We start from the raw sequence: 57,671 nt of genomic DNA on the forward strand, positions 1-57,671 counted from the left end.
CGCGCGGGTGCGCGGATCGGCCACCAGCGCCGCGCCGACGGTTTCGCCGTCGCCCGGCAGCAGTTGCACCGCGCCGGCCGGCACGCCAGCTTCGCGCAGGATGCGCACGGCTTGCGCGGCGATCAGCGGCGTTTGTTCGGCCGGCTTCGCGAGCACGGTGTTACCTGCTGCGAGTGCGGCCGCCACCTGGCCCATGAAAATCGCCAGCGGGAAATTCCACGGGCTGATACACACGACCGGACCGAGCGGGCGGTGCGTGTCGTTGGAGAACTCGTTGCGGATCTGCGTCGAGTAATAGCGCAGGAAGTCGATCGCCTCGCGGATTTCCGACACCGCGTTCGGCAGCGACTTGCCGGCTTCACGCACCACCAGACCCATCAGCGTGTGCATCTGCGCTTCGAGCAGGTCGGCGGCACGCGCGAGACAATCGGCGCGCGCATCGACCGGCGTGGCCTGCCAGATCGGCGCGGCGGCCACGGCATGCGCCAGGGCAGCGCTCACGTGTTCCGCCGTGGCCTCGACCACCGTGCCGACCAGATCGCGGTGGTCGGCCGGATTGCGCACGTCGCGGGCGGCGCCGATGGCAATTTCGTTGTCTTCGAGCATCGGCGCAGCGCGCCACGGATGATGCGCGCTCGCCAGCAGCGCCGACGACAGCGACGCCAGACGATGTTCGTTCGACAGATCGAGGCCCATCGAATTGAGGCGCTCGGCGCCGTACAGATTGCGCGGCAGCGGAATCTTCGCGTGCGGCGCGCCGAGCGGCACGATCTTCGACGCTTCGTCGACCGGGTCGGCGATCAGGTCCTTGATCGCGACGCTTTCATCGGCGATGCGGTTCACAAACGACGTGTTCGCGCCGTTTTCCAGCAGACGGCGCACGAGGTAGGCGAGCAGCGTTTCATGCGTGCCGACCGGCGCATACACGCGGCACGGACGGTTCAGCTTGTCGCGGCCGGTGACTTCTTCGTACAGCGGCTCACCCATGCCGTGCAGGCACTGAAACTCGTACTGGCCGGGGTAATAATTGTTGCCCGCGAGGTGATAGATCGCCGACAGCGTGTGTGCGTTGTGCGTCGCGAACTGCGGATAGACCGCATCGGGCGCGCCGAGCAGTTTCTTCGCGCAGGCGAGGTACGACACGTCCGTGTAGATCTTGCGCGTGTAGACCGGATAGCCTTCGAGGCCGTCCACTTGCGCGCGCTTGATTTCGGTGTCCCAGTACGCGCCCTTCACGAGGCGCACCATGATCCGGTGACGGCTGCGGCGCGCGAGGTCGACGATGTAATCGATCACGAACGGGCAGCGCTTCTGATACGCCTGCACCACGAAGCCAATGCCGTTCCAGCCGGCCAGCTCCGGATCGAAGCACAGCGCTTCGAGCAGATCGAGCGAGATTTCGAGGCGGTCGGCTTCTTCGGCGTCGATGTTCAGGCCGATGTCGTAGCGGCGCGCGAGGATCGCCAGCGATCGCACGCGCGGCAGCAGTTCGCTCATCGCGCGTTCCTGCTGCGAGCGCGAATAGCGCGCGTGCAGCGCGGACAGCTTGATCGAGATGCCCGGGCCTTCGTAGATGCCGCGGCCGCCGGCAGCCTTGCCGATCGCGTGGATCGCCTGTTCGTACGACGCGTAGTAGCGCTGTGCGTCGGCTTCGGTGGTGGCCGCTTCGCCGAGCATGTCGTACGAATAGCGGAAGCCGCGCGCTTCGTACTTGCGGCTGTTGGCCAGCGCCTCGGAGATGTTCTCGCCGGTGACGAACTGCTCGCCCATCAGACGCATCGCCATGTCGACGCCCTTACGGATCAGCGGCTCGCCGCCCTTGCCGATCAGGCGCGTCAATGCCGACGACAGGCTGGTTTCGCTATTGGTCGTCACCAGCTTGCCGGTGATCATCAAGCCCCAGGTCGCGGCATTGACGAACAGCGACGGCGCCTGGCCGACGTGCGACTTCCAGTCGCCCTTGCTGATCTTGTCGCGGATCAGCGCATCACGCGTGGCGCGGTCGGGAATGCGCAGCAGCGCTTCGGCGAGGCACATCAGCGCAACGCCTTCCTGGCTCGACAGCGAAAACTCGTGGATCAGCCCTTCGACGCCGCCACCCTTGCTCTTGGTGCGCAGGGTTTCGACCAGCTTGCCGGCCATCGTCTGGACGTCGCCCGCAAGGTTCGCCGGCAAACGCGCCTGGCCCAGCAGGAACGGCACGCATTCCGGCTCGGGCCGGCGATACGCGGCGGTGATCGCCGCGCGCAGCACCGATTGCGGTTGCACGTTCTGCGCGAATTCGAGGAACGGGTGCGCCGCACCGTATTCCTCGCTTTCGACGGCGGCGCCATCGGCCAGATCGGCCGAGCCCGTCGCGCCCGACAGTTCAGGCGGCAATTGGCCGTGCTCGATCTTTTCGAGGTACGCGAAGATCGCCTGCTTGATCAGCCAGTGCGGAGTGCGTTCGAGGCGAGTGGCGGCATCTTTCAGCCGGGAACGCAGGAGGTCATCGACCTTGACGCCAAGGGTGGTGCTAGCCATGTTTCCTTCTTCGGATACCAGTCAACGTAAGCTGGCGAAAGACTAAAAGTTCGCCGAATCGTACGCCTCCCAATAAAAAGGTGCAACCATGCGCAGCGCATGGTTGCACCTCCGTGAAGGCCTTGTATAGCGGGGGTTTGCGTCAGATCGCGCCGGGCCGGGCGACACCGGTTGCGCTCAGTACTTTCCCTGGCGTGATTCTTTTTCGTCTTTACCCTCATCCAATCGCGCGGCGCGCCGTTATACAGAACATGGATGGTCGCGGCCGCAGGGCACGCACATAAAAACGCTACGGGGTTTTAGAGGACAGGCGAAATGGAAAAGTGGGTAGTGATATTGGGCATCTGGGCCATGTGCGCAACTTGCGCGGTGCTGTTCATCCGCGGTGCGACGGGCGGCCCGGACAAACTCGCGTCCGAGGAAGAACGCACCCGCCGGCAGGCATTGCGAGCGTCGGCTGGCGATACGCGGGCGGCTGTGCGGGACTGAACTGCCGGATCCGGCGACTTCCGGTCGAAGAAGTAGAAGCGCCAGTTTCCGATGGGAAATGCGCCGCCCGATTTAGCCAGGCGGCCAGGCAGGCGCGCGCGTCAGTGCCGTGCGATCGGCTCGAACCGCGCGCACGCGTCGCCGGGGGAAACGAACTGGTCGTGCAGACGGCATAGCCGGCTGTCCGCCACGCTCGCGCCAAAACCAGAACTGAACACGACGAGGCCCGGAATGCGCTGCTCCAGTGAATGCCGATCGTCGGCGCGGTACCGGCAGCTTGCGCAGCACGGCCCGCACGCTTCATCGCGTGCGTCCGCGGTGCTGGCGATGCGCACCGTCACGCTCATCACGAGCCCTGCCCCAGGCTACTCCAGTACGGTGCGAACACGTGCGCGGACAGCACGTAGCCGATGGCGATATTGACCGCCACGCCCGCTGTGAAGGCGAGAAACGGCTTCAGCCCGGTGGCGGTCAGCGAGCGCAGGCGCGTGGTCAGTCCGATGCTCAGGAAACAGAACGTGAACGCCCACGTGCGCAGCGCGGTAATCGGCGCAACGAATTCCGGCGTGACGACTTTGCGGTAGTCGGCGAGCGAATAGTGGCTGGCGATCCACGTCACGAGCGCCGACGCGATCACGAAGCCGATCACGAACTTCGGAAAGCGCGCCCAGATTTCACCGGCGTTGGCCCCAGTCTTAACGCCGCTGTCCTGCGACTCCCAACGTGTGGTCGCGACGATCGCCAGCACGAACGCCCAGATGCCGATCCAGATATCGCGGCCGACCACCTTCATCAGCGTGAACGCCTGCAACGACGCTTCCGGCGCGCCGGCAATCGCGCCGCCAGCGTGCTTCCCGAAGTCGCCGTAGGCTTGCGCGGCGGCAATGCCGGCGGCGTCGGCGAATTCGGAGGTGCCGATCCACGCGCCGGCGACCGCCGTCGATAGTCCCAGCGAACGCGACGCGAACGGCAGCACGAAGATCATCACGATCGCCCACAGCACCACCAGCGTAATCGCCACCGACGCCTGCTCGCGCTTGGCCCGCACCGCCCCGGCAATCGCTATCGCCGCCGACACGCCGCACACCGCGCCGCCCACGCCGAGCACGGCGGCGAAGCGCCGGTCGAGGCCGAATGCCTTGCTGGCAAAGAAAATCACGAAGAAGGTGACGAGCGACACGATGCTCGCCTGCGCGACCGCGACCGGACCGGCCCACACCAGCAGCGTGAACGGCAGCGTCGCGCCGAGCAGCACGATGCCGACCTTGATATAAAACTCGACGCGCAAGCCCGCCGAAAACCACTCGGGCAGCGTGAACACGTTCGAAATCAGCAAGCCGAGCGCCAGCGCCACCAGCGGCGGCTCGAGGTTGTACTTCGACGCGTTGATCCAGGCGCCGAGCGTAAAGATCAATGCCGACGCGATGAACAGGATCAGGAACGAGCCGAGAAAAGATCCGATACGCTGTTTCAGCGCGGCGAGGCTCACGCCGAACAGCAGCGCGAACACGATGAACAACGCAACGTAGTTCGGCAGATGCTTGCCGACGTCCTGCGCAGTCTGGCCGACGCTCGACCATTTGGCCGGCGCCACCGCCAGCCACTTGATGCTGCTGCCCGACGCGAACAGCGACCAGGCTACGACGATGACTAACAGGCCGATCCACACGGCCCACCAGTCTTCAGTGGAAAAGAGACCCCCGCCACGCGTGCTTTGCTGCCCGCTGGGCGCGGCGCCGGTCGGAAGAGTGTGGTTGGTATCGCTCATCCCAATGCGCCCGGGGAAGTTGAGATGCATCGACGCGACGCGCGGATTCTGGGATTGTTGTGAAACTTGCGCCGATTTTGCGAAATATAGGCGAGCGAGATAGCAAAACGAAACGACCAATCGCTCTATGGATATGACTTAAAGGAGTAACAGGAGTAACGCCGAAGCGGGGCGCGGGTCAGCGTCAGATGTCGAGCGGGTCGACTTCGAGATTCCAGCGCAGCACGCCCTTGAGGTTGCGCAGCATCGGTTGCCATGCGCGCAGCGTCGCCTGCAAGGCTGCGCGCGAGGCGCTTTCGATCAGCAACTGCGCGCGATGCACGTGCATCACCTTGACGATGGTGAGCGGAACGGCGTCGTAGGCGGTCACGCGTTCGGCCGCCGGAATCTCCGTCAACGCAGCCGCCGCCTGCTGCAAGAAGGCGAGCGCGGCTTCGAGCGTGCGCCCTTCGGCGCGCAGCAGCGCCTGATAGACGAACGGCGGCAAGTGCGCGTCGCGGCGCTCGGCCAGTGTCGAATTGGCAAAGCCGACGTAGTCGTGCCGGGCCAGTGCGTGATACAGCGCATGGCGCGGATAGCGGGTCTGCACCAGCACGTCACCCGGCAAGCCGGCGCGGCCGGCCCGGCCACTCACCTGCATCAGTTGCGCGAAGAGGCGCTCGCTCGCGCGGAAGTCGTGCGAGAACAAGGCGGTGTCGGCGTTGAGCACGCCGACCAGCGACACTCGCTGGAAGTCGTGCCCTTTCGCGATCATCTGCGTGCCGACGAGGATATCCACTTCGCCCGCGTGCACATCGGAGAACAGCGCCTGCGCGCTGCCCTTGCGGCGCGTGCTGTCGGCGTCGATACGCAGCACGCGGGCGCCGGGCACCGCGCTTGCCAGCGTTTCTTCGACGCGTTGCGTGCCGCGCCCCATCGGCGCGATGTCGACGTTGCCGCAGTCCGGGCACGAGCGCGGAATGCGCGATTCCCAGCCGCAGTGGTGGCAGCGCAGCGCGCGCTCGGGTTTGTGCAAGACGACATACGCGCTGCAACGTGGACAACCGGCGACCCAGCCGCAGGCGTCGCAGGCGAGCTGCGGCGCGTAGCCGCGGCGGTTGAGAAACACGAGGCTTTGCTCGCCGCGCTCGAGCCGGCTTTTCAGCGCGGCGATCAGCGGTCCCGACAAACCTTCCACCGATGCCCGTCCCCGCCGCCGTTCTTCTTCCAGATCGATCAGCTTGACGGTCGGCAGCACGGCCGCGGCGACCGCACGGCGCGACAGCGTAAGACGCGTATAGCGCCCCTGGTCGGCCTGCCACCAGCTTTCCAGCGACGGCGTGGCCGAGCCGAGCACCACCGGCACGCCGAGTTGCTTGGCGCGGTAGATCGCCAGATCGCGCGCCGAATAGCGCAGCCCTTCCTGCTGCTTGTAGGCCGGATCGTGTTCCTCATCGACCACGATGATCGCGAGCTTCGGCAGCGAAGCGAGCACCGCGAGGCGCGTGCCGAGCACGATGCGGGCGCGCCCGGTGTGCGCGGCGAACCAGTTGCGGGCCCGCTCGCCTTCCGCGAGACCGCTGTGCAGCGTGACGATCGACGTGCCGTCCAACGCGGCAAAGCGCGCCCGGAAGGCCGCTTCGAACTGCGGCGTCAGATTGATTTCAGGAACGAGCACCAGCGCCTGCGCGTCGGGCTTCGCCGCGAGGATTTTGGCGAGCGCGCGCAGATAAACCTCGGTCTTGCCGCTGCCGGTCACGCCGTGCAGCAGGAACGGCGCGAAACCGTTCGCGTCGCGAATCGCTTCGACGGCGGCCGCCTGCTCGTCGGTCAGCGTGGGCAGCGAGGGCGGCGGCGCATCCGGCGACGTCGGCGCGGCAAGCACCGCGGCGGCTTCGACGATGTCCAGCGCGACCCAGCCTTCGGCCAGCCACGCGTCGAGGGTCAGGATCGCTTTGGGGTGGAGCGCGCGGGCATCGGCGGCCAATAAGAAGTCGGCCTCGGCGAGCGCCTGCGCAAGCTTTCTCAGCGCGCTGGCGCGGACAGGCAATGCCTCCGGCAATGCATCGCGGCCCGCGGCAGTGAGCCGGTAACGCTCTTCCGGTGCGAACAGACGCGTCCAGCGCGACGCGTCGCGCAAGGCTTGCGGCAAAGCGGGCAGCGCCACTTCCCCAAGCCCGCGTTGATAGTAGTCGGCCGCAAAGGCTGCTAGAGCCAGCCATTCCGCCGACACCGGCGGGCACGCGCTGCAAACATGGTCGACCGCGCGCAGGCGTTCGGCGGGGACGTCACTGTGAGCGGTCACTTCGCAGACAAGGCCCACCACGTGACGCTTGCCGAACGGCACGCTCACCAGCGTGCCCGGAGCGACGCGCTCGGGCGTGCCGCAACGGTAGTCGAACAAGGTCGGCAGCGGATGATCCAGCGCGACGCGGACGAATACGGCACTCACGCGGCAGTCTGGGTCAGATGCGTTGATGCGGCACAACGCCGCGTCACGGTCCACATTGGGCAGGAGGCGAATCCGTCGAAGTTAAAGTAAAACTTCAATTTCCGCGCTAAGTTTTGGATTCGGCTGAACAATTGCAATCGGTCCGCGTGCCTGTGGATAACTTTGTTGAGAACTTCGCCCGGAAGGCCCGGGAACCGCGCCGCAGCAGCGTTCTGTGGGATTCCGCACATTTCGTCTCGAAGCCGTGAAAGCCTTGCCAGACAAGGCTTGGATCAAATGCGCCTGCAATGTGCAAGGGCCAGGGCACGATGAAAGCTTCTGCCGCGCCGCAGCGTGATGAATGTGTATAAGTCAAGTCTTGACAAGTACGGAATCGCCATCTGACGGCCCGAAGCCTAGGGTTTTGCCCTTAGACCGAGAGCCCAGCTCGCTGCATTGCAGCAGAAGTCGTAACGGTTACAGCGTCACGTTGGTGCATGAGCGCCGCTGCGAATTGCGCGGCTATGACGATGAACTTCATCGACCAGTTCGGCGACGTGCTCCGGCGGCGTGAATTGCGAGATGCCATGGCCGAGATTGAAAACGTGGCCCGGATGGTTGCCGAAGCTGTCGAGCACGGCGCGCGCTTCCATGCGAATCGCAGACGGCGGAGCGAACAGGACCGAAGGATCGATATTGCCTTGTAGCGCCACCTTGCCGCCCACGCGTTCGCGCGCCTTGCCCAGATTCACCGTCCAGTCGAGCCCGACCGCGTCGACACCGGTATCGGCGATCTCGTCGAGCCACAGGCCGCCGCCCTTCGTGAAAGTGATCACCGGCACTTTTTCGCCGTCGTGATCGCGCTTCAGCTGGCTCACGACCTGCTGAATGTAGTGCAGCGAGAAGCGTTGATAGACACCGTCCGCCAGCGCCCCGCCCCACGTGTCGAAAATCATCACGGCTTGCGCGCCAGCTTCGATCTGCGCGTTCAGATAAGCCGCGACGGACTGCGCGTTGACATCGAGAATACGGTGCATCAGGTCAGGGCGCGCGTAAAGCATCGACTTGACGGTGCGGAAGTCATCCGAGCCACTGCCTTCGACCATATAGCACGCCAAAGTCCATGGACTGCCCGAAAAGCCGATTAGCGGCACGCGCTGGCGGCCTTGCGCGTCGGTCAGCGCCGTGCGGATTTCGCGCACGGCGTCGGTGACGTAGCGCAGCGTGGCGTCGATGTCGGGCACCGCGAGGCGCGCCACATCGTCTTCCGTACGCACCGGCCGCGCGAATTGCGGGCCCTCGCCGGCGACGAACTCGAGGCCGAGGCCCATTGCGTCGGGCACCGTCAGGATGTCGGAGAACAGGATCGCCGCGTCGAGCGGATAGCGCTCGAGCGGCTGCAGCGTGACTTCCGTTGCATAGGCCGGATTCTTCGCCAGACCGAGGAAACTGCCCGCGCGACCGCGCGTGGCGTTGTATTCCGGCAGGTAGCGGCCCGCCTGTCGCATCAGCCAGATCGGCGTGTAGTCGGTCGGCTGGCGCAGCAGCGCGCGCAGGAAAGTGTCGTTCAGGAGTTTATGGGCCACGTTGCGTGCGACTAAGGGCAAAGGAGCATTTTACCGGACCCGGCTCGCCACATCTCGCTTGATGCAGGCAATAACTGCATCGCACATGCTTTCGGCTGTCTTTGAGCCGCCCCGCGCGGCGTTATGACTCGGACGAACGGCCAATATTCAACCGCGATTGGCCGGGCTATCATCCGACAGCTCTACCAGACAATTACACGTAATCAAGGAAACTCGATGAACAAGGCAGCACTCGCACTGCTCGGCGTTTTGGCCGGTGTTTTGATGCAAGGCGGCGTGGTCCACGCGCAGACCAGCCCGACCGCCGCGGCGCCTTCGCGGCTCGACGAAATTCTTGCGCGCGGCACGCTGCGCGCCTGCACGACCGGCGATTACAGACCGTACTCGTTCCATAAAGCCGACGGCCAGTTCGAAGGCATCGATATCGACATGGCTGAGTCGCTCGCCAAATCGCTCGGCGTGAAGGCGGAATTCGTCAAAACGTCGTGGCCGAACCTGATGAACGACTTCGTGGCGAAGTGCGATGTCGGCGTGGGCGGCGTTTCGCCTACGCTCGAACGGCAAAAGCGCGCGTTCTTCACACAGGCGTACATGATTGACGGCAAGACGCCGATCGTGCGGTGCGACGACGTCAACAAATATCAAACTGTCGCGCAGATCGATCAGCCGGCTACCCGCGTAATCGTCAATCCGGGCGGCACCAACGAGCGTTTCGCGAAGCAGTACTTTTCGCACGCCAACGTCACCGTCTATCCGGACAACGTGACGATCTTCAAGCAGATCCTCGCCGGCAAGGCCGACGTAATGGTGACGGACGCATCGGAAACGTTATTGCAGCAAAAGCTGAATCCGGGTCTTTGCTCCGTGCATCCGGACAAGCCGTTCCAGTACGGCGAGAAGGCGTGGCTTCTGCCGCGTGGCGACGTTGCGTTCCAGCAGTATGTCGACCAGTGGCTGCATCTGGCGCGTGCAACCGGTGAATATCAGGCGATTTCGGATAAGTGGCTGAAGTAAGGCTTGCTGGTTGCGGGCCGCGCTTGCTGGTTGCTGGTTGCAGTTGCGTGTTCCCCGTCTGGCATTTTTACTCTTCCCCTACTTCGCACGTGCTGCGACGCAGCGTGCCCACTTACGCCGGGAGAGCTAAGGTGCACGGGTCAGGCAAGAGCCTGTAACACAGGCGATCATCCGCAAAAAAGATGAGCGTGCAACCATTTCATGCGGAATCGACTGAACGGATTACCTTGCAATATGCGTCGCGAATGGCATCAATCAGGCGTATTAAATTGCGGGCCAGTCATCGGTAAAAATTACGTTTAAAACGTTTCAATTTGGCAATAAATCCCGCAACGCCTTATCTGGCGGGCGTTACAACCTGAAACACTTTGTTACCGCGCTCGTAGATTAATTCGCCCACAATGCCCTCAACGGTTTCAACACGGATGTGGCTGGGTGCGTAGTGTGAGCGGATACGATGCACTTGCCGGTCGGCGTTTGCCGAAGCCCTGTGAAGGGGCATCCCTGCTGGGGCCGTAGTCGGCGCAGGGTCGTCGTCTCAGTCGGTTCCTCCTTTGGTCTCCTCGCGCTAACCCCGTAGCGTGTGGTTTTTAGCGGGCTCCAGGCCCGCTTTTTTTTCGTCTGGTCAAACGTTTGCGCGCTTTTTTCAGGGTCGTTTTCGCGCGCCGCCTCGGCCAACGTGTCCCTCAAAATGCAGGCCGGCTCAGCGCGGGCGTTCGCGCCGCGCTGAGCCCGCAAGCACGTCACGCTGTCTTGTCTTCTTTCACCTTCAGTTCGCTGATCATCCGTTCGCGCATGATGAATTTCTGCACCTTGCCGGTAACCGTCATCGGCAGTTCGTCAACAAAGCGAATGTACTTCGGCACCTTATAGTGCGCGATCTGGCCCTGGCAGAATTGCTGGATCTCTTCGGCCGTTGCCTGCTCGCCTGAGCGCAGCACGATCCACGCGCACACTTCCTCGCCGTACTTCGAATCCGGCACGCCGAACACCTGAACGCTCTGGATCTTCGGGTGGCGGAACAGAAATTCTTCGATTTCCCTCGGATAGATGTTCTCGCCGCCGCGAATCAGCATGTCCTTCAGGCGACCGACGATATTGCAGTAGCCTTCGGCATCGAGCGTGGCGAGATCTCCGGTGTGCATCCAGCCATCGACGATGCTTTCACGCGTCTTCGCCTCGTCGCCCCAGTAGCCTTGCATCACCGAATAGCCTTTGGTGCACAACTCGCCCGTCTCGCCCACCGGCACGAGATTGCCAAGCGGATCGACGATCTTCACTTCAAGATGAGGCTGGATGCGGCCGACCGTCGTGGTTCGCTTGTCGAGCGGATCGGTGGTCGAACTCTGGAACGACACCGGGCTCGTTTCCGTCATGCCGTAGGCAATCGTGATCTCGTTCAGATGCATCTTCGAGACGACTTTCTTCATCGTCTCGATTGGGCACGGCGAACCGGCCATGATGCCCGTGCGCAGACGCGAAAAGTCGTAGGTGGCGAAGTTGGGATGATCGAGTTCGGCGATGAACATGGTCGGCACGCCGTGTAGCGCGGTGCACTGCTCTTCGGCGACGGCAGCCAAGGTAGCGGCCGGGTCGAAGCCCTCGCCCGGAAACACCATATTCGCGCCGACCGATACGCACGCCAGCACCGACAGCACCATGCCGAAGCAATGATAGAGCGGCACGGGGATGCACAAGGCGTCCTGCTCGGACAGGCGCATCGCCATCGCGATATAGCGCGCGTTGTTGACGACATTGCTGTGCGTCAGCGTCGCGCCCTTCGGATTGCCAGTTGTGCCGCTGGTGAACTGAATGTTGATCGGTTCGTGGCACGACAGCGTTGCACCGATGGCGTCGAGCCTCGCGGCATCGAGCGTCGCGCGGCCCTGCTCGATGACTTCGGAAAAGCTCAACATGCCGGGCGTTTGCGTGTCGCACATGCGGATCACGCAGCGCAGATCGGGCAAACGCGCGGCATGCAGTTCGCCTGGCGCATGCGTGGCCAGCTCCGGCGCGAGTTCCTGCAGCATGTCGAGATACATCGACGTTTTGAAGCGCTCCGCCGCGACGATCGCCTTGCAGCCGACCTTGTTCAACGCGTAGTCGAGTTCGGCCAGCCTGTACGCCGGATTGATGTTGACCAGCACGGCGCCGATACGCGCAGTCGCGAATTGCGTGAGCAGCCACTCCACCCGGTTCGGCGACCAGATGCCCACACGGTCGCCCTTTTCGATACCGACCGCGAGGAGCCCGGACGCCAGCACGTCGACCTCTTCCGCGAACTGTTTCCACGTCCAGCGAATGCGCTGCTCGCGAAACACCACGGCTGGACGGCCAGGGAACCGTTCCGCCGTATCGTGCAAGAACTGACCGATCGTCGCTTCACTCAACGGAATATCGGTCGATCCGCGGACATACGAGAGGCCGTCTTTGGGTGCGATGAGTGCGCCTTCGCCTGACACTTGCGTTGCCATGGTGTTGTCTCCGTGAGCGGAAGCTCGCCCTATTGAAATGAATTTGAAACCGATTGTGCCACCGGCGTGTGCCGGGACGGCATCAAGTCTTACCCGCAGCGCATCTGCGGCTGATTCCGACCGTGCGTCACCCCGTCCGACCACATGATTTTGCTGACCTTTCCGTAAACGTCAAGTAGCGGTCAAAAAAAGCAGCCACGAAGGCTGCTTTCTTTCTGAAACATGTTGCTTACTTCTGACTGCGCAGCTTGCGCAGACGCTGGATCGCAGCGAGTTGAGCCGTCGCATACGCCAGTTCCGCTTGCGCGGTTGCGTATTCGAGGTTCGAACCCGTGTTTTGCAGCGCTTCTTCTGCACGCTTGCGTGCATCTTCGGCCTTGGCTTCGTCGAGATCCTTGCCGCGGATTGCGGTGTCGGCGAGAACCGTCACGGCGCCCGGCTGGACTTCGAGAATGCCGCCGGCGACGAACACAAACTCTTCTTCGCCGTTTTCAGCTTCGATGCGCACCGCACCCGGACGAATCCGGGTGATGAGCGGCGTGTGGCCCGGCAGAATGCCGAGTTCACCCGCTTCGCCCGGCAGCGCGACAAACTTCGCCTGGCCCGAGAAGATCTGCTCTTCCGCGCTGACGACGTCTACTTTAATGGTTGCCATATCGACTCCTGTGGCGACCAGAGTTGGCGCTTTAGCGCTTACTCTGGTCCCATGCAAAGCTCGACGAGTGTTAGCGCTTTAGCGCTTATGTCGACCGGAGTGAGTGCTTTAGCACTTACTCCGGTCCCACGCTGCGCGCTCTCGTCCCATGCAAGGCTGGATTGAGCGTAGTAAGAGGCGCCGGCTTTGCGTTCCGATACACGACAGGTATCGATACGCGCGAGGCCGGCGCCCGCTTCGTTACACCCGACCTTTACTGGATCTTCTTGGCCTTTTCGAAGGCTTCGTCGATCGTGCCGACCATGTAGAACGCCTGTTCCGGCAGGTGGTCGCACTCACCTTCAACGATCATCTTGAAGCCACGGATCGTTTCCTTCAGCGGCACGTACTTGCCCGGCGAGCCCGTGAACACTTCAGCGACGTGGAACGGCTGCGACAGGAAACGCTGGATCTTACGAGCGCGCGCGACGGCGAGCTTGTCTTCCGGCGCCAGTTCGTCCATACCCAGAATCGCGATAATGTCGCGCAGTTCCTTGTAGCGCTGCAGCGTTTGCTGCACGCCGCGCGTGATCGAGTAGTGCTCTTCGCCGATCACGTTCGGGTCGATCTGACGCGAGGTCGAATCGAGCGGGTCGACTGCCGGGTAGATACCCAGCGAAGCGATGTCACGCGACAACACGACGGTTGCGTCCAGGTGGCCGAAGGTCGTAGCCGGCGACGGGTCGGTCAAGTCGTCCGCAGGGACGTACACGGCCTGAACCGACGTGATCGAGCCGGTCTTGGTCGACGTAATACGCTCTTGCAGCTTACCCATTTCTTCAGCCAGCGTAGGCTGATAGCCCACTGCCGACGGCATCCGGCCGAGCAGTGCCGACACTTCGGTACCGGCCAGCGTGAAACGGTAGATGTTGTCGACGAAGAACAGCACGTCGAGGCCTTCGTCACGGAAGTGCTCAGCCATCGTCAGACCAGTCAGCGCGACGCGCAGACGGTTGCCCGGCGGCTCGTTCATCTGGCCGTACACCAGCGCGACCTTGTCGAGAACGTTCGAGTCCTTCATTTCGTGATAGAAGTCGTTCCCTTCGCGGGTACGCTCGCCAACACCGGCGAACACGGAGTAACCGCCGTGTTCCTTAGCGATGTTGTTGATCAGTTCCATCATGTTGACGGTCTTGCCCACGCCGGCGCCACCGAACAGACCCACCTTACCGCCCTTGGCAAACGGGCAGATCAGGTCGATCACCTTGATGCCGGTTTCGAGCAGTTCGGTCGACGGCGACAGTTCGTCGAACGCCGGAGCCTTCTGGTGAATACCGCGAACCACGTCCGAGTTGATCGGGCCGGCTTCGTCGATCGGGCGACCCAGCACGTCCATGATCCGGCCCAGAGTCGGCTTGCCGACCGGCACGCTGATCGGCTTGCCGGTGTTCTTCACCGCCGTACCGCGACGCAGGCCGTCCGATGCACCCAGACAGATGGTACGGACGACGCCGTCGCCCAGCTGTTGCTGGACTTCGAGGGTCAGTTCCGAACCTTCGAGAATGAGCGCGTCGTAAATCTTCGGCATGGATTCACGCGGAAATTCCACGTCGATCACCGCGCCGATGCACTGTACGATCTTGCCTTCTACCAAAGCAGTAGTACTCATCGCTTTTCCTTTAGATACTCAATTCTTCACTCGCGCAAAGGCGCAATTTCGATGGGGTCACCTGGACGGGTGCGCCGCAAGGGCGCACACGAAGCGGCATGGCCGACCGTCAAGGTCAGACTGCCGCCGCGCCACCGACGATTTCCGACAGTTCTTTCGTGATCGCGGCCTGACGGCTCTTGTTGTACACGAGCTGCAGTTCGTTGATGACCGTCTTCGCATTGTCCGAAGCGGCCTTCATCGCGACCATCCGTGCCGACTGCTCCGATGCCATGTTTTCCGCGACGGCCTGATAGACCAGCGCTTCGACATAACGCACCAGCAGTTCGTCCACCACTGCCTGCGCATCCGGCTCGTAGATGTAGTCCCACTGCGTGCTCGGCGTCGTGCCGTCTCCTTCCTTGCGCTCGAACTGATCTGCCGACAGCGGCAGCAGTTGCTCGATCACCGGCTCCTGCTTCATCGTGTTGACGAAGCGCGTGTACGCCAGGTACACCGCCGAAACCTTGCCTTCCGAGTACAGGTCGAGCTGCACCTTCACCGCGCCGATCAGCTTTTCCAGATGCGGCGTGTCGCCCAGATGCACGACATTCGACACTACCTTGGCGCGCAGACGGTTCAGGAAACCCAGACCCTTGGTGCCGATCGCGGTTGCTTCGATCGCCTTGCCCTGGCCTTCCAGTTCCTTGAACTTCTGCAGCGACGCACGCAGCACGTTGGTATTCATGCCGCCGCACAGACCTTTATCGGTCGTGACGAGGATGATGCCGGCCGTTTTCGCGCCTTCGTTCGACACCATGAACGGGTGACGATACTCCGGGTTCGCACGGCTCATGTGTGCAGCGATATCGCGGACCTTGTCGGCATACGGGCGAGCAGCGCGCATGCGCTCCTGAGCGCGGCGCATCTTCGATGCGGCCACCATCTCCATCGCTTTCGTGATCTTGCGCGTGTTTTGCACGCTCTTGATCTTGCCGCGAATTTCCTTCATTCCAGCCATTGCTTGCTCCTTGTCGGCCCGAGTTAGCGCTTTAGCGCTTACTCGGGTCCCATGCAAAGCGATCGAAGCAGCGCGGGGGCATTCGCATGCGGCCCGCGCCGCTTCGAGGTCCGTTTATGCCTTGCGGATCACTCGCGGATCAATAAGCGCCGGACTTCTTGAAGTCTTTGAGAGCCGTGTGCAACAGGCCTTCGTCGTCCTTCGAGAGTTCCTTGGTGTCTTCAACGCGCTTGACCAGGTCAGCGTGCTTCGACTTCAGGTAGTCGCGCAGGCCCTTTTCGAACGGCAGCACTTGCGCAACTTCCAGATCGTCGAGGTAGCCGTTGTTCGCGGCGAACAGCGCGATCGCCAGTTCCCACACCTGCAGCGGCTGATACTGCGGCTGCTTCAGCAGTTCCGTCACGCGGCGGCCGCGCTCCAGCTGCTTGCGGGTGGCTTCGTCGAGGTCCGACGCGAACTGCGCGAACGCAGCCAGTTCACGGTACTGTGCGAGGTCGGTACGGATACCGCCCGACAACTTCTTCACGACCTTGGTCTGAGCCGCACCACCGACGCGCGACACCGACACGCCAGCGTTAATTGCCGGGCGGATACCTGCGTTGAAGAGGTCGGTTTCCAGGAAGATCTGGCCGTCGGTAATCGAGATCACGTTCGTCGGAACGAATGCGGTCACGTCGCCTGCTTGCGTTTCGATGACCGGCAGTGCCGTCAGCGAACCGCTCTTGCCCTTCACTTCGCCGTTCGTGAACTTCTCGACGTACTCTTCCGAGACGCGAGCAGCACGTTCCAGCAGACGCGAGTGCAGATAGAACACGTCACCCGGGTAAGCTTCACGGCCCGGCGGGCGGCGCAGCAGCAGCGAGATCTGACGGTATGCCCAAGCCTGCTTGGTCAAGTCGTCATAAACGATCAGCGCGTCTTGACCGCGGTCGCGGAAGTATTCGCCCATCGTGCAGCCGGCGTACGGTGCGAGGTACTGCATTGCAGCCGATTCCGAAGCCGAGGCGGCCACGACGATCGTGTATTCCAGCGCGCCGGTTTCTTCCAGCTTGCGCACCACGTTCATGATCGACGAAGCCTTCTGGCCGATCGCGACGTAGATACAGAAGAGGTTCTTGCCCTTCTGGTTGATGATCGCGTCGACTGCGACTGCGGTCTTGCCGCACTGGCGGTCGCCGATGATCAGCTCACGCTGGCCACGGCCAACCGGCACCATCGCGTCGATCGACTTCAGACCGGTCTGGACCGGTTCCGAAACCGACTTACGCCAGATCACGCCCGGAGCAATCTTTTCGATTGCGTCGGTTTTCTTCGCGTTGATCGGGCCCTTGCCGTCGATCGGGTTGCCCAGTGCGTCGACCACGCGGCCGAGCAGTTCCGGACCCACCGGCACTTCGAGAATGCGGCCCGTCGTCTTGACGATGTCGCCTTCCGAAATGTGTTCGTACTCACCCAGAATCACGGCGCCGACCGAGTCGCGCTCGAGGTTCAGTGCGAGACCGAAGGTGTTGCCCGGGAATTCGAGCATTTCGCCCTGCATCACTTCCGACAGGCCGTGGATACGCACGATACCGTCGGTCACGGAGATCACAGTACCCTGGTTGCGAACGTCTGCGCTCGCTTCAAGGCCCTGGATCCGGCTCTTGATCAGCTCGCTGATCTCAGAGGGATTGAGTTGCATTATTCGCTCCTGATAGTCAATTCTGTTGCGTGCCAGCCGCTTCAGCGCTTTGGGCGCTTCAGGCCGTCAGAGCCGTCTGCATGCTGGCAAGCCGCGCGCGGACCGAGGTATCGAGCACTTCGTCGCCGACCGTCACGCGCACGCCGCCGATCAGCGACGGGTCGACTTCGACCGCCGGCTTCAGCTTGCGTTTGAACTTGCGTTCGAGACTTGCGACGAGGTCGTTCAACTGCGCGCCTTCGAGCGGGAATGCGCTAACGATCAGCACATCGGCCGCCCCTTCGCGGGCGTTCTTCAACTCTTCGAACTGCGCGGCGATTTCCGGCAGCAATTGCAGTCGATGGTTATCGACCAGCATTTGCACGAAGTTTTTCGCTTGCGCGTTGTCCTTGAGCGGCGACTTGATCGCGGCCAGCAGTAGTTCGCTGACCTGGGCGCGGCTTACTTTCGGGCTCGAGGCGATCGACAGCACTTCGGGCAGACGCGCAACCTGTGCCAGCTCCTGCACGAGCGTGGACCAGGCGGCGATGTCACCAGCTTCGGCCACGCCAAACAGCGCTTCTGCGTACGGACGGGCGATGGTTGCAAGTTCGGCCATGATCAGAGCTCGGCTTTCAGTTGATTCAGCAGGTCAGCGTGAGCTGCCTGGTCGACTTCGCGCTTCAGGATCTGTTCAGCGCCCTTCACGGCGAGTTCAGCGACTTCGCCGCGCAGCGTTTCGCGCGCCTTCACGACTTGCTGTTCCGCATCGGCCTTCGCTTGCGCGATGATGCGAGCGGCTTCAGCTTGTGCTTGAGCCTTGATTTCGTCGGCGACTGCCACAGCGCGCTTTTCGGCGTCAGCAATACGTTGCTGACCGTCGTTGCGTGCCTGAGCCAGTTCCTGGTCGACGCGCTTGTGGGCGGCTTCGAGTTCAGCCTTGCCCTTTTCAGCGGCAGACAAACCGTCAGCAATCTTCTTTGAGCGCTCGTCGAGGGCGTTGATCAGCGGCGGCCACACGAACTTCATCGTGAACCACGCGAGGATCAGGAACACGACCATTTGCGCAAACAGGGTTGCGTTGAGATTCACGGTGTTTCCTTAAACGTTGCTAGTTCGGAAAGTGAAACGGCAAGGCGCTCATCGATTCTGTATTCGATCAGCGCCCAAGTGCCCGTTCCGCCCTGCGCCTTAACTAGTTATAGCTCAGGCGCAAACTTCCGAGGAACCTCAGCCTGCCAGCTTCGACAGCAGCGGGTTCGCGAACGCAAACAGCATTGCCACACCAACGCCAATCAGGAACGCCGCATCGATCAGACCAGCCAGCAGGAACATCTTGGTTTGCAGCGGGTTCATCAGTTCCGGCTGACGAGCACATGCTTCGATGTACTTGCCGCCCATCAGGCCGATACCGATACAGGCGCCGATTGCACCCAGGCCGATGATGATGCCGATACCGATGGCGGTCAGACCCTGGATGTTGGCGATGAAAGCTTGCATGATCACTCCTTTGTGAAAAGTCTTTTAGAACTGGTTGGAACTGGGATTTAAAAAACTACGATTCTTTTGTCCGACGGCGCAGGTTAGTGCGTGTCGTGTGCCTGGCCGATGTACACCAGCGTCAGCATCATGAAAATGAACGCCTGCAGCAAAACGATCAGGATGTGGAAGATTGCCCACACGCTGCCGGCGATCACGTGGCCGATGAAGCCAAGCACCGTCGTGTCCGCGCCGAAGCTCCAGATGCTGCCGAGCAGGGCAATCAGCAGGAACAACAGTTCGCCCGCGTACATGTTGCCGAACAGCCGCATGCCGAGCGAGACCGTCTTCGCGACGAACTCGATGATGTTCAGTGCAAGGTTCGGGATCCACAGCAGCGGATGCGCGCCGAACGGGGCGGACAGCAGTTCATGCACGAAGCCGCCGGCGCCCTTGATCTTGAGGTTGTAGTAAATCATTAACGCGAACACACCGAGGGCGATGCCGAGCGTGCCGTTCAGATCGGCGGTCGGGACGATGCGGTGGTGCGGGATGGCTTCGGACAGACCCAGCCAGCCAATTACGTGGCCCGGCAGGTCGACAGGGATAAAGTCGAGCGCGTTCATCAGCGCGACCCAGACGAACACGGTCAGTGCCAGCGGTGCGATGAAGGTGCGCGTGCCGTGGATCATCGACTTCGATTGATCCTCGACCATTTCGACCAGCATTTCGATCGCGCATTGGAAACGGCCCGGCACGCCGGACGTCGCCTTGCGGGCAGCGAGATGCAGAATGAAGATGGTGGCCAGACCGCAAAAGATCGACCAGAAAAGGGTGTCCAGATTCCACACGTGAATGTCGAAAATCGACGTCTGGTGCGCGGTGGAAAAGTTCTGCAAGTGGTGCGCGATGTACTCGGACGGATCCATTGCGCGCGTGCCTTCGCTAGCTGCCATATCGTTAAAGCCACCCAAATTGTCGAAAATCGTTTTAGGCCGCTCCCGCCGCAATACTGTATTGCGGGAACGCGCCGGGTGCGGATCGTGTCATATCCGCACTCCTGTTGGCGGCGCTGCGCGCCAGCCTGAATTTTTGCTACTACTTTGTTGCTGCTACCTTAGCGCCACGCCAGGGCGATCCAGTACGTCTTGAGCGCGATGAGGTAGGTCACGAGCAGCGGCACCCAGCGTACGTCGTGATACCAGAAGGCGATGGCTACAAACATCGCGATCGTTGTCCCCATCTTGAGCGCTTCGCCGATCATCCAGCTCATCACCGTCTCGGCGCCGCTCAGCGTTCTAAGGCGTGCCGCGAACAACGCGCCCGGCACCCAGCAAATCGCTCCCCCCAGGAACGCGGACAGCGCAGCAGCGCCCGGCGGCTTGTAGAACAGCCACCACACCAGCGTAGCACCCAGGGACAAAACCATTTGCGCTGCCACGACCTTGGCAGGTGTGACGCGCGATGGACGACTCACATTGGGACCAAACAGCTTTTCAGCCTCGGCCCGCGTAAGCGGAACGATATTGTTATCTTGCTGCTCGACATCCCACGCATCACCACGTGAAGCGTGCTGACCGGTGGACGCAACGGAAGCGGTGCGTTCAGCGGGGTGCTCGTCGTGCCCATTCTTCGGCGCTTGATTCGACGCTTTGACCGCCATCGCAGTGTTCCGAAAGTCTTGTTCCAGCCCGCGAGCTTACGCTGCGCTTACGGGGTTGCCGTGCAATTAAATCCGGGCGATTGTAAGCGATAGTTGCAGGCAATTCAAGACTTTAGGCCGTCCAATAAACCGCGTGAAACCGGCCTTCACCATACGGAAGCGGCATCTTCCCGCAGTGATTCACGGCAAATGTAAGGCGGTCGGGGGATGGCCAAATATGCGTGATGACTTAAGCGGGTTCGATCCCGCAGATGCGTCGTTTCGACGCTATGACGTACGTCTCAAAAATGCAACAGAAGATGATTTTGGCGTGGCGCGGTGGACTTGCGCGACAGTTACGGGTAGCGCAATGCGGTGGGCGAATGCCGGCTCTCTCTACACAGCACGCGGTTACTGCGAACACGTTTTTGATGCCGCACGATGACGCCGCGCGGTTGCAGGACTTTCTGCGGCAGGGCTCTGCCCGCCTGCCCTGCTGCGCTTAAATCATCCGCGGCATCGCGAACAACTCGCCGGCGCCGGATCGGAAAGCGGTCAACGAGGGATTCGACGTCGGTATGGATCCGACGCGGGCGGGTGAAGAAGCATTCGCGCGATTGCCGAGTGGTCCCAGCATCCAGCGCTCGCCACCACACCATGCAGGGAGGCACCAGCGCTTACGTAGCGGCAAGGCGAAATGGCGCAACCAACCCTCCCGCATCAGGAATCCTGACTATCTACCCGCCAGTTTTAAATTCAGGAATCCATCAGATATCAATATGGCTTGCAAATTAATTAGCGAGCGCGGCGAATGCTCAAGGTTGCGATTGCGGCCGCTGCGATGCACCTTCCGCCGCCGAACCGCTTGCGAACCCGATCTCCATCCAGACGATTCGCAAGCACGTTCAGCACGCTTCACATTCGACTCGCCATCGCGATCAGACCGTGGCGTTGCCGCGCAGCCGGACAAGAATGCCTTCCAGTGCATCCAGGTCGCCGAAATCCACCAGCACCTGGCCGCGGCCGCGCCGGCCGAGCTTGATCTTCACCGTCGCGGCAAGCAGATCGGACAATTCTTCTTCGAGGCGTCGCGTGTCGCGGCCGCCGTCCTGATTCGCGCGCGCCCTCACCGCCGGCGCCGCTTTGGTGGTCGCGGTTACCAGCTTTTCGGTTTCACGCACCGACATGCGTTTATTGACGACCTGGTTGGCCAGCGTGATCTGCGTCGCAGCGTCGACGGCCAGCAACGCGCGTGCGTGCCCCATGTCGAGGTCGCCGGCCAGGAGCATTGTTTGCACGGGCGACGCCAGGTTCAGCAAACGCAGCAGGTTCGAGACGGCGCTGCGCGAGCGGCCGACCGATTCAGCCGCCTGTTCATGCGTAAAGTTGAATTCATCGAGCAAGCGCTGAATGCCCTGCGCTTCTTCGAGCGGGTTCAGATCTTCACGCTGAATATTCTCGATCAGCGCCATCGCCGCAGCGGCCTGGTCCGGCACGTCCCTCACCAGCACCGGCACCTCGTCAAGGCCGGCGAGACGCGCCGCACGGAAACGCCGCTCACCGGCAATGATCTCGTACTTGTCCGCCGAAACCGGCCGAACAAGGATCGGCTGCATCAGCCCCTGCGCGCGGATGCTCGCGGCCAACTCCTGCAGCGCACCTTCGTCCATGCGCGTTCGCGGCTGGTACTTGCCGGCCTGCAGTTTGCTGAGCGGCAGCACGTTGGGCGCGCCCTCAATCACCACTGCCTCGGTGATATCCGGACTGCCGCCGAGCAGTGCTTCCAGACCCCGGCCCAATCCCTTCTTTCTTGCTACTGCATTCATCGTGCTTCCTCGATCCGCTTAGGATGCCTGGTGCGCGTCGCTCAGTGCGCGCACCCGCTCAATCATTTCTGCGCCAAACTGCACATAGGCTTGCGCGCCGCGCGACGCCCGGTCGAACACCACGCCCGGCAAACCATAGCTGGGTGCTTCGGCAAGACGCACGTTGCGCGGGATCACCGCGTCGAACACCTTGTCGCCGAAATGCTCTTTCAGCTGATCGGAGACTTGCTGTTGCAGCGTGATACGCGGATCGAACATCACGCGCAGCAGGCCGATCACCTTCAGGTCCCGATTCAGGTTGGCGTGCACCTGCTTGATCGTGTTGACGAGGTCCGACAGGCCCTCAAGCGCGAAGTACTCACACTGCATCGGAATCACCACGCCGTGCGCGGCGCATAGGCCGTTGAGCGTAAGCAATGACAACGCCGGCGGGCAGTCGATCAGCACGAAATCGTATTCGCCCTCGACAACCGCCAGCGCGGCCTTCAATTGACGCTCGCGGTTCTGCACGCTGACCAACTCGACCTCGGCGCCAGCCAGCTCACGGTTGGCGGGCAACACGTCGTAGTTGACTGCGTCCGTCCGCGTCCGCGCATCCGCTACCGATACGCCGTCCACGAGCACTTCGTAGACGGTGTTCGCGCAGGCGGCCTTGTCGATGCCGCTGCCCATCGTGGCGTTGCCCTGCGGGTCCAGATCGATGAGAAGGACACGCTGTCCCTGCGCTGCCAAGCTCGCGGCCAGATTGACCGTTGTCGTCGTCTTGCCGACGCCGCCCTTCTGATTCGCAACGCAAAAGATTTTTGCCATTGTTGGTGTGTCCCTTTTGCTGCTTGAGTAAATTGAAAAGCGCTCTTGCTATTCGGTGCGTACCGGGTTACCGGCCGTTGTCAGTCCTCGGCATCCACCCGTACCTTGATTAAATGCCGTTCGGCGTCGAGTGACGGCACGTGCAGGTGGATGATCTCTTCCACGTGGGAGCCTGCCGGCAAGCGCTCAATCTCGCCGTCCGGACGCACGCCCTTCATCGCCCAGATCGCGCCCTGCTCCGCGACCAGGTGACGGGCCAGTGTAACGAAATCCGCGAGTTCTGCGAATGCGCGCGAGACGATTACGTCGAACTTTGCCGGTACTTCGGCGCCTGGCTGCAACGTTTCGACCCGGCCGGTAACAACCGACAGATTCGCCAGGCCGAGCTCGGCCTTGGCCTGAGCCTGAAAAGCCGTCTTCTTATGAACGATGTCGTTCACGGTGACAGTCCAGTCGGGCAGGACGATGGCCAGCACGATTCCCGGCAAGCCGCCGCCGGAACCCACGTCGAGGACAGAGGAAGGTCCACGCGTCGCAAGATGCGGCACGATCGACAGCGAATCGAGAATGTGCTGAATCAGCATTTGCCGCGGATCGCGGATCGCCGTCAGGTTGTAGACTGCATTCCACTTCGCTAGTAGGGCGACGTAGTCGAGCAGCTTGCCAAGTTGGGCGTCGCTTAAATCGAGGCCGAGTTCGCGGACGCCGTCCTCCAGCAAGGGTACCAACGCCTCTGCTCCGCTTCCCTTCTGACGCACCGTCATTGCGTCACCGGCGTGCTGTCGGTGCCAGGTTCGGCCGGCTTCGTCGAACGACGCCCCAAGCCACGCTTCAAGTGAACCATCAATAGCGAGATCGCCGCCGGCGTAATACCCGAGATGCGCGACGCCTGGCCGATGGTTTCCGGGCGGAATTGCGTCAGCTTCTGACGGGCTTCGAACGACAGCCCCCTGACTTCCGCGTAGTCCAATCCCTCCGGCAGACGCGTGCTTTCATGCGCCTCATTTCGCTCGATCTCACCGGCCTGGCGGTCGATATAGCCCTGATACTTGATGCCGATCTCGATCTGCTCCTTGATCTGGGCGAGCAGCACGTCGTCCTCGGCCAGCGTTTCGGGCGCGGCACACGTGCCGTCCCGCAAACCGCAGACGCCGTCGTAGGTCACGCCCGGACGGCGCAGCAGATCAGCGAGACTGTATTCATGGTCGATCGGCTTGCCCAGCAGCGCTGTCGCTTCGTCGGCCGATAACGTCTTAGGATTAACCCACGTCGTGCGCAGACGTTCTGTTTCACGTGAAACAGCATCGCGCTTGCGGCTGAATGCATCCCAGCGGACGTCATCGACAACCCCGAGTTCACGACCTATTTCTGTCAGACGCATATCCGCATTGTCTTCACGCAAGCTCAGACGGTACTCAGCTCGGCTCGTGAACATCCGGTACGGTTCCGACACGCCGCGCGTCACCAAATCGTCGACCAAAACACCAAGGTACGCCTGGTCGCGACGCGGACACCAAGCTTCCTTGCCCTGCACGTGCAAGCCGGCATTGATCCCGGCCAGCAGACCCTGCGCTGCCGCCTCTTCATACCCGGTCGTACCGTTGATCTGGCCGGCAAAGAACAGCCCGTTGATAACCTTGGTTTCCAGTGATGCCTTCAACCCGCGCGGATCGAAGTAATCGTATTCGATCGCATAGCCGGGACGCAGGATGTGTGCGTGCTCCAACCCCCGCATCGAACGCACGAGTCCCAGCTGCACATCGAACGGCAGGCTTGTCGAAATCCCGTTGGGATAGAACTCGTTGGTCGTCAGGCCTTCCGGTTCAAGGAAGATCTGATGCGATTCCTTCGATGCGAAGCGATGGATTTTGTCCTCAATCGAAGGACAGTAGCGCGGCCCCACCCCTTCGATGACGCCCGTGTACATCGGCGACCGGTCGAGCCCGCCACGGATGATGTCGTGCGTACGCTCGTTCGTATGCGTGACCCAGCACGGTACTTGCCGCGGATGCTGCTCGACGCGACCGAGAAACGAGAACACCGGCACCGGATCGAGATCGCCCGGCTGCTCTTCGAGCTTCGAGAAATCGATCGTGCGGCCGTCGATCCGCGGCGGCGTCCCTGTCTTCAGGCGGCCTTGGGGCAGCTTCAATTCCTTCAGCCGAGCCGACAACGACACCGAAGCCGGGTCGCCAGCGCGACCGCCGGTGTAGTTGTTCAAACCCACATGAATCTTGCCGTCGAGGAACGTACCAGCCGTCAGCACGACTGCGCGCGAGCGGAAACGAATGCCCACCTGCGTGACAGCCCCGACCACACGGTCGCCCTCCACCATCAGATCGTCGACGGCTTGCTGGAACAGCCACAAGTTCGGCTGATTCTCCAGACGATGCCGGATCGCCTGCTTGTACAGAAGACGGTCGGCCTGCGCGCGCGTCGCGCGAACAGCCGGACCCTTCGACGAATTGAGGATACGAAACTGGATTCCGCCCTCATCCGTCGCGGCCGCCATCGCACCGCCAAGCGCGTCGACTTCTTTCACCAGATGGCCCTTGCCAATGCCGCCAATGGACGGGTTACAGCTCATCTGACCGAGGGTTTCGATGTTATGCGTTAGCAGGAGGGTTGTATTGCCCATGCGCGCCGAGGCCAAGGCGGCTTCGGTGCCGGCATGGCCACCGCCGACGACGATTACGTCAAATTCTGTGGGAAAAAGCATCGCGGGATCTCACGCCAGATCGTCGCGTGAGCCTTTTAAAGGAAAATGTATGGGCGAATTATAGCGGGTTCGGTTTAGGCCCGAATTTCAACCGAATGGCTAATCATGAAAAAAGCGGTGTGTTTCACGTGAAACACACCGCTTCGAATGACAGCGAGGGAAACGCGCACCGGCGATTAAGCCACTTTCTTGGCCAACCCCAGATAGGTCTCGATAACTCGTGGATTCTGCGCCAGGTCCGCCGCCGGCCCTTCTAGCGCCAGTTCCCCGGTTTCCAAAACATAGCCATAGTCGGAAATTTGCAGTGCAGCACGCGCATTCTGTTCGATCAGCAACGTCGCCACGCCTGTCTGCCGCAGCGCACTAATGATGTGAAAAATCTCTTTGACGATCAGCGGCGCCAAACCCAAGCTCGGTTCGTCGAGCATCAGCAAATCGGGTTTGCCCATCAGTGCGCGCCCAACCGCCAGCATCTGCCGCTCACCACCGGACAACGTCCCTGCCGCCTGCTTGCGGCGTTCCTTCAGCCGCGGAAACAGCGCAAAAACCGGTTCGAGCTGGTCGAGAAAGTTGCGCTCCCCTGCCCGCTTGCGCCGATACGCGCCGAGGACGAGATTGTCTTCAACTGTCATCGTCGAGAACAACTCGCGCTTTTCCGGCACCAGGCACATGCCGCGCGCCACCCGTTTTTCAACCGGCATCGCGCTGACGTCTTCACCCTGATAGCGAATTACGCCTTTGGCATGTCCGGTCAGTGGCAGGGCGCCCATGATCGCGTTGAGCAACGTGGACTTTCCCGCGCCGTTCGGACCGATCACCGAGACGATTTGCCCCGGCCGCACCTTGATCCCTGCGCCATGCAGCGCCTCGACCTTGCCATAGCGAACCGACAATCCATCGACGTCGAGAATGGGTGCGGCACCGTTCCTTGTTGTCTCCATCATTCCACCCCGCCCAGATACGCTTCGAGCACGGCCGGATCCTGCTGCACGTCCTGCGGCAAGCCTTCCGCGATCCGAGTGCCGAATTCCATGACCACCAGGCGATCGGTCAGATTCATCACGAAATCCATATCGTGCTCGACCAGCAGCACACTCATCCCTTCGACTTTGAGCCTGCGCAGCAAATCGGCCAGTTGCAGCTTTTCCTGATAACGCAAACCTGCGGCCGGTTCATCCAGCAGCAGCAGCGTCGGGTCACAGCACAGTGCACGAGCGATTTCGAGAATCCGCTGCTGCCCCAACGCCAGGCTGCCGGCTTCGTCGTACATATGCTGCTCGAGCCCGACGCGGCGAATCTGCCGGGCCGCTTCCGCCATCAGGCGTGCCTCTTCTGCGCCGTTCAGCCGCGCCACGCTGCGCCAAACGCCGGCCTGGCCGCGTAGATGCGCGCCGATTGCAACGTTCTCCAGCACCGTCATCCCCGGCAACAGCTTGACGTGCTGGAAGGTCCGGCCGATCCCCCGCTTGACGATTTCACGTGAACTCAGTGCATCGATCCGCTCGCCGCGGAATGTGATCTCACCGCTGGTCGCCTGCAACACACCGGTGACCAGGTTGAAGGTCGTGGATTTGCCGGCGCCGTTCGGGCCGATCAGACCGATGATCTGCCCTGCTTTCACGTCGAAGCTGACGTCGTTCACCGCCACCAGTCCGCCGAACTGCTTGCGTGCTTTATTGACGGTCAGCAGCTCTTCGCCGGCGGTCGGTTTGCTGCGCTGCGGCAGCGGATCCGCATGATCCGGCAGATGTGCGTGCGGCCCGCGCGGGAAAAAGCGCGCAACGAACGGCCACACACCTCGGCGAGCGTATTGCAACAACAGCACCATCAGGATGCCGAACACGATCACTTCGAAGTTGCCGTTTTCGCCGAGCAGCTTTGGCAGCAGCGTTTGCAGATAGTCTTGCAGCACGGTCAGGATCGCCGCGCCGAGCACGGCTCCCCAGACATGCGCCACGCCTCCCACCACCGCCATGAACAGAAACTCGATGCCGTGGTTCAGGCCAAACGGCGTCGGATTCACCGCGCGTTGCAGGTGCGCATACAGAAAGCCCGAGATCGACGCCAGCACCGCCGCATAGACGAAGATCACCACCCGCATCCACGCCGTGTTCACGCCCATCGCCTCGGCCATCAAGCCGCCGCCTCGCAGGGCGCGAATCGCCCGTCCCGGCCGGCTATCAAGCAGATTTTGAACAGACACGACCGCGCCGAGCACGACCAGCCAGATCAGGTAATAGATATGGCGGCCGGATTCCAGATTGATGCCAAAAACATTCAGCACCGGAATCCCGTTGATGCCGTCGTACTTACCGAGCAGCTCCAGGTTGCCGAACAGATAGAACAGCGCGAGTCCCCAGGCAATTGTGCCGAGCGGCAGGAAGTGGCCCGACAGGCGCATCGTCACAAGTCCCAGCATCAGTGCTATCAACGCCGTTACCACCACGCCCGCGATCAGCGCGAACCACGGCGACACGCCGTAGCGTGTCGTCAGATAGGCGGTCGCGTACGCGCCGATGCCAACGAACGCCGCTTGCCCGAAGCTCGTCATCCCGCCAATGCCCGTCAACAGCACGAGACCGATCGCGACGATCGAATACAAGCCGATGTAGTTGAGCAACGTCACCCAGTATTCAGGCACATGGATCGGCTGCGGCATCACCGGCAGCGCGAACAGCACCACGAGGAACAGCCAGAAGAACTTGTTTTGCATGATCCGTTTCATCGTGTCACTCCTCGTCCTCTTCGGCATGCGGGCTGGCAATGCTTCGCCACAGCAGCACCGGGATGATCAGCGTGAACACGATCACCTCCTTATAAGCGCTCGCCCAGAACGACGAATACGACTCCAGCAAGCCGACCAGAATCGAGCCGGCAGCCGCCAGCGGATAGCTGACCAGGCCGCCGATAATGGCGCCCACGAAGCCCTTCAAACCGATCAGGAAGCCCGAGTCGTAGTAGATGGTGGTCAAGGGTGCGACGAGGATGCCGCACAGTGCACCGAGGGCCGCAGCCAGCGTGAACGCGAGACGCCCCGCTTGCGTGGTGCCGATACCGACCAGGCGCGCGCCGAGGCGATTCACCGACGTCGCGCGCAACGCCTTGCCGGAGATCGAGCGGTCGAAATACAGATACAGCGCGCCGATCAGCACCACGGCCGTGCCGGCCACCCACAGACTCTGCCCGGAGATCGACAGGCTGCCGAGATTGAAGGTCGCATCGGAGAACGCCGTCGTGCGCGCGCCTTCCGCGCCGAACATCACGAGCCCGAGGCCGACCATCGCGAAGTGCACCGCCACCGCCACAATCAACAGCAGCAGCGTGGTCGCCTCCGCGATCGGCTCATAGGCGAGCCGGTAGACGAACGGTCCCATCGGAATCACGATCAGCAGCGTCAGCGCGATCTGCACGAGCATCGGCAGCGGCTGAAGGAAAACACCGCGCGTGAGCGCATACACGGCGATCGGAAACAGCAGATATTTGCCGACCAGCATCACCAGCGTGCGCGCGGCATGCCGGCGCCGTTCGGGATGCCACACCAGCCCCGCCGTCTCGACGACGAAACAGGCTGCGCCCATCGCCATCAGCAACCAGCACGTGGCCGGAAACTTTTGTGTCTGCAATGCGGCGAGCGTCAGCGCACCGTATGAAACAAACTCCCCCTGCGGGATAAAAATCACCCGCGTCACGGAGAACACCAGCACCAGCGCGAGCGCGAGCAGCGCGTAGATCGCGCCGGTGGTGATGCCGTCCTGCGCGAGGATCGCCGCAATTGATAGATCCATACTTCCTCGTCCTGAAGCGTCGAAATCGAAACTGGGAAGCCGTCGTGGCGGCACAGCCGGCGGCCGGCCATCGACCTGCAGTGCCCGAAAAGGCGACCGCCGCGCCGGAACGCGGCGCGGCGGTCGTTGCCATTGTCATCGAACAGAATGGCAGTGCGGCGTCAGCTGCCGCACGTTGCGCGAGAGGCGCGTACCGTTGTTGGCTTTAGTCGTTCTGCAGCTTCCACTTGCCGTCGACGATCTGCACGATCACGCGTGCACGCTTGTCGAGGCCGTTGTGGTCGGTTGTGGTGGTGTTCATGATGCCGTGCGCAACCGGCAATTCCTTGATGTTCTCGAGCGCTGCACGCAATGCGGCGCGAAATGCTTCGGTACCCGGTTGCGCGGTCTTCAGCGCTTCCGGAATCGCACGTTGCAGCATCTGGCCCGCGTCCCACGCGTGCCCGCCGAAGGTCGCCACCGAACCCGCGCCATACGCCTTTTCATAGGCCGCCTTGTACGCTTCCGACGACTTCTTCACAGGATTGGATTCCGGCAATTGGTCCGCTACGAGGATCGGGCCGGCGGGCAGCAATTCGCCTTCGCAATCCTTCGCACACACGCGCAGGAAGTCGTTATTGGCAACGCCGTGCGTCTGATAGACCTTGCCCTTGTAACCACGCTCCTTGAGCGTCTTGGCAGGCAGCGCCGCCGGCGTGCCCGAGCCGGCGATCAGCACCGCGTCCGGGTTGGCACCGATCGTCTTCAGCACCTGGCCGGTCACCGACGCATCGGTGCGGTTAAAGCGCTCGCCGGACACGATCTTCAGATGGTGCGCCGCCGCCGCCGCAGTGAAGACGTTGTTCCAACTGTCGCCGTATGCATCCGCGAAGCCGATGAAACCGACCGTTTTCACGCCGTGATGCTCCATGTAGTCGGCGATCGCGTCGGCCATCAGGCTGTCGTTTTGCGGCGGCTTGAAGGCCCATGCGCGTTTCGCGTCCATCGGCGAAATGATCGCCGCCGACGCCGCCAGCGAAATCATCGGCGTCTTGCCTTCAGAAGCCGCGTCGAGCATCGCCAGCGAGTTCGGCGTGACGGTCGAGCCGATGATCACGTCGACGTGGTCTTCGTCGATCAGCTTGCGCGTGTTCTGCACGGCCTTGCCCGTGTCGGATGCATCGTCGAGCACGATGTATTGCACGGTCTTGCCGCCGATCTCTTTCGGCAGCAGCGCGATCGTATTCTTCTCAGGAATCCCGAGCGATGCGGCCGGCCCCGTGGTGGACAGCGTGACGCCGATTTTCACCTGCGCGAAGGCAGCGCCCGCGCCGCACATCAGCGCCATTGCGATGCCGGTGCGCACCCATTGCTTTGTCTTTTTCATTGCAAGTCTCCAAACGCTCTGAAGCGCGAATCTGTAATCCGGCTCACGAACCGGGTGTCTGAATCTAGTTATAGGGTTCAGGCATGCCAAGCATGGTTTTCCCTGCTCAGCGCGAACACCCTCGCCGCTTTCGTGCTACTCCCCTGCTGCGTACCGCTACTGCGATTTCATATGCGTACGTGCGCGACATGCGTGATGTGCATGTGCGCACAAAACACTAACATGTTAGTAGTATTGCGTTCTGCATCATCCACGGTCAATAGACTCTCGCCCGAATGCGGGTTTGTCCTGAAGCTCGCTGCTTCCATAGCGAATTCGCCGCTTATCCACAGTTGCTCCGCCGTGCGCCACGCCCTGCACCGCCACGCCGCGCGCGGGCAATAAAAAAGACGCGTCAACTGCACGCGTCTTTTTTATTGGGTTCCGTATCGCTTCGCCTTCCCTCAGTCGCCGGACAGCTTCCACTTGCCGCCGACAATCTCCACCATCACGCGCGCCCGCTGGTCGAGGCCGGCGTGGTCGTTCGCGCTCATATTGAAGATGCCGTGCGACGCGGGCATGTCTTTGGTGCTTTCAAGCGCTGCACGCAGCGCTTCGCGGAACGCAGGCGTGCCAGGCTGCCCCTTCTTCAACGCCAGCGGAATCGCGCGTTGCAGCAGCAAGCCCGCGTCCCACGCGTGACCGCCGAAGGTCGAAACCGAGCCGCTGCCGTATGCGCCTTCGTATGCGCGCTTGTAGGCAAGCGCGGTTTTCTTCACCTGATTCGAGTCAGACAGCTGGTCGGCAACCAGCAACGGGCCAGCCGGCAGATAAGTGCCTTCGCAATCCTTGCCGCACACGCGCAGGAAGTCGTTATTGGCGACGCCATGCGTCTGATAGTACTTGCCCTTGTAGCCGCGCTCCTTGAGGGTTTTCTGCGGCAACGCGGCCGGCGTGCCCGCGCCGGCGATCAGCACCGCATCCGGATTCTGCGACATGATCTTCAGCACCTGGCCGGTGACCGACGCATCGTTACGCGCGAAGCGCTCGTTTGCGACGACCTTGATCCTGGCAAGATCGGCAGCCTTGCCGAATTCCTTGAACCAGCTTTCGCCGTAAGCGTCGGCAAACCCGATGAATGCGACTGTCTTCACGCCATGATTCGCCATGTGCTGCGCGATCGCGGTGGCCATCAGAATGTCGTTCTGGGGCGTCTTGAAGACCCAGGCGCGCTTCGCGTCCATCGGCTCGACGATGGTTGCGGCCGCAGCCATCGAGATCATCGGCGTGGTGCTTTCCGCGGCGACATCGATCATGGCGAGCGAATTCGGCACGACGGTCGAGCCGATCAGCGCGTCCACGTGATCTTCGCTGGTGAGCTTGCGCGCGTTCTTGACCGCCTGGGTCGAATCGGTGGCGTCGTCGAGCACGACGTAGTCGATTTTCTGGCCTGCCACTTCTTTGGGCAGCAGCGCAATCGTGTTCTTTTCCGGAATACCGAGCGACGCGGCAGGGCCTGTTGCCGATACGGTGACGCCGATTTTCACGTCCGCGAATGCATGGCCGCTCCATGCCACGGATACTCCGGTAACGACCAATGCCGCGCTCATCCAACGCAATGCCGACTTCATTCCGCTCCTCGATTTACCCCGTTACTCAATTGAATTTAAATCCGCGGATTTAAATCCGACCCAGCGGTCGGTGAATAGCGAGTTTAGCGGAGCAGATCCGCGCGCTGCAAGCGTTTTGCAGGGTATCGGCGTTTGAAACGGGGAGTTGTCCAGTGAATAAAAAAGAGCCACCGAATTAGCGGAAGATTTGAATAGCGCTTGATGAAAAGCCAAATAAAAAGCGCTGTCGGATATCAATCCGACAGCGCTTTCGTCTGGGCACTGAGTGCCTCATTGTCTCCTCGTTCTCCACCTGCAAAATTCGTGGTGCTTCAGAACTGCATGAAGGTTAAACGAGCACCTGGCCCTCTACAACTAGCAATTACCCTAGTGGTGCACTGCGGCACCGATTTGGGGCGCGCTTCGCGCCAACCGGGCGCGGCAGCCATCCGCCGGCGGCGCTCGCAATCTTAGGCAATTTATGTCGGATCCCGAATCAATTTCGAACGTCGCGTGTTTCAGGCCCTCAATGGCCGCACACGCGCGATGATCTCGCCGACAATGCCGCGCCGGAACGCCAGCACGCAGGCGATGAAAATCACGCCCGTCACAATGGTCACGGATTCGCCCAACGACCGAAACCATTCGATGCCCGTCGACGACGCCAGCGCCCCGCCGATGTCGCCCAGCCGGTCTTCGAGCGCGACGATCAGCGCGGCGCCGAGCAGCGGTCCGAACAGCGTGCCCATGCCGCCGACCAGCGTCATCAGGACCACCAGCCCGGACATGGTCCAGTACGCATCGCTCAAGGTCTCGAAACCCTGCACCAGCACCTTCAGCGAACCCGCAAGGCCAGCGAGCCCCGCCGACAGAATGAACGCCAGCAGCTTGAAGCGATCGGTATCGTAGCCGAGCGACACCGCGCGCGGCTCGTTTTCCTTGATCGCCACCAGCACCTGACCAAACGGCGAATGCACGATCCGCACGATCAGCAGGAACGCCGCCACCATCACGGCGAGCACGACAAAGTACAGCGTCACGTCGGACGACAGATCCAGCACGCCGAACAGCTTACCGCGCGGCACGCCTTGAAGACCGTCCTCGCCGTGCGTGAACGGCGCTTGCAGGAACACAAAGTAGACCATCTGGGCGAGCGCCAGCGTCACCATCGCGAAGTAGATGCCCTGCCGGCGGATCGCGAAGAAGCCGACGATCAGGCCGAGCAACGTTGCCGACGCCGTGCCGGCCAGCACGCCGAGTTCCGGCGAGAGACCGAGCGTCTGCATCGCGTAGCCGGTGGTGTAGCCGGCCGAGGCGAGAAACATCGCGTGACCGAACGACAGCAAACCGGTATAGCCGATCAACAGATTGAACGCGGCCGCGAACAGCGCGAAGCACATCACCTTCATCACGAACAGCGGATAGATGCCGAGCACGGGCACCGCGAGGAGCACGAGCAGCAGCAGACCGTAGAGCGCTTTTCTCTGCATCATTTTTCCTTGCCGAAGAGACCCGCCGGGCGCACCAGCAACACGAGCGCCATGATGACGAAGACGACGGTGGCCGACGCTTCCGGGTAAAACACGCGCGTCAGCCCTTCGATCACGCCGAGCAACAGGCCGGTAAGAATCGAGCCCATGATCGAACCCATCCCGCCTATCACGACCACCGCGAACACGGTGATGATCATCGGCTGGCCCATCAGCGGCGAGACCTGGATCACCGGTGCGGCGAGTACCCCGGCGAACGCCGCGAGCGCGACGCCGAAGCCATAGGTGAGCGTGATCATCAGCGGCACGTTGATGCCGAACGCCTCGACCAGTTTCGGGTTCTCGGTGCCCGCGCGCAGATAGGCGCCAAGGCGCGTCTTCTCGATCACGAACCACGTCGCGAAGCAGACCGCCAGCGAGGCCACCACGACCCACGCGCGATAGTTCGGCAGGAACATGAAGCCGAGATTGGTCGCGCCGGAGAGCGCCGACGGCACGTCGTACGGCTGGCCGGAAGATCCGTAGATCGAGCGGAACACGCCTTCCACGACGAGCGTGAGTCCGAATGTGAGCAAGAGCCCGTACAGATGATCGAGCTTGTACAGCCAGCGCAGCATCGAGCGTTCGATCAAGACGCCGAACAGGCCGACGGCCAGCGGCGCGAGCACCAGCATCGCCCAATACGGCAGACCGAAGTACGAGAAGCCCATCCACGCGAGCATCGCGCCGAGCATGAACAACGCGCCGTGCGCGAAGTTGATCACGTTGAGCAAGCCGAAGATCACCGCAAGGCCGAGGCTCAGAATCGCGTAGAACGAGCCGTTCACGAGCCCCAGCAGCAGCTGGCTCAGCATTGCCGGTAGCGGAACGCCAAAGATTTCCATTGAAGCCTTAACCCATCGCCAAGGTGAGATCGGTTACGCACGATCCGGCCGGCGCGCGATCGACAGAAACTGCGCCGCTCGCGGCCGGCATGTGAAACGGTTTGCCGCCCGGCTGCCTACGCAACGACATGCCACGTGCAAAGCGCAATGCATGTCGTTGCGCGGGCCGGCAGACGGCCTTCAGTCCGCGCTTATTTCCACAGCGCGCAGCGCGTTTCCGTCTTGGTGGTGAACGCCTGCTCGCCGGGGATCGTCGCGGTGATCTTGTAGTAGTCCCACGGTTCTTTGGATTCCGCCGGCGTCTTCACCTGCATCAGGTACATGTCGTGGATCATGCTGCCGTCCTGACGGATGTAGCCCTTCGCAAAGAAGTCGTCGACCTTCGTCTTCTTCAGTTGCGCCATCACCTTGTCGGAATCGGTCGAGCCGACTGCCTGCACTGCCTTCAGGTAGGTCATGGTCGCCGAGTAGTCGGCGGCCTGCAGGCTCGACGGCATCTTGCGCATCTTGTCGAAGTAACGCTGCGACCACTTGCGCGTGTTGGCGTCCCTGTTCCAGTACCAGCTGTCGGTCAGCACGAGGCCTTGCGTTGTTTCCAGACCCAGGCTGTGGATATCGTTGATGAACACCAGCAATGCGGCGAGCTTCATCGACTTCGTGATGCCGAATTCCTTCGCCGCCTTGATCGCGTTGATCGTGTCGCCGCCGGCGTTGGCAAGGCCCAGAATCTGCGCCTTCGATGCCTGCGCCTGCAACAGGAACGACGAGAAGTCCGACGCCGACAGCGGATGACGCACCTCGCCCAGCACCTGGCCGCCGCTCGCTTTCACCACATCGGCGGTATTCTTTTCGAGCGCCTTGCCGAACGCGTAGTCGGCGGTCAGGAAGTACCACGTCTTGCCGCCCTGCTTCGTCACCGCCGAGCCCGTGCCCTTGGCGAGCGCCGTCGTGTCGTACGCATAGTGGATCGTGTACGGCGTGCATTGCTCGTTGGTCAGGGTGTCGGCGCCCGCGCCGATGCTGATGTAAACCTTCTTCTTTTCAGCGGCAACCGTGTTCATCGACAAGGCGGTTGCCGAGTTCGTGCCGCCGATCAGCAGGTCGACGCCGTCGCGATCGAACCACTCACGCGCGCGCGATGCCGCAATGTCCGCCTTGTTCTGGTGATCGGCATAGACCACCGTGACCGGCTTGCCGTTGACCTTGCCGCCGAAGTCCGCGACCGCCATGCGGATCGCTTCGAGGCCGCCCTGGCCGTCGATATCCCCGTACAGACCCGACATGTCGGTGATGAAGCCGATCTTCACGGCATCGTCAGCGGCCTGCGCGCTGCCCATCGACAAAGCGGCGCCGGCGGCAACCGCGAAACAAAGTGTGCCTAGGCGCGCGATTGGGTTCTTCTTCATTCCTGTCTCCTGGTTTCCTGGCTTGTGGTTATCAGAGGCAATCGGACGCTTTTTTATACGCCCAGTAGATCGTGCAGTATCGGCATCTTGCTTTCGAGTTCGCTGGCCTCGAAGTGTTCGACGATGCCGCCATGCTCCATCACGTAGAAACGATCGGCGAGCGGCGCGGCAAAGCGGAAATTCTGTTCGACCATCACGACCGTGTAGCCGCGCCCCTTGAGCGTGACGATCATGCGCGCGAGTGCTTGCACGATGACGGGCGCAAGGCCTTCCGAGATTTCGTCGAGCAAAAGGAGGCTCGCGCCGGTGCGCAGAATGCGTGCGACCGCCAGCATCTGCTGCTCGCCGCCCGACAGACGCGTGCCCTGGCTCATGCGGCGTTCGTACAGGTTCGGAAACATCGAATAGATTTCTTCGAGCGACATCATGTGCGCCTTGTCGCCGACGGGCGGCGGCAGCAGCAGGTTTTCCTCACACGACAGGCTCGAAAAAATCCCGCGCTCTTCCGGGCAATAACCGATGCCGCAATGCGCAATGCGATGCGTGGGCAGATGGATGGTTTCGCGCCCGCCGATGCGGATGGAGCCGGTGCGGCGGCCAGTGAGCCCCATGATCGCGCGCAGCGTCGTAGTGCGGCCCGCGCCGTTGCGGCCGAGCAGCGTGACGACTTCCCCGCGGTTCACCGTCAGGTCGACGCCGTGCAGGATGTGGGATTCCCCGTACCACGCTTGCAGACCCGCAATTTCCAGCGCAGGCGCGCCGCCGGCTGTGTCGCTCACTTCGAGGCTTTCGCGCTCGGCAATCGTATTCATGCGTGGGCTCCGGCGAGCGCCGCGTCGGCGCTGCCCATGTAGGCTTGCATCACGAGCGGATTCTTCGAGACTTCGGCGTAGCTGCCTTCGGCGAGCACTTCACCACGTTGCAGCACGGTGATCGTGTCGGAAATGCCGGCGATCACGTTCATGTTGTGCTCGACCATCAGAATGGTGCGGCCGCTCGATACTTTTTTGATCAACGCCGTGACGCGATCGACGTCTTCATGGCCCATGCCTTGCGTAGGCTCGTCGAGCAGCATCAATTCCGGTTCCATCGCGAGCGTAGTGGCGATCTCCAGCGCCCGCTTGCGGCCATAGGACAGTTCTACTGTCAGCACGTCGGCGAAATCGGTCAATCCGACCTGCGTGAGCAGGTCCATGGCGCGGTCGTCGAGTTGGCGCAGCGTACGCTCGCTTTTCCAGAAATGAAATGCGGTGCCGAGCACGCGTTGCAGACCGATACGCACGTTCTGCAATGCTGTCAGATGTGGAAATACGGCGGAAATCTGGAACGACCGGATGATGCCGCGCCGCGCGATCTGCGCCGGCCGTTCGTTGGTGATATCGATGCCGTTAAAGACGATCTGACCCGCCGTCGGTTCGAGGAATTTGGTGAGCAGATTGAAGCAGGTGGTCTTGCCCGCTCCATTGGGGCCGATCAGCGCATGGATCGAGCCACGGCGCACGCGCAGATTCACCCCGTTCACGGCAATGAAGCCTTTGAACTCGCGGGTGAGGCCGCGCGTTTCGAGAATCGTATCGCCGAGAATCATGTTCCCTTCCATACGGAGTAAGGCGAAGCACTACGATCTTCCGCGCGAACCGCTGCGCGACGTTTGATGACGGCGGCAACCCCGTGCCGCTCGTTGGCGTGCTGCACCAATCCGGACGGTAATCCATGGCGCTACACGCAGCATGGGTGCCATTGTCGCGCCAATGATGCAGCGCATTCATTGGGATTTGCACTTAGTGGGCGGCGCCCGTTTTATGCACGCGCGAGGGGCCGCGGAGGCCCGCAGCGGCTTCGCGGCGCCTCGCCGCCATGCTCGCTGTCGCCCCTGGTTGTCTTGCGGGTTCTTTTATTGGGCTCTTATTGATTGTCACACCGCGGACATCGAAGGCGAAGCGTTCGTTTGCGATACAGCATTGCCGGCCACGCGGCTGCGACGATCCTCGCGGATCATGTCGCTGGCGCGCTCGGCGATCATCAGGGTCGGCGAGTTGGTGTTGCCCGACGTGATAGCGGGCATGACTGATGCATCGACAACGCGCAGACCGTCAACACCGATTACTCGTAACCGGTTATCGACCACGGCGTCCGGATCGTCGCTCAAACCCATGCGGCAGGTACCGACCGGATGAAAGATAGTCGTCCCGACCGCGCCCGCGGCCTGCTGAAGCTCCTCTTCGGTCTGAAACTGGACCCCGGGCAAGATCTCTTGCGGCCGATAGCGCGCGAGAGCAGGCGCCGCGGCGATGCGGCGCGTGAGACGCAGCGCGTTGGCGGCGACGTGCCGGTCGTAATCGGTCGACAAATAATTCGGCGCGATCAACGGCGGCGCCGAAGGATCGGCCGACTCGATGTGAATGCTGCCGCGCGAAGTCGGTCGCAACTGGCACACCGACGCGGTGAACGCGTTGAAGCGATGCAGCGGTTCGCCGAAGCGATCGAGCGAAAGCGGCTGCACGTGGTATTCGAGGTCGGGGCGCGTGAGCGAGCGATCGTCCGGATCGGATTTGGCGAACGCGCCGAGTTGCGACGGCGACATCGACATGGGACCGCTTTGAAAGAGTGCGTACTGCATTCCGATCATGAGCTTGCCCCACCAATGCGCGGACGCGGTGTTGAGCGTACGCACGCCGTCGACCTTGTAGGCCATGCGCAACTGCAAATGGTCCTGCAGATTTTCGCCGACACCACGCAGATCCTTGACGACGTCGATGCCCAGATTCTGCAGACGTGCGCCGTTTCCGATGCCGGACAATTCCAGCAATTGCGGCGAGTTGACTGCGCCTGAGCTGAGGATCACCTCACAGCGGGCCTTGGCCAGATAGTCCGTGTTATCGCCGCGATATTCGACGCCGGTGCAGCGGCGTCCTTCGAACACGACGCGTTGCGTGTGTGCACCGGTGATGATGGTGAGATTCGGACGCTTGAGCGCCGGACGCAGGAATGCTTTCGATGCGTTCCAACGGATGCCGCGTTTCTGATTGACGTCGAAGTAGCCGACGCCGGTGTTGTCGCCGCGGTTGAAGTCATCGGTGGCGGGGATGCCGGTTTGCTGCGCGGCTTTCGAGAACTCTTCGAGAATTTTCCATTTGAGGCGTTGTTTTTCGACGCGCCATGGGCCGCCTGTTCCATGCGATTCGGACGCGCCGGCGTAGTGGTCTTCGCTGCGTTTGAAGATGGGGAGCACCGAGGTCCAGGACCAGGAGGCGTCGTTGGTGACCCGAGCCCATTCATCGTAGTCCTCACGCTGACCGCGCATGTAGATCATGCCGTTTATCGATGAGCTGCCGCCTAATACCCTGCCTCTCGGATATGACAGGGAGCGGCCGTTCAGGCCAGGTTCCGGTTGGGTTTTGTAGAGCCAGTCTGTGCGAGGGTTGCCTATGCAGTAGAGGTAGCCTACCGGCACGTGGATCCAGTGGTAGTCGTCTTTGCCGCCGGCTTCCAATAGGAGAACCTGTATTTCCGGGTCCTCGGTCAGGCGGTTGGCTAACACGCAACCTGCCGTGCCGGCGCCGACTATGATGTAGTCGAATTCGCCTTCCACGCGACGGGTGGTTTTTGTTGTGGTCATCATTTTGTCTCCTAAGCTTTTTTGCCGCCCGGCGGCCTGGCTGCCTGGTTGTCTCTGTGCCTATGGCGTTGGCCTTTCCTTTCTTTTTGGTTCATCGGCGTTACCTCTTGCGGGCGACACTCATGAACCAACAACAAAGCAAGTAAAGGTCAACGCCATAGGCGAACACACCATAGCGCCGCGGAGGCAAAAAATTACTTGGCTACAGGCATAGTGAACTCGGCCCCCTTCCCGATACTATCGGGCCACCTCTGCATGATGCTCTTATACCTCGTATAAAACCGAACCCCCTCTTCCCCATAGGCATGGTGATCACCAAAGAGAGACCTCTTCCATCCACCAAAAGAATGCCAGGCCATCGGCACGGGAATAGGCACATTAATCCCGACCATACCGATCTGGATCTGCCGCGAAAACGCCCGGGCAACACCGCCATCGGAGGTAAACAACGCAACCCCATTAGCGAACTCATTCGCGTTAATGAGTTCCACCGCGGAAGCAAAGTCGGGCACCCGCACCACGCACAACACGGGTCCGAATATCTCTTCGCGGTAGATCTTCATGTCCGTGGAAACATCGTCGAACAAGGTGCCGCCGAGAAAGAAACCCTTCTCATGACCGGCTACCTGATGCCCACGTCCATCGACCACCAGCTTCGCGCCAGCAGCCACCCCGGCCTCGATATATCCAGTCACCTTCTCCCGATGCGCCGCCGTCACCAACGGCCCCATCTCGGCTTCCGATTCCATGCCGTTGAGAATCTTCAGGCTCTTCACCCGCGGCGTCAGGCGCTCGATCAACTCATCGGCGATATGCCCGACCGCAACGGCCACCGAAATCGCCATGCAGCGCTCGCCAGCGGAACCATACGCAGCGCCGATCAACGCATCGACGGCCTGGTCGAGATCCGCATCCGGCATCACCACCAGATGATTCTTCGCACCGCCCAAAGCCTGTACGCGCTTGCCGCGTTTCGTGCCTTCGGTGTAGATGTACTCGGCAATCGGCGTCGAGCCGACAAACGACAACGCGCTCACGTCCGGGTGCGCAAGCAGCGCATCGACCGCAACCTTGTCGCCATGCACGACGTTGAACACGCCATCCGGCAAACCGGCTTCTCTTAACAACTCAGCCAGCCGGTTCGATGCCGACGGATCGCGCTCGGACGGCTTCAGCACGAACGTGTTGCCGCATGCGATCGCCACCGGGAACATCCAGCACGGCACCATCATCGGGAAATTGAACGGCGTAATGCCGGCGACGACACCCAGCGGCTGGCGCAGATTCCAGTTGTCGATGCCGCCGCCAATCTGGTCGGTAAAGTCGGTCTTCAGCAGATTCGGAATACCGCACGCGAACTCGACGATTTCGATGCCGCGCATCACTTCGCCCTTCGCGTCCGAAAACACCTTGCCGTGCTCGCGCGTAATCAGTTCGGCGAGTTCGTCGTGATGACGATCGAGCAATTCCTTGAATTTGAATAACACGCGCGCCCGCTTGATGGGCGCCGTTTCGCTCCAGCCGGGAAAGGCAGCCTTGGCGGCGGCGACGGCGGCATCCACTTCGGCGACGCTCGCCAGCGGTATGCGCGCGCTCACATTGCCAACCGCCGGATTGAAGACGTCGCCGAAACGCCCGCTCGTGCCCTCGATCGTCTTGCCGTTGATGAAATGAGTCAGCGCGCGTGCACTCGCCTCGCTCCGAAGCGTCTCGTCCTGATATGTCTCGCTCATTTTTTCCCTCGTCCAGTGAAGTCGTTCGCCTGCCGCAAACAGTGCGATGAGCCAAAGATTACGGCGCTTCGAGGCCACAAATCCAATGAGTAATGCTCAACTGCGCTATAAGCCGCGCTAATATCAGGATATGGATCTGATTCTGCTCCGGGCATTCGTCACCGTCGCGCGCGAGGGGAACCTCACGCGTGCTGCGGTGCAGCTTCATTTGACCCAACCGGCCGTCAGCCTGCAAATCAAGCACTTGCAGGAGACCCTCGGCGTGACGCTGTTCACACGCTCCTCGCACGGACTCTCGCTGACACGCGACGGCCAGGCGCTGCTGCCGCACGCCGAACGCGCGCTCGGTGCAGCCAGCGATGTGCAGCGCGCCGCGGCGTCGCTGCGTCAAGAAGTGCGCGGACGATTGCGGATCGGCACGATTCTCGATCCGGCCTTTCTGCGCCTGGGCGGTTTTCTCAAGCAGCTGGTGGAAACCTGGCCGCACATCGAAACGGCCTTGCGCCACGGCATGTCGGGTTGGGTGCTGGAGCAGGTTCGCGCGGGCGAGCTGGACGTCGGCTACTACATCGGTCAGCCCTCCGACGACGATACGCGCGATGGCGCCGCCTTCCACGCCGTCACGCTCACGCACTTCCAGTACCGCGTGCTGGCGCCGGCCGGCTGGAAAGATCGCGTGAAAGGCGCGCGCGACTGGCGCTCGCTCGCCGCGCTGCCGTGGATCTGGACGCCGCCGGCCTCCGCGCACAATAGATTGTTGTCGCGGCTCTTCGCCGAAGCAGGCGTAAAACCGGTTAAGGTGGCGGAAGTGGATCAGGAGCCGTCGATGCTCGATCTGGTCAAATCAGGCGTCGGTCTCACGCTCGCGCGGGACGCCACCGCGATCGCCGAAGCTCATGCGCACGCGTTGACGATCGTCGAGGGCGTCACCGTGCCGACCCAGCTCAGCTTCATCACGCTCGCCGCACGCAAAGACGAGCCGGCGATAGCGGCCGCGTTGAAGCTGATCGAGCGGCAATGGGCAACGTAGAAGCAGCGTGAGCGCGATATGAGCCGCTCTCATGACAGCCTCGCACCGCGCGGACAATAGCCCCCTGAGTCGCCCCCCGAGCAGGCGCCTTCAGCTGAAACCACACCGTCACGCGCTTTTTGTTAGATTGAGGGTTTGCGCCCACGCGCCGGCCTCGCAGCGTTTTCCGTTCCGTTTGACTTCGTCCTTCCCGGCGGCTTCACCCCGGCGACACTGGAAGCCGCCGATCACTCCATCCTTCGACAGGAGCCTGACATGGCACGCAACATTGAAATCAAAGCCCGCGCCCAGCATTTCGAGCAACTGCGCGAACGCGCCGCGCAGCTTGCGCCGGAGGCGCCGCTGATCTTCCGCCAGCAGGACTTCTTCTACGATGTGCCGCGCGGCCGTCTGAAGCTGCGCCAATTCGACGACGGTACGCCGGCCGAACTGATCTTCTATCAGCGCGACGACCGCGACGGCCCGAAGGCGTCGTACTACACGCGCAGCCCCGTGACCAATGCCGAAGCGATGCACGCATTGCTCGCCACCGCGTTGACCACGCGCGGCATCGTCACGAAGGAACGCCACGTGTATCTGACCGGACGTACGCGGATTCATCTGGACCGCGTGGACGGCCTCGGCGACTTCGTCGAACTCGAAGTCGTGCTCGCCCAGGATGACGACGAAGAAGGCGGCCACGCCGAAGCGCATGCGATGTTCGCGAGCCTCGGCGTGCCGGAATCGGATCTGGTGGCGGTAGCCTACGTCGATTTGCTCAACGCGGGCGGCGAGCCGAAACAGGCGGCATAAATCTTCACCGCCGCCGGCCGCAGTGAAATCCGCAGTGAAATCCGCAGTCAAACCCGCAGTGAAACCCGCCGATCACGCGGCGCTCGCGCCCGGCGATAGATGACCCAGCGGCAGGGGTCCGTTGCGCTTGAAGGTGGTCAGCACGATATTCGAGCGCACGCTATCGACGCCCGGTACACGCATCAGCTTCTTCATCACGAATGTGGACAGCGCATTGAGATCCGGCGCGACAATGCGCAGCAGATAATCGGCGTCGCCGACCACCGCATGACATTCGAGCACTTCGGGCAGCACGTCGATCTGCTGCTGGAATTGCTCGATGATCGAATCGCCGTGATGCTTCAACTTCAGACTCGTAAAAGCCGTCACGCCGAGCCCGAGCTTCTCCGGTCGCAGCACGACGCGATATCCATCCACCACGCCCACCTGCTCCAGCCGCTGCAAGCGCCGCCCGATCTGTGACGGCGACAGCGGCACCTGCTCGGCCAGTTGCTGATGCGTGGCGCGCCCAAAGCGCTGCAGTACATTCAGCAGCGCGAGATCGAAGTGATCCAGTTCCAACATGATCGGTATCCGCATTAAATCGTGATTACATGCACGATTATTGCATATAAAGCCAGATAAACGCCATCATTGCGCCCTTTCCGCGCACGCTCCGCTCTACACTTGCATCATCGATTCAACCTCGCAGTCACGTAGAGCGCAGCATCATGTCCACAGCGAACACCGCCAAACTGAAAGAACAATTCGACGCCGGCCTCGAAACCCACGCCGATTTCACCATCGACCAGCCGGCCGATCGTTACGGCGCGGTCGATCACGCGGTGTGGCAACAGCTTTACGCGCGCCAGACCGCGCTGCTCAAAGGCCGGGTGTGCGACGAGTTTCTGGCGGGCGTCGAGCGCATCGGTATGCCGGCCGACCGCGTGCCCTCGTTCGACGAAATCAACGCGAAGCTCACACCCGCGACCGGCTGGCAAATCGTCGCCGTGCCCGGGCTCGTGCCAGATCAGGTGTTCTTCCAGCACCTCGCCAACCGCCGATTTCCCGTGACATGGTGGATGCGCCGCCCGGACCAGCTCGATTACCTGCAAGAGCCGGACTGCTTCCACGATCTGTTCGGCCACGTGCCGCTGCTGACCAATCCGGTGTTCGCCGATTACATGCACGCCTACGGCCGCGCCGCGCTCGCCGCCCATGACGCCGGCGCGTTGCCGCTGCTCGCCCGGCTCTACTGGTACACGGTCGAATTCGGCCTGCTCCGCGACGCGGCGAGTCCAAACGGCGTGAAGATCTATGGCGCGGGCATCGTGTCGAGCAAGGGCGAAACGCTCTACAGCCAGCGTAGCGCGGCGCCGAACCGGCTCGGCTTCGACCTCGAACGTGTGATGCGCACCCGTTACCGCATCGATACGTTCCAGAAGACCTATTTCGTGATCGACGACTTCGCGCAATTGTTCGGTGTCGCGCAAACCGATTTCGCCCCACTACTGGCAAGGCTGGCTGCCGAACCGGCGTTCGCGGCAGGCGACGTGTTCGAGCGTGATCAGGTCATCACGCGCGGCTCGCAGGAAGGCTGGCAAGCCGACGGCGATATCTGACGGCGCAAGCTGAACCGGCTGACTGCGGGCTTGCCGCATCCGTGAAAAAATAACGGATGCGCGCGTCCACCGGCGCGCCTGTCCAGATCAACGAGGTAGCACCATGATTCACAAACTGACTTCCGAAGAGCGCGCGACCCTGGTCGCGCAATTGCATGGCTGGCAGGCCGTAGCAGGCCGCGACGCGATCCAGCGCCAGTTCAGGTTCGCCGACTTCAACGAAGCGTTCGGCTTCATGACGCGCGTAGCGATCAAGGCGCAGGAAATGGATCACCACCCGGAATGGTTCAACGTCTACAACAAGGTGGAGATCACGCTGTCCACGCACGATGCAAACGGCTTGACCGAACGCGACATCAAACTGGCCCGATTTATCGACAGCATTTCTGTCTGATACGAGCGCTCACGCGCAGTCACGCATTGCGCATAAAAGCCTTCAGCAGCAATGAAAGGGCTTTGCAGGCAATGTGGCCCCAAAACCTTCAGTTCTACAGGCCATTCTTAAGGCGCACGTAAGAATCCCACGCCTGCCTCGCAATCCCGTCCAAACGATCCGGCGATAGCGCGTGCTGACGCTGTACAATCATCAGCGCGTACGGCTTGGAGAGCGCGCTTGCCTCCTTGCACAAAACGAGTTCGTCGCCGCTCGAAGGTGAGCGGGCGCGCCAGAAGTTGATCGCGGCTTCCAGTTCGTGAATCGTTATCTCGGACATGACTTTCGTGATCACTCTACGGCCGCTTTATGGCCGCTTAATGGCTGCTTGATGGCCGTTTCATGCCGGTCCGGCACGGTCACGCCGCACGCCGCTGTGTAGCAGGCGCCCCGGCGAACCGCTTGCCCAAACGCCTAACCCATTGTACTTGAGCGAAATCCATGCGACTCCTTCTGATCGAAGATGACCGCCCCATCGCACGCGGCATCCAAAGCAGTCTCGAACAAGCCGGCTTCACGGTCGACATGGTCCATGACGGCATTTTTGCCGAACAGGCCCTCACACAAAACCGCCACGAGCTCGTGATCCTCGATCTGGGTCTGCCCGGCATCGACGGCATGACGCTGCTGTCGCGCTTCCGTCAGAGCAATCGCCACACGCCGGTGATCATCCTGACCGCGCGCGACGAGTTGAACGACCGCGTGCAAGGCCTGAATTCCGGCGCGGACGACTACATGCTGAAGCCGTTCGAACCCGCCGAACTCGAAGCGCGCATCCGCGCGGTGATGCGCCGCAGCGGTCCGCACGGCGACATGCCGCGTCCGGAAGTGTCGCTGGGCGGTGTGCGCCTGTCGGGCGTCGATCGTCGCATCTTCAACGACGACAAGCCGCTCGAGCTGTCGCCGCGCGAATTCGCGGTGCTCGAAATGCTGCTGCTGCGCCACGGCCGCGTGGTCAGCAAAGCCCAGCTGCAAGACCATCTGACGCACTTCGGCGGCGATCTCGGCGATACCGCGATCGAAGTCTACGTGCACCGGGTGCGCAAGAAGCTCGAGAACTGCCGTGTCGAAATCGTCACGGTGCGCGGCTTTGGTTACCTGTTGCAGGAAATCCGCCAGGCCGCATAATCGTCGTGAAGGCCGCCCACTTCGTTGCGGCCTGACGGCGCCGGGCCGGCGCCGCGCACCAGGTGCGCGACTCGCCGGCATCCGGCGGCATTTCACGGCGCTCTCGCCGTTGCCTCTTTCCCGCGCGTTCGATCATGCCCCAGCCGGCCGCCAATAGTCTGCGCCGCACGCTGCTGCGGCGCCTCGCCGCTCCCCTTTCGCTGCTCGCGCTGATGAGCGGCCTCATCGCTTACTGGCTGGCGTGGCAGTACACGCAGCATGTGGTCGACCGCTCGCTCGCCGACCTTGCCACCGCAATCTCCAAACAGATCCAGATCGCCGGCCCCGACGCGCCGATTACGGTACCGCCGCTCGCGCAGGCCATGTTCTCGGATCCGGTCGAACACCTCGTCTATCGGATCAGCAATGGCGAAACCGAAATCGCCGGCGACCACAACCTTCCGCTGCAAGGCACCAGCGTGCGGCGCATGCATTACGCGTACGTATTCGAAACGCAGCACGAAGGCGTCACGGTGCGGGTGGCCCAGGTGCGTGTCGATCAGCCGACCGGCAATCCGATCATCGTCGAAGTCGGTCAACCGGTGCATCATCGTTTTCGCATCGCCGCCGAGTTTCTGGTCGCGATCATGATGCCGCTGATGTTGCTGCTGCTCGCCGGCTGGGTGATCGTGTGGCGCGTCGTCAATCAACAGCTCAATCCGCTGACCGATCTCGCGGATTCGTTGAACCGGCAAACGCACACGTCGCTCGAACCCGTCGACGAGACTTTTGTGCCGGTCGAAATCCGCCCGCTTACCGGCGCGGTGAACGCGCTGCTCGGTCGTCTGAACACCGCACTCGACGGCCAGCGCAAATTTATCGCCGACGCCGCGCATCAACTGCGCACGCCGCTTACCGCCGTCAAGCTGCATGCGGAACAGGCAGCGGTGGCACGCGACCCGCAGCAGACGCTCGCCGCGGTGCGCGAACTGCGTGCGGCGGCCGACCGCGCGGTGCGGCTGTCGAACCAGTTGCTGTCGCTCGCGCGCGCCGAGCCGAGCGAACAGGCGGCCCGCTTCGTCACCGTGGATATGGCCGCGCTCGCGTTCGACACCGGCGCGGAATGGGTGCCGCGCGCGTTGGCATCCCACGTCGACCTGGGCTTTCAACGTCTCGACGACCCGGCCAACGACCATCCGCTGATGGCGCGCGGCAATCCGGTGTTGCTGCATGAAGTGATCGCCAATCTGCTGGATAACGCGCTGAAATACGTGCCGCCATCGCGTTTCGACGGTGGCCGCGTTACCGTGACGGTTTCGCAAACGGTGATCGACGAACTGCGCATGGCCGAGATCGTTGTCGAAGACAACGGCCCAGGTGTGCCGCTCACGCAGCAAGCCGATCTGTTCAAACGGTTCTTCCGCGGCGACGGCCAGAGCGACAACGGCGTGGACGGCGGCGCCGGTCTCGGCCTTGCGATCGTCCACGACATCATGGTGCTGCATCACGGCAGCGTGCATTACGAAGACGCGCCGGACGGCGGTGCTCGCTTTATCGTGCGCATTCCCCTCGTGCCGGCCAACGTTCAACAGGACGCCGCCCGCGAAACCGAAAAGCGTCTGCCGGCAAAAAAATCGGCGCACTCGGCGCCGATCGATATGTGACGGATGGGGATCAGCGGGTTGCCTTCGTTCACCGCAGGCAGCCCGTGTTTCATTTCTTCTTCTCTTTCTTCGCCGGCGTCTTCGCCTTTTTCACCGCCTTGGCGGACTTCCCGGATTTGGCCGCGCCCTTCTCTTTCTCCGGCGGCGCCAGCATCGTGCCGCGGCACTTGCGCGCGCCGCAACGACACTCGTATTCCTTCTTGAGCTTTTTGGTCTGACGCGCATCGATCACGAGGCCGTAGTCGTAAAAGACTTCCTCGCCCTCGGCAATATCGCGCAACGCATGCACGTACACGTGGCCGTCGATCTCCTCGGCCTCGCAGTTCGGCGCACATGAGTGATTGATCCAGCGTGCACTGTTGCCGTTCACCTTGCCGTCGATCACCTTGCCGCCGTCGAGCGCGAAATAGAACGTGTGATTCGGTTCATCCGGATTGTGCGGATGGCGACGCAACGCTTCTTTCCAAGAGATCCGCTCGCCTTTGTATTCGATCAGCCGCTCGCCGGCCTTGATCGGTTCGAGGGCAAACACGCCTTTGCCGTGCACACCCGAACGGCGCACGGCGATCCTGCGTGAACTCATTGAATGAATCCTTGTGAAGAACTGGGAGTGAAGTTCCGACTGCTGCCAGAAATGCCCGCATCTAGCGCGCTGCTTTTTCTGACGCGGATAGCAAACGCGGCGCCTTGCGAGCGCCGCGTCGACCTGCGACGCTCATGCGCCACAACCGGCATCCTACACGCTCAAGACGGCTTCCTTCAACCGTCAAAAAGACGTGCTCGCATGAGGCGCGCCGGCAGCTTCACCGTTGTCCGAATGAAATGTCGCCGAACAGCGCCTTCTGGTCACGCGGTTGCGAGCGCCAGTACTGCGGCGGCGCTTCGACCGTTGCGCCGAGCTGCGCCGCTGCGTGCCACGGCCAGCGCGGGTTGTAGAGCAGCCCGCGGGCAAGCGCGATCAGATCGGCGTCGCCCGCATCGATCAGTTGCTCGGCGTGCAGCGGATCGGTGATCAAGCCCACGCCGATGGTGGTGAGACCGGTTGCGTGTCTGACGGCTTTCGCGAACGGTATCTGATAACCCGGCTCGAGCGGAATCTTCTGCAACGGCGACACGCCTCCGGACGACACGTCGATCCAGTCGCAGCCGCGCTTTTCCAACTCATGCGCGAACACGATCGTGTCTTCCAGCGTCCAGCCGCCCTCGACCCAGTCGGTTGCGGACACGCGCACGCCAACCGGTTTGTCGGCGGGAAACGCGGCACGCACGATGTCGAAGATCTCGAGCGGAAAGCGCATGCGGTTTTCGAGCGAACCGCCGAAGTCGTCGCCGCGCTGATTGGCGATCGGCGACAGGAACTGATGCAGCAGATAGCCGTGCGCCGCATGCACTTCCAACGCATCGACGCCGAGGCGCGCGGCGCGGCGCGCGGAGGCCGCGAACGCTTCGCGGATCCGGTTCAATCCCGCTATGTCGAGCGCCAGCGGCGGCTCTTCACCCGCCTTGTGCGGCAACGACGACGGCGCATGCGGCAGCCAGCCGCCTTGCGATACCGGAATCAGCTGACCGCCTTCCCACGGCGTGTGACTCGACGCTTTGCGCCCTGCGTGCGCCAGCTGCATTGCCACCTGAATGTGCGAATGCTTGCGAATCGCAGCCAGCACCGGCACCAGGGCGGCTTCGGTGGCGTCGTCCCACAAGCCGAGATCGCCCGGCGTGATACGGCCATCCGGTTCGACCGAGGTCGCCTCGATGCACAACATGCCGGCACCGGATAAAGCAAGACTGCCGAGATGGATCATGTGCCACGCGGTCGCCTCGCCACGGTCGGCGGAATACTGGCACATCGGGGACACGACGATACGATTGGGAAGCGTCACGCTACGCAGCGTGAGCGGAGAAAAAAGCGCGCTCATGGATTACGCCCAGTGAAAGCCCGACAGCGGTCGAGCATAGCACCGCGGGTGATTTACTGCAGGCGCGCGCAACTCAAGGCTTCGACTCGACCTGATCGAGCCACTCGCTGAACATCTGGCGCGCGGCGGCTTCCAGCCCCGGACCGAACTGCGCGGTTTCGGCCCGCAATTGACGCGCGTCGATTCCGTGGCCCGCAAGCTCGCCGGCATTGCCGATCAGCCATGGCTCGAAACGATCGGCGCGAATCTCCGGATGACATTGCAGGCCCAGCACATGATCGCCCCAGGCGAACGCCTGATTTTCGCAGGCGGGCGTCGACGCGAGACGCGTGGCGTGTTCGGGCAGATCGAAAGTATCGCCGTGCCAATGCAGCATGGAGGTGTGCGCGCCGTCCAGATGACGCAGCGGCGAAGCACGGCCGGCATCGGTGAGCGTGAGCGGAGTCCAGCCGAGTTCAGTATGGCCCGCGGGATACACGCGCGCACCGAGCGCACGCGCGATCAATTGAGCGCCGAGGCAGATGCCCAGCGTCGGCAAACCGGCGGCAATGCGCTTTTCGATCATCGACAGGAGCGGCACGAGCGTCGGGTAAAGCGCGTCGTCCGTTGCGCTGATCGGGCCGCCCAGCACCACCATCAACGAAGCCGCAACCGGATTCGGCGCCTCGATACGGGCAAAGCCGACATCGAGATAACGCACCGGGCGGCCACGCTCGCCGAGCACCCGCTCAAGACTGCCCAGATCCTCGAAGTGCACGTGGCGAATGGCCAGAACTTCGCGATTCATCAGCCTGTCACCTTCAGGTTGACCAAAGACTTGCCGCCGCGCAGCGCGAACCGCTCCGGCGGGCGGCATCTGCCGCCCGCCGGAGCACGGTTTCGCAGTGTAGCGGATTGTGCCGGAAGAAGCCGCCTTACTGGGCGAAGATCTTCCAGGTCTTCTTCTGGGTGGCGACGTCGGCGGTTTCGTGCACCGAGCAATCGAGACGCAGATCCGTATCCGCCATGTTCAGATCGAGCAGCGCGCAGTGATGCGGCGTCTTCTTCGGATTCTTGCTGGGCTCGAAGTGCGTGCAGCTCAGGCACATGCGGTGCGGCGGAATGTTGCCTTGCGCTTCCAGCTGGTGGACGGTCTTGAGCAGCGTGCGATAGAACAACGCCTGCTCTTCGTCGCGCAGCGTGCCGACTGCCTTGGCCAGGAAGTCCGGCCATTGCGCTGCCCGCTTGGCGGCCGTGCGGCCACGCGCCGTCAGACGGACCGCAAGGGCGCGGCCGTCGTCGAGAGCGCGGCGCTTCTCAACCAGGCCCTTGGTTTCCAGCGTGCTCACTGCATCGCTGGTGGTCGCGGCGGTCAGGGCCGTTTCACGGGCGATTTCGCCGAGACGCATCGGACCCTTGCGCTGCATCAACAAGACCAGGATTTCGCCCTGAGTCGGCGTGAGACCCGCGCCTTCCGCCCATTCCCAAGCCTGGCTTCGCATCGCCGTGCTCAGTCGCAATAGGCTGTGGGTCACTCGCCCGGTTGCCTGTTCTCCGTATACGCCTTCGCTCATAATCTTCAATTGGTTTATTTACAGCATGCGTGCGATGCCGGCAGATTGCCTGCCGAGCTCACCCGTAGCCTGTGTGGGGTAGCCTCGCCCAACTGCAGACGAGACGGAATCTACTATCTCAAAAAATTACCGCCTTGCAAGCCAAAGCGGCGAAAACGACATTCTATGCGAGAGCGGCGAATCGTACAGCTAAGTTATCCAACACAAGCTGTGGATAACCATGGGAAAACGCCGGGGACTGCATGTGTGCCGATTCTTGATAAGCCCCCTCGCCTCACCTGCCCCTGCCGAAGTTGTCCTCGCTTACCGGCGCCGATGCACGTCTGATCAGACCGGTTATGGTTTACGCAGTGCTTTGACTTTGCAGGGAATTATTCAGTTGTCCACAGGCCAATGCAATGCTTGTTAACTACTACTACGTTTGTATACGTAAACTTTGGAAAAACCTAAGGCCCCCCGAGCTGGGAAATAAAATTTTTAAAAAAACCCGCTCGAGGCGGGTCTTCCTTACGTTTTAACGTACGCAGTGCGGCTTCCGGCTAGGCCCGCCACTGCAAACACTGTTGCCGCACGGCCTCGTGCAACGATTTTTCGTGTTCGAAAACGCCGCGCAACCATGTCGCGTCGTTGACCTGGCCGCGCGCGATTGCGCCGATCTCGGCGAGGGCGTTACCTGAGCCCAATGCCTCGGCATGCGGCGCGATCAGGTCGAGTGTTTCGAGGATGTCCTCGGAAATCGTTTTGCGTTCGCCCGTTTGCGGATTGATGCAGGTGCCGGCCAGACCGAAGCGGCACGCTTCGAAACGGTTGAACGTGTAGACGAGGTAATCGTCTTCCTTCGGCGTCAGCGGTTTGTCGAGCAGCAGATGCCGTGCGAGCGTCTGGATGTAGCAGGCGATCGCCGCGGCGCGATCCACCGACAACGGCGTATCCATCACGCGCACTTCGATCGTGCCGAAACCCGGCTTCGGCCGGATGTCCCAGTAAAAGTCTTTCATGCTGTTGACCACGCCCGTCTGGACCATCTTCGAGAAATATTCCTCGAAGCTGTCCCACGTCAGCACGAACGGTGCGCGGCCCGACAACGGAAACGCGAACACCGAATTCAGGCGTGCCGAATGAAAACCGGTATCGACGCCTTGCACGAACGGCGATGAAGCGGACAACGCGATGAAATGCGGAATGAAGCGCGACATCGAATGCAACAGGTACAGCGCGCTATTCGGATCCGGGCAGCCGATGTGCACGTGCTGGCCGAACACCGTGAACTGTTTGGCGAGGTAGCCGTACAACTCGGAGAGGTACTGAAAACGCGGCGTATCGACGATCTGCCGTTCGCTCCACTGCTGGAACGCGTGCGTGCCGCCGCCGCACAAGCCGACGTTCAGATGATCGGCCGCGGAGACCAGGGTGTCGCGAATCTTGCGCAAATCGGCGACGGCCTGTTCATGCGTCGTGCAGATACCGGTCGACAGCTCGATCATGCTTTCGGTGATTTCCGGCGTGATGTTGCCGGGGATTTTTTCGTCCTTGATGAGACGCAGCAGATCCGAGCCGGCTTTGGTCAGATCATAGTCGTGCGTATTGACGATCTGCATCTCGAGTTCGACACCGAAAGTGAACGGTTTCGAATCGATGAAGGGTTCGAGTGACATGGCGTCCCCTGAGTCTGGTCGGCCGGGCGTGTGTCAGATGCCCGGCCGTTTTGAATCGAATGAGTTTGGATAAAGCGTATTACGGTGTTTAAAATGCGGGCGTCCAGAAGCGCGGCGCCGGCTTACTCTTCGCGCCGTTCGGCCACCAGCGCGAGGCTGCGATACACGAGCCACGGCCCGAGAATCTGCAGCACGAAAATCGAACACATCACGATAGCCCGTAATTGCGGATCGAAGTTCGGATAGAGGTTATAGGTATCGTCGACGAGCAGATAGGCAAGCGCCGACATCGGCGACAGCGACAATCCGAGCGCCATCCCCTGCTTCCAGTTCAAGCCGCTCGGTTTGGCGAATGCCAATACGCCCACCAGTTTGGCGACTAGCCGCGCAACAATCAGACCCAGCGCCGCGACGCCGCCGAGCGCGATATCTTTCCATTCGAACGAAGTCAGCGTCAGCACGAACAGAATCACCGTCAACAGCCAGCCGGCCGTGCCGAAGTGTTGCGGCCACAACTGCGGACGCGCTTCAAGATTCTTCACGATGATGCCGGCGGCCAGCAGCGCAAGAATGGTCGACAGCTTGAACAGATGGGCAATCGCGATCGCCAGCAGTACGAGGCCGATTAGCGCGACGAACGAATGCTCGTCCTGCATGTTCAGGCGGCGATAAAAAAAGGTGCAGGTGCGCGCGAGCAGATAGGCCAGCACGAGCGAGCCGATCAGCAGATACAACGGCTGCAGAATGGTGGCGAATACGTTGCCGTAAACCTCCTGATGCAACCAGCTCGACACGAGTTTTTCGATCACCACCGCATACATGCTGTTCAGCGCGGTCAAGGTCAGCAAACGTTGGGTGACCTGACCTTCGGCGCGCAGTTCGGTTTTGAGCTGGATCACCATCGCGGGAGAAGTCGCCATTGCGATTGCGGCGAGTACTGTCGCCACCATCAGCGGCACGTTCAGGAACAGCAAAACCGGCAGGACGAGCGCGAAGGTGAGCGTGGCTTCGGCGATGCTCGACAGGATCAGCCAGGGATTGCGGCGAATCCAGCGCAGATCGAGCCGGCTCCCTAGTTCGAACAGCAACAGCCCGAGCGCGACATCGAGAAGCGGCCGTGCCTCGCTGGCGGAATCCGTGTCGATCACGCCGAAACCGGCTGCACCGGCCACGAGACCGATGACCGCATAGCCGGAAATACGCGGCAGACGCCATGCCCGATAGCAGAGTTCACCGCATAGACCCGCGGCGAGCAAAGCAAGGCCAGCCCAAAAAATGGCGTCGGGCGTGAGTGGCCAGGCTGGAAAAAACGAAAACGCCGACTTCATCGTGGTGGGTTCTCCTTAGCTGCAACGGCCGGCGATACGAACCGGCGCAAACACCGGCGAGCGGGTGAGCGCATGAGCCGCTCACTGTCGCGATCGCTTCTAGTGACCAGCGTTGCGCGTTTCTAACGATCGGATGATCTGAATGCGCCGCAGCCGCAGGAAGCGCGGCGCATTCTGGGGTGCGGCCGTAGCAAGCGGCCCGGCACGGTGAAAAGAACGCCGTCGACTCTGAATCAGATTCTGATTGACCGGCACCGTTCCGTTAGGTGCGTGTACCGTTTTGAGGCGAGGCACGACGCGGGAAGAACGGCGATTGTGCCACAGCTTTTTCAGCCTCGACCGAAAACACACGAACATGCCGGCAAAACGGTAAAAACGTACGCCATCTTCGCGCTGGGTGGAAAAAGCGACCGTTTAACGGATGAATTGGGCCGCCACAGGGTACAGGTTGAATAAGACCGACGTGCTTTTCACGGCAACGGCGCAGACGTTTTTAGCACCAATTTTTTGGGTCCTGCGAAGACGATGCCCGCCGATCTGGCGACGGCCTTTCTTGTTTACTGGTTTGTCGTATGTATACGTAGTAACAGTTAACAAGCTGACTCGGTTTCTGTGGATAACCTTGGTTTACCGAAACGAATCATCAGCTTGCCAGCGGCATAACCGGATGCACAGTGTGTGCGGCAGCTGCGGGTATACCGGGGTAACTTTTTTGGATTTTTGACGGCGGCAAAGTTACCCCGTTTACGTCCACAACGGTTCCACACGAGTTGCGCAGGTAAACCGAGCAGTTATCCACATGTTCCGGTGGATAACTTTTCCCGCCTACCGCACGTGCCTGCATACCGTTAGTACCTGCGGTTAATACCATTAACCCAGACCGTTAACCCAGGGCGCCTTGCCGTAATGCGCGCAACAGGAAGCGCGCCGGATCGATGTCTTCGGCCAGATCGCGCTCGAGCGGCCACGGTTCACCTTCAATCTGCGAGGCGATCAGCTCCGCGCCGAGCGCCGCCCACACCAGGCCGCGCGAACCGTAAGCGAACGCGCCGTACAAGCCATCGGTACGCGGCAGGTCGAGCGGCCATGCGCCACGTAGACGCTGGGCATCGCGTGTCGCCGCGGCTTCGTCGGCGAGGTTGCCGATCATCGGCAGCCGGTCGCTCGTGACGCAGCGAAACGCGACGCGTCCGGCCAGCGAAGCCGCCCGTGCCGGATCCACCATGCCGCTGAAGACCGGTAGCATCTGCGCGACGCGCTCCAGGTTTTCCAGATGACCGTCGGCGCGCAGGGAGGTGTCGGGATCGTCGAGGTCGTAGGTGGCGCCGGTCAGCGTGAGCCCGTCAGAGAGCGGGACTGCGTAGCCTTCGCCGATCACCGGCATCCGCAGCGGCGGCACGCTGCCTCGCGGCAGCAAGGTTAGCTGGCCGCGAATGCTGCGAGTCGGCGCGTGCTGCAAACCGGCGATGCGCGCGGCGCCGTGCGCGCTTGCAACGATCACCACCGGCGCGCGAGCGACCGCATGTCCTGCGGCATCGAATACGGTCCATTGATTTTCCGCTCGCTCGATTCGCGCGACGTCCACGCCGAAGCGCCGTTCGAGTTGCGCACCCGCCGCTGCGCACTGCGCGGCGCACAGCGACGCCGGGTCGATCCAGCCGCCGTGCGGAAAGAGCCAGCCGTTGTGCGCGAGCGGCATGCCGGCGAGGCGCTGCGCTTCGGTTTGCGACACCGGTGTCACATATTCGGATGGATAGCCGAATGTCGCGAGCGCCTCGGTCATCAAACGTGTTTCTTCGTCGTTCGCGGCGATCTGCAACAGGCCCGCACCACCGCGCAAAGGCTTATGACCCAGCCGTTCGAGCGCGGCCCAGCGTCCGAGCGCGTAGAGAAAACCCGCGCGCGTGATGCGCGAAGCGACGCTGTCGTCGCGCGAGATCATCGGATGGAATACGCCGGCGGGATTGCCCGACGCGTCTTGCGCCACCGATGCATGCCGCTCCAGCGATGTGATGCGCCAGCCGCGTGCGGCCAGACGCTCGATCACCGCGCAGCCGGCAAGCCCGGTGCCGATCACGATGGCATGCCGCTCGTCGACCGCGAGCGGCGCCGGCGGCTCATAACGGCGCACGCGCCAGCGCGGCGCGAAGTGACCGACCAGCATCGCCCGTTTCCAGCCGAAGCCTTCCACCTTCCGATATTCGAAGCCGCATTGCGTCAGGGCGCGCTTGATGTCGCCGGCGCTGCTGTAAGTGGAGAACGTCGCGCCCTCGCCCGCCAGACGCGCGAGCGCCTTAAAGATCGCCGGCGTCCACAATTCCGGGTTCCTGGCCGGCGCGAAGCCGTCGAGGTAGAACGCATCGGCGCGTAGCCTCAAGGTCGGCAAGCTCTCCGTGGCGTCGCCGAACACCAGCGTCAGCGTGACCTGGCCTTCTTCGAATTCGAGCCGATGGGTGCCGGGCACGAGCATCGGCCATGCGCCGGTCAGCTTGAGTGCGAGCGCGGCAATCGACGGATCGGAAATCGTTTTCGCGTACACGCTGCGCAAGTCGGCAGGCGTGAACGGGTGTTTCTCGGTCGAGACGAAGTGCAGTCGCTCGCAACGTGCCGGATCGGCGCGCCAGGCGGCCCACGTCGTCAGGAAGTTGATGCCCATGCCGAAGCCCGTTTCGAGCACCGTGAAAATGCGGCGACCCTGCCACCGGTCCGGCAGCGCGTTGCCGCGCAGGAAAACGTATTGGGACTGTTCGAGCCCACCGACGGCGCTGTGATAGATGTCGTCGTAAAGCGGGGAAAAAGGTGTGCCGTTGTCGCGAAACGCGAGGGTGGCGGGGATCAGCGGATCGGTCATGCGCGGCGGAAAAAGACGCTCGAAAGAGCAGGTCATGCATTATCGCCAGGGCGCGCAGGTCGCCGAGCGGCGAAAAAGACGCGCCGAACGTTGGCAAAAACCAACGCCAAGCCCCGTCCATACTGGGTTTCAGCCCTCGGTTCGAGCCCGCGAACAGCAAAAACAG

48 protein-coding genes (1 of these 48 cut by a window edge) are annotated in these 57,671 nt (G+C 62.0%); 8 read left to right on the plus strand and 40 right to left on the minus strand.

The genetic code is table 11. The features are described from left to right. Positions 1 to 2,523, minus strand: partial view of a trifunctional transcriptional regulator/proline dehydrogenase/L-glutamate gamma-semialdehyde dehydrogenase gene (gene putA / locus AC07WT_RS20710; protein ID WP_492590805.1) — the 5' portion only. It extends 1,407 nt beyond the left edge of the window; 2,523 of the gene's 3,930 nt are visible here — the first part of the coding sequence; the start codon lies at positions 2,521 to 2,523; its stop codon lies beyond the left edge, outside the window. A gap of 315 nt (positions 2,524 to 2,838) precedes the next feature. Between putA and AC07WT_RS20715 the strand changes: the two genes are divergently transcribed. Further along, positions 2,839 to 3,012: a hypothetical protein gene (locus AC07WT_RS20715; protein ID WP_494948293.1), complete on the plus strand. Its 174-nt coding sequence runs from the start codon at positions 2,839 to 2,841 to the stop codon at positions 3,010 to 3,012. Between the two features lie 101 nt (positions 3,013 to 3,113). On the opposite strand, the gene AC07WT_RS20720 is transcribed toward AC07WT_RS20715, so the two are convergent. The 4 genes from AC07WT_RS20720 to hemE all read right to left on the minus strand — a co-directional run bounded on the left by AC07WT_RS20720 (position 3,114) and on the right by hemE (position 8,776). Beyond that, positions 3,114 to 3,359 carry a hypothetical protein gene (locus AC07WT_RS20720; protein ID WP_494948454.1) on the minus strand — a complete coding sequence of 82 codons (246 nt, stop codon included), beginning with the start codon at positions 3,357 to 3,359 and terminating at the stop codon, positions 3,114 to 3,116. Next, positions 3,359 to 4,780, minus strand: coding sequence for a YeiH family protein (locus AC07WT_RS20725; RefSeq protein WP_494948294.1), 1,422 nt, complete (start codon positions 4,778 to 4,780; stop codon positions 3,359 to 3,361). The genes AC07WT_RS20720 and AC07WT_RS20725 overlap by 1 nt, the downstream gene beginning before the upstream one ends. Positions 4,781 to 4,964: 184 nt before the next feature. After that, entirely contained in the window at positions 4,965 to 7,211 is a 2,247-nt protein-coding gene (locus AC07WT_RS20730; RefSeq protein WP_494948295.1) for a primosomal protein N', read from the minus strand. Positions 7,212 to 7,675: 464 nt separating this feature from the next. Further along, on the minus strand, positions 7,676 to 8,776 hold the full coding sequence (gene hemE / locus AC07WT_RS20735; RefSeq protein WP_492590801.1) for a uroporphyrinogen decarboxylase: 1,101 nt from the start codon (positions 8,774 to 8,776) through the stop codon (positions 7,676 to 7,678). A gap of 216 nt (positions 8,777 to 8,992) precedes the next feature. On the opposite strand from hemE, the gene AC07WT_RS20740 reads away from it, so the two are divergent. Then, positions 8,993 to 9,790, plus strand: a complete 798-nt coding sequence (locus tag AC07WT_RS20740; protein ID WP_494948296.1) for a transporter substrate-binding domain-containing protein — start codon at positions 8,993 to 8,995, stop codon at positions 9,788 to 9,790. A 743-nt stretch (positions 9,791 to 10,533) separates the two neighbouring features. Here AC07WT_RS20740 and AC07WT_RS20745 read toward each other — a convergent pair. From AC07WT_RS20745 to AC07WT_RS20870, 26 genes are all read right to left on the minus strand, one after another. Next, a complete protein-coding gene (locus AC07WT_RS20745) occupies positions 10,534 to 12,264 on the minus strand; it encodes an AMP-binding protein (RefSeq protein WP_494948297.1) in 1,731 nt (576 codons plus the stop codon). A 229-nt stretch (positions 12,265 to 12,493) separates the two neighbouring features. Then, positions 12,494 to 12,919, minus strand: a complete 426-nt coding sequence (locus AC07WT_RS20750) for a F0F1 ATP synthase subunit epsilon (protein WP_492590798.1) — start codon at positions 12,917 to 12,919, stop codon at positions 12,494 to 12,496. 253 nt (positions 12,920 to 13,172) lie between these two features. Then, entirely contained in the window at positions 13,173 to 14,567 is a 1,395-nt protein-coding gene (atpD, locus tag AC07WT_RS20755; protein ID WP_494948298.1) for a F0F1 ATP synthase subunit beta, read from the minus strand. 115 nt (positions 14,568 to 14,682) lie between these two features. Then, a complete protein-coding gene (atpG, locus tag AC07WT_RS20760; RefSeq protein WP_494948299.1) occupies positions 14,683 to 15,567 on the minus strand; it encodes a F0F1 ATP synthase subunit gamma in 885 nt (294 codons plus the stop codon). 139 nt (positions 15,568 to 15,706) lie between these two features. Further along, the gene (gene atpA / locus AC07WT_RS20765) at positions 15,707 to 17,248 is read right to left on the minus strand and encodes a F0F1 ATP synthase subunit alpha (RefSeq protein ID WP_492590796.1); all 1,542 of its coding nucleotides are present in this window, start codon (positions 17,246 to 17,248) and stop codon (positions 15,707 to 15,709) included. A 58-nt stretch (positions 17,249 to 17,306) separates the two neighbouring features. Then, positions 17,307 to 17,846, minus strand: coding sequence for a F0F1 ATP synthase subunit delta (locus AC07WT_RS20770; protein WP_494948300.1), 540 nt, complete (start codon positions 17,844 to 17,846; stop codon positions 17,307 to 17,309). A 2-nt stretch (positions 17,847 to 17,848) separates the two neighbouring features. Next, a complete protein-coding gene (locus AC07WT_RS20775) occupies positions 17,849 to 18,319 on the minus strand; it encodes a F0F1 ATP synthase subunit B (RefSeq protein ID WP_408425176.1) in 471 nt (156 codons plus the stop codon). 138 nt (positions 18,320 to 18,457) lie between these two features. Next, a complete protein-coding gene (atpE, locus tag AC07WT_RS20780; RefSeq protein WP_007180033.1) occupies positions 18,458 to 18,727 on the minus strand; it encodes a F0F1 ATP synthase subunit C in 270 nt (89 codons plus the stop codon). An 83-nt stretch (positions 18,728 to 18,810) separates the two neighbouring features. After that, on the minus strand, positions 18,811 to 19,662 hold the full coding sequence (gene atpB / locus AC07WT_RS20785) for a F0F1 ATP synthase subunit A (protein WP_492590794.1): 852 nt from the start codon (positions 19,660 to 19,662) through the stop codon (positions 18,811 to 18,813). A gap of 161 nt (positions 19,663 to 19,823) precedes the next feature. Further along, positions 19,824 to 20,369, minus strand: a complete 546-nt coding sequence (locus tag AC07WT_RS20790; RefSeq protein ID WP_494948301.1) for an ATP synthase subunit I — start codon at positions 20,367 to 20,369, stop codon at positions 19,824 to 19,826. A gap of 917 nt (positions 20,370 to 21,286) precedes the next feature. After that, entirely contained in the window at positions 21,287 to 22,174 is an 888-nt protein-coding gene (locus AC07WT_RS20795) for a ParB/RepB/Spo0J family partition protein (protein WP_492590792.1), read from the minus strand. Between the two features lie 18 nt (positions 22,175 to 22,192). After that, a complete protein-coding gene (locus AC07WT_RS20800) occupies positions 22,193 to 22,984 on the minus strand; it encodes a ParA family protein (RefSeq protein ID WP_494948302.1) in 792 nt (263 codons plus the stop codon). A gap of 80 nt (positions 22,985 to 23,064) precedes the next feature. Beyond that, positions 23,065 to 23,748 carry a 16S rRNA (guanine(527)-N(7))-methyltransferase RsmG gene (rsmG, locus tag AC07WT_RS20805; protein ID WP_494948303.1) on the minus strand — a complete coding sequence of 228 codons (684 nt, stop codon included), beginning with the start codon at positions 23,746 to 23,748 and terminating at the stop codon, positions 23,065 to 23,067. Continuing rightward, positions 23,745 to 25,703, minus strand: a complete 1,959-nt coding sequence (gene mnmG / locus AC07WT_RS20810) for a tRNA uridine-5-carboxymethylaminomethyl(34) synthesis enzyme MnmG (RefSeq protein WP_492590789.1) — start codon at positions 25,701 to 25,703, stop codon at positions 23,745 to 23,747. The genes rsmG and mnmG overlap by 4 nt, the downstream gene beginning before the upstream one ends. Before the next feature lie 176 nt (positions 25,704 to 25,879). After that, positions 25,880 to 26,647, minus strand: coding sequence for an ABC transporter ATP-binding protein (locus AC07WT_RS20815; RefSeq protein ID WP_494948304.1), 768 nt, complete (start codon positions 26,645 to 26,647; stop codon positions 25,880 to 25,882). Continuing rightward, the gene (locus tag AC07WT_RS20820; RefSeq protein WP_494948305.1) at positions 26,644 to 28,428 is read right to left on the minus strand and encodes a branched-chain amino acid ABC transporter ATP-binding protein/permease; all 1,785 of its coding nucleotides are present in this window, start codon (positions 28,426 to 28,428) and stop codon (positions 26,644 to 26,646) included. Before AC07WT_RS20820 ends, AC07WT_RS20815 begins: the two co-directional genes overlap by 4 nt. Before the next feature lie 4 nt (positions 28,429 to 28,432). Beyond that, positions 28,433 to 29,488, minus strand: a complete 1,056-nt coding sequence (locus tag AC07WT_RS20825; protein WP_494948306.1) for a branched-chain amino acid ABC transporter permease — start codon at positions 29,486 to 29,488, stop codon at positions 28,433 to 28,435. Between the two features lie 205 nt (positions 29,489 to 29,693). Further along, positions 29,694 to 30,854, minus strand: a complete 1,161-nt coding sequence (locus tag AC07WT_RS20830) for an ABC transporter substrate-binding protein (RefSeq protein ID WP_494948307.1) — start codon at positions 30,852 to 30,854, stop codon at positions 29,694 to 29,696. Between the two features lie 443 nt (positions 30,855 to 31,297). Beyond that, positions 31,298 to 32,464, minus strand: a complete 1,167-nt coding sequence (locus AC07WT_RS20835; protein WP_494948308.1) for an ABC transporter substrate-binding protein — start codon at positions 32,462 to 32,464, stop codon at positions 31,298 to 31,300. A gap of 497 nt (positions 32,465 to 32,961) precedes the next feature. Then, the gene (locus AC07WT_RS20840) at positions 32,962 to 33,933 is read right to left on the minus strand and encodes a branched-chain amino acid ABC transporter permease (protein WP_492590783.1); all 972 of its coding nucleotides are present in this window, start codon (positions 33,931 to 33,933) and stop codon (positions 32,962 to 32,964) included. Further along, a complete protein-coding gene (locus tag AC07WT_RS20845) occupies positions 33,933 to 34,817 on the minus strand; it encodes a branched-chain amino acid ABC transporter permease (protein WP_494948309.1) in 885 nt (294 codons plus the stop codon). The genes AC07WT_RS20840 and AC07WT_RS20845 overlap by 1 nt, the downstream gene beginning before the upstream one ends. 191 nt (positions 34,818 to 35,008) lie before the next feature. Beyond that, on the minus strand, positions 35,009 to 36,223 hold the full coding sequence (locus AC07WT_RS20850) for an ABC transporter substrate-binding protein (protein WP_494948310.1): 1,215 nt from the start codon (positions 36,221 to 36,223) through the stop codon (positions 35,009 to 35,011). 53 nt (positions 36,224 to 36,276) lie between these two features. Then, positions 36,277 to 37,035: an ABC transporter ATP-binding protein gene (locus AC07WT_RS20855; RefSeq protein ID WP_494948311.1), complete on the minus strand. Its 759-nt coding sequence runs from the start codon at positions 37,033 to 37,035 to the stop codon at positions 36,277 to 36,279. After that, positions 37,032 to 37,811: an ABC transporter ATP-binding protein gene (locus AC07WT_RS20860; RefSeq protein WP_097390772.1), complete on the minus strand. Its 780-nt coding sequence runs from the start codon at positions 37,809 to 37,811 to the stop codon at positions 37,032 to 37,034. Before AC07WT_RS20860 ends, AC07WT_RS20855 begins: the two co-directional genes overlap by 4 nt. A gap of 327 nt (positions 37,812 to 38,138) precedes the next feature. Beyond that, entirely contained in the window at positions 38,139 to 39,845 is a 1,707-nt protein-coding gene (locus AC07WT_RS20865; protein ID WP_494948312.1) for a GMC family oxidoreductase, read from the minus strand. Positions 39,846 to 40,036: 191 nt separating this feature from the next. Further along, a complete protein-coding gene (locus AC07WT_RS20870) occupies positions 40,037 to 41,575 on the minus strand; it encodes a CoA-acylating methylmalonate-semialdehyde dehydrogenase (RefSeq protein ID WP_494948313.1) in 1,539 nt (512 codons plus the stop codon). A gap of 130 nt (positions 41,576 to 41,705) precedes the next feature. On the opposite strand from AC07WT_RS20870, the gene AC07WT_RS20875 reads away from it, so the two are divergent. Both AC07WT_RS20875 and AC07WT_RS20880 read left to right on the plus strand, forming a co-directional pair. Then, a complete protein-coding gene (locus AC07WT_RS20875; protein WP_494948314.1) occupies positions 41,706 to 42,605 on the plus strand; it encodes a LysR family transcriptional regulator in 900 nt (299 codons plus the stop codon). 255 nt (positions 42,606 to 42,860) lie between these two features. Further along, on the plus strand, positions 42,861 to 43,397 hold the full coding sequence (locus tag AC07WT_RS20880; RefSeq protein WP_492590776.1) for a class IV adenylate cyclase: 537 nt from the start codon (positions 42,861 to 42,863) through the stop codon (positions 43,395 to 43,397). A gap of 72 nt (positions 43,398 to 43,469) precedes the next feature. Here AC07WT_RS20880 and AC07WT_RS20885 read toward each other — a convergent pair whose 3' ends face one another. Continuing rightward, the gene (locus tag AC07WT_RS20885; RefSeq protein WP_492590775.1) at positions 43,470 to 43,961 is read right to left on the minus strand and encodes an Lrp/AsnC family transcriptional regulator; all 492 of its coding nucleotides are present in this window, start codon (positions 43,959 to 43,961) and stop codon (positions 43,470 to 43,472) included. A gap of 146 nt (positions 43,962 to 44,107) precedes the next feature. Between AC07WT_RS20885 and phhA the strand changes: the two genes are divergently transcribed. Next, a complete protein-coding gene (gene phhA, locus AC07WT_RS20890; protein WP_494948315.1) occupies positions 44,108 to 44,998 on the plus strand; it encodes a phenylalanine 4-monooxygenase in 891 nt (296 codons plus the stop codon). A 49-nt stretch (positions 44,999 to 45,047) separates the two neighbouring features. Continuing rightward, the gene (locus tag AC07WT_RS20895; protein WP_494948455.1) at positions 45,048 to 45,392 is read left to right on the plus strand and encodes a 4a-hydroxytetrahydrobiopterin dehydratase; all 345 of its coding nucleotides are present in this window, start codon (positions 45,048 to 45,050) and stop codon (positions 45,390 to 45,392) included. Positions 45,393 to 45,486: 94 nt separating this feature from the next. Here the strand turns inward: AC07WT_RS20895 and AC07WT_RS20900 are convergent, their stop codons facing one another. Further along, positions 45,487 to 45,711 carry a DUF3717 domain-containing protein gene (locus tag AC07WT_RS20900; RefSeq protein WP_115101765.1) on the minus strand — a complete coding sequence of 75 codons (225 nt, stop codon included), beginning with the start codon at positions 45,709 to 45,711 and terminating at the stop codon, positions 45,487 to 45,489. Positions 45,712 to 45,872: 161 nt separating this feature from the next. On the opposite strand from AC07WT_RS20900, the gene AC07WT_RS20905 reads away from it, so the two are divergent. Continuing rightward, positions 45,873 to 46,559, plus strand: a complete 687-nt coding sequence (locus AC07WT_RS20905) for a response regulator (RefSeq protein ID WP_013090980.1) — start codon at positions 45,873 to 45,875, stop codon at positions 46,557 to 46,559. Positions 46,560 to 46,693: 134 nt separating this feature from the next. Continuing rightward, on the plus strand, positions 46,694 to 48,202 hold the full coding sequence (locus AC07WT_RS20910) for an ATP-binding protein (protein ID WP_494948316.1): 1,509 nt from the start codon (positions 46,694 to 46,696) through the stop codon (positions 48,200 to 48,202). A gap of 49 nt (positions 48,203 to 48,251) precedes the next feature. On the opposite strand, the gene AC07WT_RS20915 is transcribed toward AC07WT_RS20910, so the two are convergent. From AC07WT_RS20915 to mnmC, 7 genes are all read right to left on the minus strand, one after another. Further along, complete coding sequence (locus tag AC07WT_RS20915) at positions 48,252 to 48,785, minus strand: SET domain-containing protein (RefSeq protein ID WP_494948317.1); 534 nt, start codon at positions 48,783 to 48,785, stop codon at positions 48,252 to 48,254. A 220-nt stretch (positions 48,786 to 49,005) separates the two neighbouring features. Then, positions 49,006 to 50,118, minus strand: a complete 1,113-nt coding sequence (locus AC07WT_RS20920) for an NADH:flavin oxidoreductase/NADH oxidase (protein ID WP_494948318.1) — start codon at positions 50,116 to 50,118, stop codon at positions 49,006 to 49,008. 73 nt (positions 50,119 to 50,191) lie between these two features. After that, positions 50,192 to 50,905 (minus strand): glutamine amidotransferase, encoded by a 714-nt coding sequence (locus tag AC07WT_RS20925; RefSeq protein WP_494948319.1) that lies wholly within the window; start codon positions 50,903 to 50,905, stop codon positions 50,192 to 50,194. Positions 50,906 to 51,032: 127 nt separating this feature from the next. Continuing rightward, complete coding sequence (locus AC07WT_RS20930; RefSeq protein ID WP_494948320.1) at positions 51,033 to 51,671, minus strand: MarR family winged helix-turn-helix transcriptional regulator; 639 nt, start codon at positions 51,669 to 51,671, stop codon at positions 51,033 to 51,035. Between the two features lie 539 nt (positions 51,672 to 52,210). Beyond that, positions 52,211 to 53,326: a YbdK family carboxylate-amine ligase gene (locus tag AC07WT_RS20935; protein WP_494948321.1), complete on the minus strand. Its 1,116-nt coding sequence runs from the start codon at positions 53,324 to 53,326 to the stop codon at positions 52,211 to 52,213. Positions 53,327 to 53,448: 122 nt separating this feature from the next. Then, positions 53,449 to 54,654 (minus strand): cation:proton antiporter, encoded by a 1,206-nt coding sequence (locus tag AC07WT_RS20940; RefSeq protein ID WP_492590767.1) that lies wholly within the window; start codon positions 54,652 to 54,654, stop codon positions 53,449 to 53,451. An 883-nt stretch (positions 54,655 to 55,537) separates the two neighbouring features. Beyond that, the gene (gene mnmC / locus AC07WT_RS20945) at positions 55,538 to 57,505 is read right to left on the minus strand and encodes a bifunctional tRNA (5-methylaminomethyl-2-thiouridine)(34)-methyltransferase MnmC2/FAD-dependent 5-carboxymethylaminomethyl-2-thiouridine(34) oxidoreductase MnmC1 (protein WP_494948456.1); all 1,968 of its coding nucleotides are present in this window, start codon (positions 57,503 to 57,505) and stop codon (positions 55,538 to 55,540) included. Positions 57,506 to 57,671: the final 166 nt, after the last annotated feature.

The organism is Paraburkholderia sp. GW821-FHT02A12, assembly GCF_059422005.1.

What these genes read in the sequence shown, in the direction of transcription:
- AC07WT_RS20920 (WP_494948318.1), bottom strand. Translation starts at nt 50,118, where the DNA reads ATGAGCGCGCTTTTTTCTCCGCTCACGCTGCGTAGCGTGACGCTTCCC.
- AC07WT_RS20715 (WP_494948293.1), top strand. Translation starts at nt 2,839, where the DNA reads ATGGAAAAGTGGGTAGTGATATTGGGCATCTGGGCCATGTGCGCAACT.
- AC07WT_RS20880 (WP_492590776.1), top strand. Translation starts at nt 42,861, where the DNA reads ATGGCACGCAACATTGAAATCAAAGCCCGCGCCCAGCATTTCGAGCAA.
- AC07WT_RS20825 (WP_494948306.1), bottom strand. Translation starts at nt 29,488, where the DNA reads ATGGATCTATCAATTGCGGCGATCCTCGCGCAGGACGGCATCACCACC.
- AC07WT_RS20840 (WP_492590783.1), bottom strand. Translation starts at nt 33,933, where the DNA reads ATGCAGAGAAAAGCGCTCTACGGTCTGCTGCTGCTCGTGCTCCTCGCG.
- AC07WT_RS20885 (WP_492590775.1), bottom strand. Translation starts at nt 43,961, where the DNA reads ATGTTGGAACTGGATCACTTCGATCTCGCGCTGCTGAATGTACTGCAG.
- AC07WT_RS20900 (WP_115101765.1), bottom strand. Translation starts at nt 45,711, where the DNA reads ATGTCCGAGATAACGATTCACGAACTGGAAGCCGCGATCAACTTCTGG.
- AC07WT_RS20820 (WP_494948305.1), bottom strand. Translation starts at nt 28,428, where the DNA reads ATGAAACGGATCATGCAAAACAAGTTCTTCTGGCTGTTCCTCGTGGTG.
- rsmG (WP_494948303.1), bottom strand. Translation starts at nt 23,748, where the DNA reads ATGACGGTGCGTCAGAAGGGAAGCGGAGCAGAGGCGTTGGTACCCTTG.
- AC07WT_RS20910 (WP_494948316.1), top strand. Translation starts at nt 46,694, where the DNA reads ATGCCCCAGCCGGCCGCCAATAGTCTGCGCCGCACGCTGCTGCGGCGC.
- AC07WT_RS20835 (WP_494948308.1), bottom strand. Translation starts at nt 32,464, where the DNA reads ATGAAGTCGGCATTGCGTTGGATGAGCGCGGCATTGGTCGTTACCGGA.
- atpE (WP_007180033.1), bottom strand. Translation starts at nt 18,727, where the DNA reads ATGCAAGCTTTCATCGCCAACATCCAGGGTCTGACCGCCATCGGTATC.
- mnmC (WP_494948456.1), bottom strand. Translation starts at nt 57,505, where the DNA reads ATGACCGATCCGCTGATCCCCGCCACCCTCGCGTTTCGCGACAACGGC.
- AC07WT_RS20770 (WP_494948300.1), bottom strand. Translation starts at nt 17,846, where the DNA reads ATGGCCGAACTTGCAACCATCGCCCGTCCGTACGCAGAAGCGCTGTTT.
- AC07WT_RS20860 (WP_097390772.1), bottom strand. Translation starts at nt 37,811, where the DNA reads ATGATTCTCGGCGATACGATTCTCGAAACGCGCGGCCTCACCCGCGAG.
- AC07WT_RS20830 (WP_494948307.1), bottom strand. Translation starts at nt 30,854, where the DNA reads ATGAAAAAGACAAAGCAATGGGTGCGCACCGGCATCGCAATGGCGCTG.
- AC07WT_RS20865 (WP_494948312.1), bottom strand. Translation starts at nt 39,845, where the DNA reads ATGATGACCACAACAAAAACCACCCGTCGCGTGGAAGGCGAATTCGAC.
- AC07WT_RS20935 (WP_494948321.1), bottom strand. Translation starts at nt 53,326, where the DNA reads ATGTCACTCGAACCCTTCATCGATTCGAAACCGTTCACTTTCGGTGTC.
- AC07WT_RS20875 (WP_494948314.1), top strand. Translation starts at nt 41,706, where the DNA reads ATGGATCTGATTCTGCTCCGGGCATTCGTCACCGTCGCGCGCGAGGGG.
- AC07WT_RS20855 (WP_494948311.1), bottom strand. Translation starts at nt 37,035, where the DNA reads ATGAATACGATTGCCGAGCGCGAAAGCCTCGAAGTGAGCGACACAGCC.
- AC07WT_RS20720 (WP_494948454.1), bottom strand. Translation starts at nt 3,359, where the DNA reads ATGAGCGTGACGGTGCGCATCGCCAGCACCGCGGACGCACGCGATGAA.
- AC07WT_RS20915 (WP_494948317.1), bottom strand. Translation starts at nt 48,785, where the DNA reads ATGAGTTCACGCAGGATCGCCGTGCGCCGTTCGGGTGTGCACGGCAAA.
- AC07WT_RS20850 (WP_494948310.1), bottom strand. Translation starts at nt 36,223, where the DNA reads ATGAAGAAGAACCCAATCGCGCGCCTAGGCACACTTTGTTTCGCGGTT.
- atpD (WP_494948298.1), bottom strand. Translation starts at nt 14,567, where the DNA reads ATGAGTACTACTGCTTTGGTAGAAGGCAAGATCGTACAGTGCATCGGC.
- phhA (WP_494948315.1), top strand. Translation starts at nt 44,108, where the DNA reads ATGTCCACAGCGAACACCGCCAAACTGAAAGAACAATTCGACGCCGGC.
- AC07WT_RS20725 (WP_494948294.1), bottom strand. Translation starts at nt 4,780, where the DNA reads ATGAGCGATACCAACCACACTCTTCCGACCGGCGCCGCGCCCAGCGGG.
- AC07WT_RS20815 (WP_494948304.1), bottom strand. Translation starts at nt 26,647, where the DNA reads ATGATGGAGACAACAAGGAACGGTGCCGCACCCATTCTCGACGTCGAT.
- AC07WT_RS20940 (WP_492590767.1), bottom strand. Translation starts at nt 54,654, where the DNA reads ATGAAGTCGGCGTTTTCGTTTTTTCCAGCCTGGCCACTCACGCCCGAC.
- AC07WT_RS20845 (WP_494948309.1), bottom strand. Translation starts at nt 34,817, where the DNA reads ATGGAAATCTTTGGCGTTCCGCTACCGGCAATGCTGAGCCAGCTGCTG.
- AC07WT_RS20930 (WP_494948320.1), bottom strand. Translation starts at nt 51,671, where the DNA reads ATGAGCGAAGGCGTATACGGAGAACAGGCAACCGGGCGAGTGACCCAC.
- AC07WT_RS20800 (WP_494948302.1), bottom strand. Translation starts at nt 22,984, where the DNA reads ATGGCAAAAATCTTTTGCGTTGCGAATCAGAAGGGCGGCGTCGGCAAG.
- AC07WT_RS20790 (WP_494948301.1), bottom strand. Translation starts at nt 20,369, where the DNA reads ATGGCGGTCAAAGCGTCGAATCAAGCGCCGAAGAATGGGCACGACGAG.
- mnmG (WP_492590789.1), bottom strand. Translation starts at nt 25,703, where the DNA reads ATGCTTTTTCCCACAGAATTTGACGTAATCGTCGTCGGCGGTGGCCAT.
- AC07WT_RS20750 (WP_492590798.1), bottom strand. Translation starts at nt 12,919, where the DNA reads ATGGCAACCATTAAAGTAGACGTCGTCAGCGCGGAAGAGCAGATCTTC.
- AC07WT_RS20905 (WP_013090980.1), top strand. Translation starts at nt 45,873, where the DNA reads ATGCGACTCCTTCTGATCGAAGATGACCGCCCCATCGCACGCGGCATC.
- AC07WT_RS20740 (WP_494948296.1), top strand. Translation starts at nt 8,993, where the DNA reads ATGAACAAGGCAGCACTCGCACTGCTCGGCGTTTTGGCCGGTGTTTTG.
- AC07WT_RS20870 (WP_494948313.1), bottom strand. Translation starts at nt 41,575, where the DNA reads ATGAGCGAGACATATCAGGACGAGACGCTTCGGAGCGAGGCGAGTGCA.
- atpG (WP_494948299.1), bottom strand. Translation starts at nt 15,567, where the DNA reads ATGGCTGGAATGAAGGAAATTCGCGGCAAGATCAAGAGCGTGCAAAAC.
- AC07WT_RS20925 (WP_494948319.1), bottom strand. Translation starts at nt 50,905, where the DNA reads ATGAATCGCGAAGTTCTGGCCATTCGCCACGTGCACTTCGAGGATCTG.
- atpB (WP_492590794.1), bottom strand. Translation starts at nt 19,662, where the DNA reads ATGGCAGCTAGCGAAGGCACGCGCGCAATGGATCCGTCCGAGTACATC.
- AC07WT_RS20745 (WP_494948297.1), bottom strand. Translation starts at nt 12,264, where the DNA reads ATGGCAACGCAAGTGTCAGGCGAAGGCGCACTCATCGCACCCAAAGAC.
- atpA (WP_492590796.1), bottom strand. Translation starts at nt 17,248, where the DNA reads ATGCAACTCAATCCCTCTGAGATCAGCGAGCTGATCAAGAGCCGGATC.
- AC07WT_RS20795 (WP_492590792.1), bottom strand. Translation starts at nt 22,174, where the DNA reads ATGAATGCAGTAGCAAGAAAGAAGGGATTGGGCCGGGGTCTGGAAGCA.